The 57,671-nt window shown below is 70.1% G+C and carries 47 protein-coding genes and 1 tRNA gene (2 of these 48 cut by a window edge); 17 read left to right on the forward strand and 31 right to left on the reverse strand.

Translation table 11 applies throughout. The features are described 5' to 3' along the window. Positions 1-38, reverse strand: partial view of a heme o synthase gene (locus BN1197_RS15005; protein ID WP_040160933.1) — the 5' end (the start) only. It extends 937 nt beyond the left edge of the window; the window shows 38 of its 975 coding nt (coding positions 1-38); its start codon is at positions 36-38; its stop codon lies beyond the left edge, outside the window. Between the two features lie 222 nt (positions 39-260). On the opposite strand from BN1197_RS15005, the gene tkt reads away from it, so the two are divergent. From tkt to BN1197_RS15025, 4 genes are read left to right on the forward strand one after another with little or no spacing between them, the layout of a single operon-like run. Continuing rightward, a complete protein-coding gene (gene tkt / locus BN1197_RS15010; protein ID WP_040160935.1) occupies positions 261-2,441 on the forward strand; it encodes a transketolase in 2,181 nt (726 codons plus the stop codon). Beyond that, a complete protein-coding gene (tal, locus tag BN1197_RS15015; protein ID WP_040160937.1) occupies positions 2,438-3,547 on the forward strand; it encodes a transaldolase in 1,110 nt (369 codons plus the stop codon). The genes tkt and tal overlap by 4 nt, the downstream gene beginning before the upstream one ends. Then, positions 3,544-5,103, forward strand: coding sequence for a glucose-6-phosphate dehydrogenase (gene zwf / locus BN1197_RS15020; RefSeq protein WP_040160939.1), 1,560 nt, complete (start codon positions 3,544-3,546; stop codon positions 5,101-5,103). Before tal ends, zwf begins: the two co-directional genes overlap by 4 nt. Next, on the forward strand, positions 5,100-6,134 hold the full coding sequence (locus tag BN1197_RS15025; protein ID WP_040160941.1) for a glucose-6-phosphate dehydrogenase assembly protein OpcA: 1,035 nt from the start codon (positions 5,100-5,102) through the stop codon (positions 6,132-6,134). The genes zwf and BN1197_RS15025 overlap by 4 nt, the downstream gene beginning before the upstream one ends. 92 nt (positions 6,135-6,226) lie before the next feature. On the opposite strand, the gene secG is transcribed toward BN1197_RS15025, so the two are convergent. The 8 genes from secG to uvrC form a co-directional block, all read right to left on the reverse strand. Continuing rightward, a complete protein-coding gene (gene secG, locus BN1197_RS15030; protein ID WP_040160943.1) occupies positions 6,227-6,472 on the reverse strand; it encodes a preprotein translocase subunit SecG in 246 nt (81 codons plus the stop codon). A gap of 182 nt (positions 6,473-6,654) precedes the next feature. Beyond that, positions 6,655-7,437, reverse strand: a complete 783-nt coding sequence (gene tpiA, locus BN1197_RS15035) for a triose-phosphate isomerase (protein WP_040160945.1) — start codon at positions 7,435-7,437, stop codon at positions 6,655-6,657. A 45-nt stretch (positions 7,438-7,482) separates the two neighbouring features. Continuing rightward, positions 7,483-8,691, reverse strand: coding sequence for a phosphoglycerate kinase (locus tag BN1197_RS15040; RefSeq protein WP_040160947.1), 1,209 nt, complete (start codon positions 8,689-8,691; stop codon positions 7,483-7,485). Between the two features lie 138 nt (positions 8,692-8,829). Beyond that, the gene (gene gap / locus BN1197_RS15045) at positions 8,830-9,837 is read right to left on the reverse strand and encodes a type I glyceraldehyde-3-phosphate dehydrogenase (RefSeq protein WP_040160949.1); all 1,008 of its coding nucleotides are present in this window, start codon (positions 9,835-9,837) and stop codon (positions 8,830-8,832) included. A 184-nt stretch (positions 9,838-10,021) separates the two neighbouring features. After that, positions 10,022-11,002, reverse strand: a complete 981-nt coding sequence (gene whiA / locus BN1197_RS15050; protein WP_040160951.1) for a DNA-binding protein WhiA — start codon at positions 11,000-11,002, stop codon at positions 10,022-10,024. Between the two features lie 103 nt (positions 11,003-11,105). Further along, positions 11,106-12,041, reverse strand: coding sequence for a gluconeogenesis factor YvcK family protein (locus BN1197_RS15055; RefSeq protein ID WP_040160952.1), 936 nt, complete (start codon positions 12,039-12,041; stop codon positions 11,106-11,108). Then, on the reverse strand, positions 12,038-13,087 hold the full coding sequence (gene rapZ, locus BN1197_RS15060; protein ID WP_082043952.1) for an RNase adapter RapZ: 1,050 nt from the start codon (positions 13,085-13,087) through the stop codon (positions 12,038-12,040). The genes BN1197_RS15055 and rapZ overlap by 4 nt, the downstream gene beginning before the upstream one ends. After that, positions 13,084-15,282 (reverse strand): excinuclease ABC subunit UvrC, encoded by a 2,199-nt coding sequence (uvrC, locus tag BN1197_RS15065; protein ID WP_082043979.1) that lies wholly within the window; start codon positions 15,280-15,282, stop codon positions 13,084-13,086. Before uvrC ends, rapZ begins: the two co-directional genes overlap by 4 nt. Positions 15,283-15,710: 428 nt before the next feature. Between uvrC and BN1197_RS15070 the strand changes: the two genes are divergently transcribed. From BN1197_RS15070 to BN1197_RS15090, 5 genes are all read left to right on the forward strand, one after another. After that, positions 15,711-16,955, forward strand: a complete 1,245-nt coding sequence (locus BN1197_RS15070) for a branched-chain amino acid ABC transporter substrate-binding protein (protein WP_040160954.1) — start codon at positions 15,711-15,713, stop codon at positions 16,953-16,955. A 97-nt stretch (positions 16,956-17,052) separates the two neighbouring features. Next, positions 17,053-18,000 (forward strand): branched-chain amino acid ABC transporter permease, encoded by a 948-nt coding sequence (locus BN1197_RS15075; RefSeq protein ID WP_040160956.1) that lies wholly within the window; start codon positions 17,053-17,055, stop codon positions 17,998-18,000. Beyond that, positions 17,997-19,691 (forward strand): branched-chain amino acid ABC transporter permease, encoded by a 1,695-nt coding sequence (locus BN1197_RS15080; protein ID WP_040160958.1) that lies wholly within the window; start codon positions 17,997-17,999, stop codon positions 19,689-19,691. The genes BN1197_RS15075 and BN1197_RS15080 overlap by 4 nt, the downstream gene beginning before the upstream one ends. Further along, positions 19,688-20,632: an ABC transporter ATP-binding protein gene (locus BN1197_RS15085; RefSeq protein ID WP_052466801.1), complete on the forward strand. Its 945-nt coding sequence runs from the start codon at positions 19,688-19,690 to the stop codon at positions 20,630-20,632. Before BN1197_RS15080 ends, BN1197_RS15085 begins: the two co-directional genes overlap by 4 nt. Next, on the forward strand, positions 20,632-21,342 hold the full coding sequence (locus tag BN1197_RS15090; protein WP_245851972.1) for an ABC transporter ATP-binding protein: 711 nt from the start codon (positions 20,632-20,634) through the stop codon (positions 21,340-21,342). The genes BN1197_RS15085 and BN1197_RS15090 overlap by 1 nt, the downstream gene beginning before the upstream one ends. A 441-nt stretch (positions 21,343-21,783) precedes the next feature. Here BN1197_RS15090 and BN1197_RS15095 read toward each other — a convergent pair whose 3' ends face one another. The 3 genes from BN1197_RS15095 to BN1197_RS15105 all read right to left on the reverse strand — a co-directional run bounded on the left by BN1197_RS15095 (position 21,784) and on the right by BN1197_RS15105 (position 27,004). Next, positions 21,784-22,251 carry a Rieske (2Fe-2S) protein gene (locus tag BN1197_RS15095; protein ID WP_176489776.1) on the reverse strand — a complete coding sequence of 156 codons (468 nt, stop codon included), beginning with the start codon at positions 22,249-22,251 and terminating at the stop codon, positions 21,784-21,786. A gap of 108 nt (positions 22,252-22,359) precedes the next feature. Further along, positions 22,360-25,581, reverse strand: a complete 3,222-nt coding sequence (gene uvrA, locus BN1197_RS15100; RefSeq protein ID WP_040160963.1) for an excinuclease ABC subunit UvrA — start codon at positions 25,579-25,581, stop codon at positions 22,360-22,362. Positions 25,582-25,765: 184 nt separating this feature from the next. Continuing rightward, entirely contained in the window at positions 25,766-27,004 is a 1,239-nt protein-coding gene (locus BN1197_RS15105) for an RtcB family protein (RefSeq protein WP_040160965.1), read from the reverse strand. A 192-nt stretch (positions 27,005-27,196) separates the two neighbouring features. Between BN1197_RS15105 and BN1197_RS15110 the strand changes: the two genes are divergently transcribed. From BN1197_RS15110 to scpC, 3 genes are all read left to right on the forward strand, one after another. Continuing rightward, positions 27,197-27,859 carry an MBL fold metallo-hydrolase gene (locus tag BN1197_RS15110; protein ID WP_040160967.1) on the forward strand — a complete coding sequence of 221 codons (663 nt, stop codon included), beginning with the start codon at positions 27,197-27,199 and terminating at the stop codon, positions 27,857-27,859. Between the two features lie 61 nt (positions 27,860-27,920). Next, positions 27,921-28,784 (forward strand): EamA family transporter, encoded by an 864-nt coding sequence (locus BN1197_RS15115; protein ID WP_040160969.1) that lies wholly within the window; start codon positions 27,921-27,923, stop codon positions 28,782-28,784. A gap of 125 nt (positions 28,785-28,909) precedes the next feature. After that, positions 28,910-30,424 (forward strand): succinyl-CoA:acetate CoA-transferase ScpC, encoded by a 1,515-nt coding sequence (scpC, locus tag BN1197_RS15120; RefSeq protein WP_040160971.1) that lies wholly within the window; start codon positions 28,910-28,912, stop codon positions 30,422-30,424. A gap of 97 nt (positions 30,425-30,521) precedes the next feature. Here the strand turns inward: scpC and BN1197_RS15125 are convergent, their stop codons facing one another. From BN1197_RS15125 to rpsA, 5 genes are all read right to left on the reverse strand, one after another. Then, positions 30,522-31,508, reverse strand: a complete 987-nt coding sequence (locus BN1197_RS15125; protein ID WP_040160973.1) for a TerC family protein — start codon at positions 31,506-31,508, stop codon at positions 30,522-30,524. A 208-nt stretch (positions 31,509-31,716) separates the two neighbouring features. After that, positions 31,717-33,798 carry an excinuclease ABC subunit UvrB gene (uvrB, locus tag BN1197_RS15130; protein WP_040160975.1) on the reverse strand — a complete coding sequence of 694 codons (2,082 nt, stop codon included), beginning with the start codon at positions 33,796-33,798 and terminating at the stop codon, positions 31,717-31,719. Positions 33,799-33,899: 101 nt separating this feature from the next. After that, complete coding sequence (gene coaE, locus BN1197_RS15135) at positions 33,900-35,090, reverse strand: dephospho-CoA kinase (protein ID WP_040160977.1); 1,191 nt, start codon at positions 35,088-35,090, stop codon at positions 33,900-33,902. 99 nt (positions 35,091-35,189) lie between these two features. Then, positions 35,190-36,473 (reverse strand): hypothetical protein, encoded by a 1,284-nt coding sequence (locus tag BN1197_RS15140; protein WP_141397303.1) that lies wholly within the window; start codon positions 36,471-36,473, stop codon positions 35,190-35,192. A 193-nt stretch (positions 36,474-36,666) separates the two neighbouring features. Continuing rightward, complete coding sequence (rpsA, locus tag BN1197_RS15145; RefSeq protein WP_040160981.1) at positions 36,667-38,124, reverse strand: 30S ribosomal protein S1; 1,458 nt, start codon at positions 38,122-38,124, stop codon at positions 36,667-36,669. A 259-nt stretch (positions 38,125-38,383) separates the two neighbouring features. Here rpsA and BN1197_RS15150 point away from each other — a divergent pair, with 259 nt between their 5' ends. Together BN1197_RS15150 and BN1197_RS15155 are read left to right on the forward strand one after the other, a co-directional pair. After that, on the forward strand, positions 38,384-39,376 hold the full coding sequence (locus BN1197_RS15150) for a class I SAM-dependent methyltransferase (protein ID WP_176489777.1): 993 nt from the start codon (positions 38,384-38,386) through the stop codon (positions 39,374-39,376). Positions 39,377-39,428: 52 nt separating this feature from the next. After that, positions 39,429-41,144, forward strand: a complete 1,716-nt coding sequence (locus BN1197_RS15155; protein WP_040161604.1) for a formate--tetrahydrofolate ligase — start codon at positions 39,429-39,431, stop codon at positions 41,142-41,144. 118 nt (positions 41,145-41,262) lie between these two features. Here the strand turns inward: BN1197_RS15155 and polA are convergent, their stop codons facing one another. After that, positions 41,263-43,965 (reverse strand): DNA polymerase I, encoded by a 2,703-nt coding sequence (polA, locus tag BN1197_RS15160; RefSeq protein ID WP_040160984.1) that lies wholly within the window; start codon positions 43,963-43,965, stop codon positions 41,263-41,265. A gap of 109 nt (positions 43,966-44,074) precedes the next feature. Between polA and BN1197_RS15165 the strand changes: the two genes are divergently transcribed. Then, complete coding sequence (locus tag BN1197_RS15165; protein WP_082043954.1) at positions 44,075-44,554, forward strand: PaaI family thioesterase; 480 nt, start codon at positions 44,075-44,077, stop codon at positions 44,552-44,554. A gap of 93 nt (positions 44,555-44,647) precedes the next feature. Here the strand turns inward: BN1197_RS15165 and BN1197_RS15170 are convergent, their stop codons facing one another. Further along, complete coding sequence (locus BN1197_RS15170) at positions 44,648-45,232, reverse strand: GNAT family N-acetyltransferase (protein WP_176489778.1); 585 nt, start codon at positions 45,230-45,232, stop codon at positions 44,648-44,650. 258 nt (positions 45,233-45,490) lie between these two features. On the opposite strand from BN1197_RS15170, the gene BN1197_RS15175 reads away from it, so the two are divergent. Next, complete coding sequence (locus BN1197_RS15175; RefSeq protein ID WP_040160986.1) at positions 45,491-46,333, forward strand: DUF554 domain-containing protein; 843 nt, start codon at positions 45,491-45,493, stop codon at positions 46,331-46,333. A 111-nt stretch (positions 46,334-46,444) separates the two neighbouring features. On the opposite strand, the gene BN1197_RS15180 is transcribed toward BN1197_RS15175, so the two are convergent. From BN1197_RS15180 to trpC, 9 genes are all read right to left on the reverse strand, one after another. Further along, a complete protein-coding gene (locus BN1197_RS15180) occupies positions 46,445-47,065 on the reverse strand; it encodes an ANTAR domain-containing response regulator (RefSeq protein WP_040160988.1) in 621 nt (206 codons plus the stop codon). Between the two features lie 116 nt (positions 47,066-47,181). After that, positions 47,182-47,264, reverse strand: a tRNA-Leu gene (locus BN1197_RS15185). A 76-nt stretch (positions 47,265-47,340) separates the two neighbouring features. Next, positions 47,341-48,753, reverse strand: coding sequence for a pyruvate kinase (gene pyk / locus BN1197_RS15190; RefSeq protein WP_040160990.1), 1,413 nt, complete (start codon positions 48,751-48,753; stop codon positions 47,341-47,343). Between the two features lie 144 nt (positions 48,754-48,897). Next, on the reverse strand, positions 48,898-49,761 hold the full coding sequence (gene lgt / locus BN1197_RS15195) for a prolipoprotein diacylglyceryl transferase (protein ID WP_040160992.1): 864 nt from the start codon (positions 49,759-49,761) through the stop codon (positions 48,898-48,900). Further along, positions 49,758-50,552, reverse strand: coding sequence for a DsbA family protein (locus tag BN1197_RS15200; protein ID WP_052466803.1), 795 nt, complete (start codon positions 50,550-50,552; stop codon positions 49,758-49,760). The genes lgt and BN1197_RS15200 overlap by 4 nt, the downstream gene beginning before the upstream one ends. Continuing rightward, positions 50,549-51,112, reverse strand: a complete 564-nt coding sequence (locus tag BN1197_RS15205; protein WP_082043982.1) for a MauE/DoxX family redox-associated membrane protein — start codon at positions 51,110-51,112, stop codon at positions 50,549-50,551. Before BN1197_RS15205 ends, BN1197_RS15200 begins: the two co-directional genes overlap by 4 nt. A gap of 5 nt (positions 51,113-51,117) precedes the next feature. Further along, on the reverse strand, positions 51,118-51,966 hold the full coding sequence (trpA, locus tag BN1197_RS15210) for a tryptophan synthase subunit alpha (protein WP_040161619.1): 849 nt from the start codon (positions 51,964-51,966) through the stop codon (positions 51,118-51,120). A gap of 5 nt (positions 51,967-51,971) precedes the next feature. Then, positions 51,972-53,231: a tryptophan synthase subunit beta gene (trpB, locus tag BN1197_RS15215; protein ID WP_040160994.1), complete on the reverse strand. Its 1,260-nt coding sequence runs from the start codon at positions 53,229-53,231 to the stop codon at positions 51,972-51,974. Between the two features lie 177 nt (positions 53,232-53,408). Beyond that, on the reverse strand, positions 53,409-54,218 hold the full coding sequence (gene trpC / locus BN1197_RS15220; RefSeq protein WP_040160996.1) for an indole-3-glycerol phosphate synthase TrpC: 810 nt from the start codon (positions 54,216-54,218) through the stop codon (positions 53,409-53,411). Between the two features lie 132 nt (positions 54,219-54,350). Between trpC and BN1197_RS15225 the strand changes: the two genes are divergently transcribed. Next, entirely contained in the window at positions 54,351-54,983 is a 633-nt protein-coding gene (locus tag BN1197_RS15225; protein WP_141397304.1) for a hypothetical protein, read from the forward strand. Positions 54,984-55,212: 229 nt separating this feature from the next. On the opposite strand, the gene BN1197_RS15230 is transcribed toward BN1197_RS15225, so the two are convergent. The 3 genes from BN1197_RS15230 to BN1197_RS15240 all read right to left on the reverse strand — a co-directional run. Continuing rightward, positions 55,213-55,542: an HGxxPAAW family protein gene (locus BN1197_RS15230; protein WP_052466805.1), complete on the reverse strand. Its 330-nt coding sequence runs from the start codon at positions 55,540-55,542 to the stop codon at positions 55,213-55,215. Positions 55,543-55,729: 187 nt separating this feature from the next. Then, a complete protein-coding gene (locus tag BN1197_RS15235; RefSeq protein WP_040160998.1) occupies positions 55,730-56,302 on the reverse strand; it encodes a Trp biosynthesis-associated membrane protein in 573 nt (190 codons plus the stop codon). After that, a protein-coding gene (locus tag BN1197_RS15240) for an anthranilate synthase component I (RefSeq protein WP_040161000.1) crosses the window boundary here: on the reverse strand, positions 56,299-57,671 show its 3' portion. 181 nt of this gene lie beyond the right edge of the window; only the last 1,373 of its 1,554 coding nucleotides appear in the window; its start codon lies off the right edge, out of view; its stop codon occupies positions 56,299-56,301. Before BN1197_RS15240 ends, BN1197_RS15235 begins: the two co-directional genes overlap by 4 nt.

Here is a 57,671-nt window from a genome sequence, read left to right on the forward strand (position 1 = left end):
CGATCGACTGATTCCCGGCGAGGCTGGAGAGTGGTCACTGTGTTGTCGTCGATCCTTCGCACGTGGGGGCCCGCAGGTGCGGCGGGCGGTCTCTCGGGCCCAGTGTAGGCGCCGCCGTCGCCGCGAGGGCGGGCGCGGCCCCGGTGGCGTTGTCGGTGGCTCTCGATAGGCTGCAAGGGATACGACGACTGCGGTGTCCCGTTCGCGCCCGCGAGCGCGAGTCCGACGCCGCCGTCACCGCCTCGTGCGAAGGAGAGCTCATGACCGACACCACCGCCCGCCGCGATCCGTCCCTGGCCGATCCTCGGTGCAGCGAGGTCGGGTGGAACGATCTCGACCGTCGCGCGGTCGACACCGTGCGGGTCCTCGCCGCCGACGCGGTGCAGAAGGCCGGCAACGGCCATCCCGGTACCGCCATGAGCCTCGCTCCCCTGGCCTACCTGTTGTTCCAGAAGGTCATGAACATCGACCCGAACGACCCCGACTGGCTGGGCCGCGACCGTTTCGTGTTGTCCTGCGGCCACAGCAGCCTCACGCAGTACATCCAGCTCTACCTGTCGGGCTACGGCATGGAGATGAAGGACCTGCAGGCGCTGCGCACGTTCGGCTCGGCCACCCCGGGTCACCCTGAGGTCCACCACACCCGCGGTGTCGAGATCACGACGGGGCCGCTGGGCTCCGGGTTCGCCACGGGCGTGGGCATGGCGATGGCCCAGCGCCGTCAGCGGGGCATGTTCGACCCCGACGCGCCCACCGGTGAGAGCCCGTTCGACCACCACGTCTACATCATCGCCTCCGACGGCGACCTCATGGAGGGTGTCTCTGCCGAGGCCTCCTCGCTCGCGGGTCACCAGCAGCTCGACAACCTCACGGTCATCTACGACCAGAACTTCATCTCGATCGAGGACGACACCGACATCGCGTTCAGCGAGGACGTCGCCAAGCGCTACGAGGCCTACGGCTGGAACGTCAAGATCGTCGACTGGCGCGAGGGTGAGCAGTACGTCGAGGACGTCGACGCCCTCTACGCCGCGTTGCAGTCCGGTGAGCAGGAGAAGGGTCGACCCACCCTCGTGGTGCTGCGCACGATCATCGCCTGGCCCGCGCCGGAGTTGCAGGACACGGGCAAGGCCCACGGCGCCGCGCTCGGCGAGGACGAGGTCAAGGCCACCAAGAAGCTCCTGGGCTTCGACCCCGAGGTCGACTTCCCCGAGGAGCCCGAGGTCCTCGCGCACGCGCGCAAGGTCGCCGAGCGGGGCGCCGAGAGGCACCAGGAGTGGGACGCCCGCTTCGAGGCGTGGCGTCAGGCCAACCCGGAGCTCGCCGAGACCCTCGATCGCATCCGCGCGCACGAACTGCCCGCCGGCCTCGACGAGGCGCTGCCGGTGTTCCCCGCGGACGAGAAGGGCATCGCCACGCGAAAGGCCTCCGGTGAGGTCATCAACGCGATCAAGGGCGTCGTGCCCGAGCTGTGGGGCGGCTCGGCCGACCTCGCCGAGTCCAACAACACGGCGATGAAGGGCGAGCTCAGCTTCGTGCCCGAGAGCCGTGCCACCGACATGTGGCCGGGCGGGCCCTACGGTCGCAACCTCCACTTCGGTGTGCGCGAGAACGCGATGGGCATGGCGCTCAACGGCATGGCGCTCGAGGGCCTCACCCGCCCGTACGGCGGCACGTTCCTCATCTTCTCCGACTACATGCGTCCGGCGGTGCGACTGGCCGCACTGCAGGAGCTCGGGGTCACGTTCGTGTGGACCCATGACTCCATCGGTCTCGGCGAGGACGGCCCCACCCACCAGCCCATCGAGCAGCTCTCGTCGCTGCGGGCGATCCCCGGCCTCGACGTCGTGCGTCCGGCCGACGCCAACGAGACCTCCCAGGCGTGGAAGCAGATCCTCGCCCGCTACGACCGCCCGGCAGGGCTGGCACTCACCCGTCAGAACGTGCCCACGATCGACCGGGAGAAGTACGCCTCGGCCGACGGCGTGCTCAAGGGTGGCTACGTGCTCGCCGACACCGACGGCGATCCCGACGTCCTCCTGATCGCGACGGGCTCCGAGGTCTCCCTGGCGCTCGAGGCGCGGGAGGAGCTCAACGCCATCGACGTCGCCGCGCGGGTGGTCTCGATGCCTTGTGTCGAGTGGTTCCTCGACCAGCCCCAGGAGTACCGCGACGAGGTGCTTCCGCCCTCGATCCGGGCGCGGGTCGCCGTCGAGGCCGGTCACCCCATGAGCTGGTACCGGTTCGTCGGCGACGCCGGCCGGGTCGTCGGCATCGACCACTTCGGCGCCTCGGCCCCCGGAGAGGTGCTCTTCGAGAAGTTCGGCATCACGCCCACCGCGGTCGTCGACGCCGCCAAGGACTCGATCGAGGCCGCTCGCCGGGGTGCGCAGGTCACCAGCGAAGAGCGCCTCGTCACCGACGAAGGGAGCGAGAAATGAGCAACGGCCGCCTGGCCGCCCTCTCCGAGGCAGGAGTGTCCATCTGGCTTGACGATCTCAGCCGAGAGCTCGTCTCCTCAGGCGGCCTTCAGCGCCGCATCACGAAGGACTCGGTCGTCGGCGTGACGACCAACCCGACGATCTTCGCCACCGCACTGAGCGACGGCGAGGCGTACGCCGATCAGGTGGCCGCCCTCTCCTCGGACGGGGCGAGTGTCGAGGAGGCCATCCTCGCGCTGACCACCAACGACGTGCGCGACGCCTGCGACGCGTTCATGCCGGTCTACGAGGCCACCGGGGGTGTCGACGGGCGGGTCTCCATCGAGGTCGACCCCGGCCTGGCGCACGACACCGCGGCGACGGTCGAAGGGGCCGAGCTGCTGTGGCAGACCGTCGACCGGCCCAACCTCCTCGTCAAGATCCCCGCCACCGACGAAGGCCTGCCCGCCATCACCCAGACCCTGGCCAAGGGCATCAGCGTCAACGTCACGCTGATCTTCTCCCTCGACCGGTACCGCGGTGTGCTCAACGCGTTCCTCACCGGTCTGGAGCAGGCGCGCGAGAACGGGATCGACCTCAGCGGGATCCATTCGGTCGCCTCGTTCTTCATCTCCCGGTTCGATACGGAGGTCGACAAGCGCCTCGACGCGATCGGCTCCGAGGAGGCCCTCGCGCTCAAGGGCCGGGCCGCCCTCGCCAACGCCCGGCTGGCCTACCACGCGTTGCAGGACGTGGCCGAGACGCCGCGGTGGAAGACCCTCGCCGACGACGGCGGGCACCTGCAGCGCCCGCTGTGGGCCTCCACCGGAGTCAAGAACCCCGACTACCCGGACACGCTCTACGTCACCGGCCTCGTGACGCGCGGTGTCGTCAACACGATGCCCACGGCCACCCTCGAGGCGTTCGCCGAGCACGGCGAAGTGGAGGGCGACACGGTGGTCGGTGACGCGGCCGAGTCCGACGCCGTCCTCGACGACCTGGAACGTCTGGGCATCTCCTACGGCGAGGTCGTCGCCCAGCTCGAACGCGAGGGGGTCGAGAAGTTCGAGGCCTCGTGGTCCGAGCTCACCGAGACCGTGCGCGTCGCGCTGGAGAAGGGCGAGTGAGTCCGGCCCGCGTCACCGCGGAGCACAACCCGCTGCGGGCGCCCGACGATCTGCGGTTGCCGCGGATCGCCGGGCCCTGCGCGGTGGTGCTCTTCGGTGTCACCGGCGATCTCGCACGCAAGAAGCTCCTGCCGGCGATCTACGATCTGGCGAGCCGCGGCCTTCTGCCTCCGGGGTTCTCGCTCGTCGGGTTCGGCCGGCGTGACTGGAGCAACGAGCAGTTCGCGCAGTACGTCGAGGAATCGGTCCGGGGCCACGCGCGCACGCCCTTCACCCAGGAGGTGTGGCGCGAGCTGGCCGACGGCCTGCGCTTCGTCTCGGGCTCCTTCGACGACGACGCCGCCTTCGACCACCTCGCGCAGGCCCTCACCGAGCTCGACGAGCAGCGAGGCACCGGAGGCAACAACGCCTTCTACCTCTCGATCCCGCCCGACGCGTTCCCCGTCGTCTGCACCCAGCTCCAGCGCAGCGGCCTCGCCACGGGCGACACCGACGGGCCGCATCCGAACTCCTGGCGCCGTGTCGTCATCGAGAAGCCGTTCGGCCACGACCTCGCCAGCGCCCGCGAACTCAACGCCATCGTCGAGGCGGTCTTTCCGCCGGACGCGATCTTTCGTATCGACCACTACCTCGGCAAGGAGACCGTCCAGAACATCCTCGCGCTGCGGTTCGCCAACCAGCTGTTCGAGCCCATCTGGAACTCCAACTACGTCGACCACGTGCAGATCACGATGGCCGAGGACATCGGCATCGGCGGGCGTGCGGGCTACTACGACGGCATCGGCGCGGCTCGCGACGTCATCCAGAACCACCTGCTGCAGTTGCTCGCACTCACCGCGATGGAGGAGCCGCTGTCGTTCGACGCGTCCCACCTGAGGGTCGAGAAGCAGAAGGTGCTGGAGGCGACCCGGCTCGCGGGACCGGTCTCGCGGGCCACGGCCCGAGGCGTGTACGGCCCGGGCTGGCAGGGCGGTGAGCCGGTCATCGGCTACGCCGAGGAGGAGGGTGTGTCCCCGTCCTCGACGACGGAGACCTACGCCGCGCTCGCGCTGACGGTCGAGACCCGACGCTGGGCGGGAGTGCCGTTCTACCTGCGCACGGGCAAACGTCTCGCCAAGCGCGTCACCGAGATCGCCGTCATGTTCAAACCGGCGCCGCATCACCCGTTCGGTCACGACGCCACCGAGGAGCTCGGCGGCAACGCCGTCGTCATCCGCATCCAGCCCGACGAGGGCGTGACGATCCGGTTCGGGGCCAAGGTGCCCGGAACGGCGCTCGAGGTGCGCGACGTGAGCATGGACTTCGGTTACGGGCGCTCGTTCATGCAGTCCAGCCCAGAGGCCTACGAGCGGCTCATCCTCGACGTGCTCCTCGGCGATCCGCCGCTGTTCCCCCGGCACGAGGAGGTCGAGTCGTCCTGGCGCATCCTCGATCCGGCCACCACGGCGTGGGCGCGTTCGGGCGCCAAGCCGGAGGTGTACCCCGCCGGTACGTGGGGCCCGCGCTCGGCCGACGAACTCCTCGCCCGTGACGGACGCTTCTGGAGGCTCCCGTGATCGTCGACATGCCCGACACCACGGTCGGCGCGATCTCGAACAAGCTCATCGAGTTGCGCGACCACGTGGGTGCGATGGCCCTCAGCCGGGTGTTCACCCTCGTCGTCCTGCTCTCCCCCGAGGACGAGGAGCGTGCGCTGTCGGTCGCCGAGTCCGCCACCCGCCAGCATCCCTCCCGCATCCTGTTCGTCGTCCACGGCTCCGGCCGAGGGCGCGACGGCATCGACGGCGAGATCCGGGTCGGTGGTGACGCGGGGGCCAGCGAGATGGTCGTCATGCGCTTGCGGGGTGAGCTCACCGCACACAGCGAGGCCGTCGTGCTGCCCCTGCTCCTCGCCGACTCGCCCGTGGTCGCCTGGTGGCCCGGTGGTTGTCCCGAGGACGTGTCCGCCCACCCCATCGGTCGGATCGCCCGGCGCCGCATCACCGACGCCGAGTTCACGCCCGACCCGAGCGCCAGCATCCGCCACCGGGCCGAGACGTACGCACCCGGCGACAGCGATCTGGTCTGGACGCGCACCACGCGGTGGCGCGGGCTGCTCGCCGCCGCGCTCGACCTGCCGCCGTACGAGCCGGTCACGCAGGTCTGTGTCACCGGGGGTTACGACTCCGCCTCGGCCGACCTGCTCGCCGCCTGGCTCGGTTCGGCGCTCAAGTGCGAGGTCGTCCGTGCCCGCGCCGAGGCCGGCACGGGGCTCCTCAGCGCGCGCCTCGTCCGACGTTCGGGCCCGGTCGATCTCGTTCGTCCCGACGGCCTGGTGACGACGCTGTCGCAGGCGGGGCAACCTGCCCGGCGGCTGGCCGTCCCACGCCGTGAGGCCGCCGAGTGCCTGGCCGACGAGTTGTCCCACCTCGGCGAGGACGACGCCTACGCGCGCACCCTGCGTGAAGGCATCCCCCTGCTGCGCGATGCGGGGGTGCCTGCCGGTGAGGCCGTCGAGAAGGGCATCGCCCCCTCCCTCGAGGAGTCCCGGGCCCTGGCCGAACAGATTCGCCGGGTCGCGCTCGCCCGGCGCTCCGAGCAGGGCTGAGTCCGCTCTCCTGCCCCGCGCGATACGACGACGGCCTCCGCAGCGATTCTGCTGCGGAGGCCGTCGTCGTCAGATGAGGAGGCCGCCCGGTGTCAGCCGGCGAATCGCGTGATCACGCCGAGCCCGATGACGGCGGCGAGCCACACGAGCGCCATGCCCACCGTGATGCGATTGAGGTTGCGTTCTGCGACCGACGAACCGCCCATGGTGCTCGACATCGCTCCGCCGAACATGTCGGACATGCCGCCGCCCTTGCCCTTGTGCATGAGGATGAGCAGCACGAGGAAGACCCCGGTGATGGCGAGGAAGACCTCGAGCGCGATCTTCAGGATGTCCACGGAATCGATGCCTGCCTGTCGGGTGCGGTTCGTGTCGTCCGGTGTACGAACGAGGGCCCGAGGAACGCCGGGCCGTGTTCCAGGATAGCCGAGACCCCCTGACGCGCCGGAACGCCCGCGCCGACGGTCGTCGTGACCGGCCGGGCGGGCGTTCGGATCGAACGGCGCGAGTGCGGGGAGCCTCAGCTCTTGTCGTACCCGCAGATCTTCGCGAACTCGTCCGCCTTGAGGGAGGCGCCGCCGACGAGCGCGCCGTCGACGTCGGCCTGGGCCATGATGTCGGCGACGTTCGAGGACTTGACCGAGCCGCCGTAGAGGATGCGGATGCCGTCGGCCGTGGCCTGGTCGTACAGCTCGGTGAGCTTGCCACGGATGGCGCCGCACACCTCCTGGGCGTCCTCGGGGGTGGCGACCTCACCGGTACCGATGGCCCAGATGGGCTCGTAGGCGATGACGATGCTCTTGACCTGCTCGACGGGGATGCCCGCGAGGTCGGCCTCGATCTGGCCGAGGACGTGCTCGACCTGCCGGCCCTCCTTGCGGATCTCCAAGGCCTCGCCGCAGCAGAGGATCGGCGTGAGGCCGTGACGGTAGGCCGCCTTGACCTTCTCGTTGAGCAGCTCGTCGGTCTCTCCGTGGCCCTCGCGCCGTTCGCTGTGACCGACCGCGACGTACGTGCAGCCGAGCTTGGCGAGGAACGCTCCGGAGATGTCACCGGTGTAGGCGCCCTCGTCCTGGGGCGAGAGATCCTGGGCGCCGTACTCGATCTTGAGCTTGTCGCCCTCGACGAGCGTCTGCACCGTGCGCAGGTCGGTGAACGGCGGCAGGATCGCGACCTCCACCTTGTCGAAGTCGTGGTCGGCGTCCTTGAGGCTCCAGTCGAGCTTCTGCACGAGCTGGGTGGCCTGCAGGTGGTCGAGGTTCATCTTCCAGTTGCCCGCCATGAGCGGGGTGCGTGATGCCATGTGTCGTCCTTGGGTCTCGGGTGGGCAGGGGTGGTCGAGCAGCGATCAGGCGTCGAGAATCTCGATGCCCGGGAGGGTCTTCCCCTCCAGGTACTCGAGGCTCGCGCCGCCGCCGGTGGAGATGTGGCCGAACTGGTCGTCGGCGAATCCGAGCTGACGCACGGCGGCCGCGGAGTCGCCGCCGCCGACGACGGTGAGGGCGCCCTCCTTGGTGATGTCGGCGAGGACCTGCGCGACGGCCTCGGTGCCGTAGGCGTACGGAGCCATCTCGAAGGCGCCCATCGGGCCGTTCCAGAACACCGTGCGGCAGTCGCGCAGCTTCGTGGCGAACAGCTCACGCGACTTCGGGCCGATGTCGAGGCCCATCATGTCGGCCGGGATCTCGTCGCTGTCCACGACGAGCGTGTCGACGTCGGCGGAGAACTCCGGCGCGACCACGGTGTCGATCGGCAGGACGATCTCGACGCCCTTGGCCTTGGCGTCCTCGAGGAACTTCTTGCAGGTGTCGACCTTCTCTTCGTCGAGCAGGCTCTTGCCGACCTCGTGGCCCTGCGCCTTGAGGAACGTGTAGGCCATGCCGCCACCGATGAGGAGACGGTCGGCGGTCTGCATGAGGTTCTCGATGACGGCGAGCTTGTCGGCGACCTTGGCGCCGCCGAGCACGACGGCGTAGGGGCGCTCGGGGTTCTGGGTGAGGCGCTGGAGGACCTCGACCTCGGTGCCCACGAGGCCGCCCGCGTAGTGCGGCAGACGGGTGGCGACGTCGTAGACGGAGGCCTGCTTGCGGTGGACGACGCCGAAGCCGTCGGAGACGAACGCGTCGGCGAACGCCGCGAGCTGGTCGGCGAAGTCGCCACGCTCCTTCTCGTCCTTGCTCGTCTCACCGGGGTTGAAGCGGAGGTTCTCCAGGAGCGCCACGTCGCCGTCCTGCAGGCCCGCGACGACGGACTTCGCGGACTCCCCCACGGTGTCCTTCGCGAACGCGACGTCCTTGCCGAGCAACTCGGAGAGGCGCGACACGACTGGCGTCAGGGAGTACTTCTCCTCGGGCGCGCCCTTGGGGCGGCCGAGGTGAGCGACGACGACGACCTTGGCCCCCGCGTCGCTCAGCGCCTTGATCGTGGGCACCGAGGCACGGACGCGGCCGTCGTCGGTGATGTTGCGCTCGTCGTCGAGCGGCACGTTGAGGTCGCTGCGGACGAGGACGGTCTTACCGTGCACGTCGCCGGCGAGGAGGTCTTCGATCGTCTTCATGAACGTCTCCTGCGTTGGGTTACGGACTGCGAAAGGGCTGCTGCGGGCGCACAGACACGCCGACGCCGGGCGACCGGGAGTGCGGCCGCCCGGCGTCGGGGGTGTGTCATACGCGCGTCACGCGATGGACGGGTGCGATCAGAGCTTGGAGCCGACGAGCTTGACGACGTCGACGAGGCGGTTGGAGTAGCCCCACTCGTTGTCGTACCAGCCGACGACCTTGACCTGGTTGCCGATGACCTTGGTGAGCCCGGAGTCGAAGATGCAGGAGGCCGGGTCGGTCTCGATGTCCTTGGAGACGATCGGCTCGTCGGTGTAGACGAGGTAGCCCTTCATGGAGCCGCTCTCGGCCGCCTTCTTGACGATCTCGTTGACCTCTTCGACGGAGGTCTCCCGCGGCGCCTCGAACGTGAGGTCGGTCGCCGAGCCCGTGGGCACGGGCACACGCAGGGCGTAACCGTCGAGCTTGCCCTTGAGCTCCGGGAGCACGAGCGAGACCGCCTTGGCGGCGCCCGTGGTGGTCGGGACGATGTTGAGCGCGGCGGCGCGCGCACGACGCAAGTCCTTGTGCGGCGCGTCCTGCAGGTTCTGGTCCTGCGTGTAGGCGTGGATCGTCGTCATGAGGCCGCGCTCGATGCCGAGGCCGTCGTTGAGCGCCTTGGCCATCGGGGCGAGGCAGTTGGTGGTGCACGACGCGTTCGAGATGATCGTGTGCTTCTCGGCGTCGTACTTGTCGTCGTTGACGCCCATGACGATCGTGATGTCCTCGTTCTTCGCCGGAGCGGAGATGATGACCTTCTTGGCGCCGCCGTCGATGTGCGCCTTCGCCTTCGTGGCGTCGGTGAAGAAGCCGGTGGACTCGACGACGATGTCGGCGCCGACGCCCTTCCAGTCGATCTTGGCCGGGTCGCGCTCCTCGAACACGCGGAAGGTCTTGCCGCCCGCGGTGATCGACTCGTCGTCGTAGGTGACCTCGCCCGGGAAGCGACCGAGGATCGAGTCGTACTTGAGCAGGTGCGCGAGGGTCTTGTTGTCCATCAGGTCGTTGACGGCGACGACCTCGACATCGGCGCCGGAGGCGACGATGGCGCGGAAGAAGTTGCGTCCGATACGGCCGAAACCATTGATGCCTACGCGAACGGTCACGATTGAGGCCTTTCATCTGGGTTGGTCAGGGACAGCGCGTCGAACTCGTCCCCGGTGGCGCAGCACGTGCTCGGCCCCTGCCGAAGACGGGATCGCACGCCTTCGTACGACATCTCGACCCTAGGTGATGGGCACTGCTGCTTCCACTCGTGGGCCCGAAGGTCCTACGCCGGACGCCGGGCGGTCAGGCGTCGAGCATCTCCTCGGTGAGGTTGGCGTCGGTGCCGGGGATGCCCCGGTCGGCGGCCGTCTTGTCGGCGAGGGCGAGCAGCCGGCGGATGCGCCCGGCGACCGCGTCCTTGGTCATCGGCGGGTCGGCGAGGGCGCCGAGCTCCTCGAGGCTGGCCTGTTTGTGCTCCAGCCGCAGTTCGCCCGCGGTACGCAGGTGGTCGGGGACCTCGTCGCCGAGGATCTCGAGCGCCCGCTCGACCCGGGCCCCCGCGGCGACGGCCGCGCGGGCCGAACGGCGCAGGTTGGCGTCGTCGAAGTTGGCGAGGCGGTTGGCGGTGGCGCGCACCTCCTTGCGGACGCGGCGTTCCTCCCAGGCGAGCACGGCGTCGTGGGCCCCGAGGCGCGTGAGCATGGCTCCGATGGCATCGCCGTCGCGGATGACGACACGGTCGACCCCGCGCACCTCGCGGGCCTTCACGGAGATGCCGAGGCGGCGGGCAGCGCCGACGAGCGCGAGTGCCGCCTCCGGGCCGGGGCACGTGATCTCCATCGAGCTCGACCTACCCGGCTCGGTGAGCGAGCCGTGGGCGAGGAACGCCCCCCGCCACGCGGCCTCGGCGTCGCAGGCCGCGCCGTTGACGACGCGCGGGGGCAACCCGCGAACCGGGCGGCCACGCAGGTCGACGAGTCCGGTCTGCCGGGCCAGCCCCTCGCCGTCCTCGACGACCCGCACGACGTAGCGACTCGTCCGCCGCAGCCCCCCGGCGGCGACGACGAGCAGCTCGCTGTCGTGCCCGTACACCTCGGAGACGTGCATGCGCAGCCGTCGAGCGGCGGCGCCGGTGTCGAGTTCGGCCTCGACGACGATGCGGCCGCCGACGATGTGCAACCCGCCCGCGAACCGCAGCATCGTCGACACCTCGGCCTTGCGACAGCAGGGCTTGGTCACGACGAGGCGGGAGAGTTCGTCCTTCACCTTCGCGGTCATCGCCATGGGGGTCATCCTGCCATCCGCGACGCGGTTCGCCGATCACCCTGGGAACGGCGCGAACTCGTGGTGCGTCGAGGCGCCGGCCCGGGGACGTCGGCCGCCGTGCTCAGCCGATGATGTCGCGGTAGGCGGCGGCGAGTCGCAACGGGTCGTGCCGCGCGGGATCCTCCGGGCGCGCCACGGGCAGGACGACGAGCTCGGCCCCGAGGCGACGGGCATGCACTTCGAGGTCGGCCCGGTCGTCGACGACCTGCGGATCCGCGAGGACGACGTCGATGTTGACGTCGGGAGCGTGCGCACGCAGCGACTCGAGGTGATGGGCGGCGGAGTATCCCTGGGTCTCGGAGGTCTGCATCTCGAGGTTGAGGGTGAGGATGCGCAGCGCGGCGGTGTCGCGCAGGGCGTCGGCGAGCTGCGGCACGAGCAGGTGCGGCATCACCGAGGTGAACCACGAGCCCGGCCCGAGCACGACCCAGTCGGCCTCGCGCACCGCGGTGAGCGCCTCGTCGCAGGCGGGCGGTTGCGGCGGATCCAGTCGGACCGACAGCACTCGCCCGGGGGTCTTGGCCACGGCGGCCTGACCGCGGACGAGCGTGGTCACGTCCGGCAGGGCGGGGTCGTGGCCCTGCACCTCGGCCATGATCGCGAGCGGCACCGCGGCCATCGGCAGGACCCGGCCCCGGGCGCCGAGCAGCCGCCCCACGAGGTCGAGGCCGTGCACCGAGTCGCCGAGCAGATCCCACAGCCCGACGATGAGCAGGTTGCCCACGGCGTGCCCCGCGAGCTCGCCCTCACCGCCGAACCGGTGCTGCAACACGTCGCGCCACAGGTGTCCCCACTCGGAGTCGTCGCACAGCGCCGCCAACGCCATGCGCAGGTCACCGGGCGGGAGGATGTCGTACTGCTTGCGCAGCCGTCCGCTGGAGCCGCCGTCGTCGGCCACGGTGACGATCGCCGTGACGTTCTCGGTGACGTGCCGCAGCGCGGAGAGCGAGGCCGCCAGCCCGTGCCCGCCGCCGAAGGCGACGACGTGGCGTCTCATTCACGCCCCAGGTCGCGGTGGAACAGCAGCGTCGCGATCGCCGGGGTGCGCAGCTCGGCGGCGAGGCGCTCGGCGACGGCGACGGAACGGTGCTTGCCCCCGGTGCAGCCGACCGCGAGCGTGATGTAGCGACGTCCCTCCTTGAGGTAGCCGGCGAGCATCGGCTCCATGAGGTCGACGGCCCGGTCGATGAACTCCTCCGCCTCCGGCTGGGCGAAGACGTACTCGGCCACCGGCGCCTCCAGCCCGGTGTGGGGACGCAGCTCCGGGATCCAGTACGGGTTGGGCAGGAACCGCATGTCGAACACGGTGTCGGCGTCGAGCGGAACGCCGTACTTGAAGCCGAACGAGACGATCGCGATGCGCAGCCTCGCCGAGGTGGCCCCGCCGAGGATCTCGCGGACCTTGGCGGTGAGCTGATGCACGTTGATGCCGCTCGTGTCGACGAGCAGATCGGCGTCGGAACGCAGATGCGCGAGCAGACGCCGCTCCTCCTGGATGCCGTCGAGCAACCGGCCCTCCCCCTGCAGCGGGTGCGGGCGTCGCACGCTCTCGAACCGCCGGACGAGCGACTCGTCGCTGGCGTCGATGAACACCACGCGCGGCGAGAACCCGTCCTCCTGCAGTTCGGCCAGGGCCTCGGTGAACGCGGCAAAGAACCCACGGGTGCGCACGTCGACCACCGCGGCGAGGCGGTGCACCTCGGGGCTGCTGCGGACGAGGTCGGCGAGCTGCGGCAGCATGCGTGGCGGCAGGTTGTCGACGACGTACCAGCCGAGATCCTCCATCGCGTGCACCGCCGTGCTGCGCCCCGCGCCGCTCATGCCCGTGAGGATGATGAGCTCGCCGTCGGAGCGCGCCTCGCTCTCGCTCCGGGGCTCGATCCGCGCGACCTCGGCAGCGTTGGCGGCCTCGCCGCCGACGGGGGCACCGGAGGCGACTCCGGGGACGTCGCCAGCGGCGTCCCGAGAGCCGGACTCGGCGATGGGCTCGGGCGGGGCCGTGTCGCCGGGCACGGGCTGCCCCGCATTCGATGGCTCGGTCATGGCGTCTCCTCCGGCTCGGTGGCGTCACTTCCATCATCGTGCATCGCGCCCGCGACCGCGGGGGGCTCGTCGAGCACCTCGCCGGTTCTGGGGTCGACGGCCGGCGTGGGCGCGTCACCGCGCAGGTGCGTGACGATCGTCTCGGCCAGAGCAGGACCGATGCCGGGGACGGCGCGCACGGCCTCGGCGTCGGCCTGTCGCAGTCGCCGTACGGAGCCGAACTCGGCGAGCAGCGCGGCCCGCCTCGCCGGTCCCAACCCCGGGATGCCGTCGAGCTCGCTGGCCGTCATCGCCTTGGACCGTCGCTGCCGGTGGAAGGTGATGGCGAACCGGTGTGCCTCATCCCGCAGACGCTGGAGGAGGAACAGGCCCTCGCTCGTGCGCGGCAGGACGACCGGGAACTCCTCCCCCGGCAGCCACACCTCCTCGAGGCGTTTGGCCAGACCGACCACGGCCACGTCGGTGACCCCGAGGTCGGCGAGCACCCCCGCGGCCGCCTCCACCTGAGGGAGGCCGCCGTCGACGACGACGAGCTGCGGGGTGTACGCGAAGCGCTTGGGGCGCCCGGTCTGCGGATCGATGCCGGGTGCCGTACCGGAACCGGTAGCGGAGGCGTCCTCGTCGAGATCGACCGCTGCGGCACCGGTGTCTGTGTCCGTGGGCGTAGGCGTGTCCGTGGACGTACCCGTGAGCGTGGACGCGCCCGTGGACGCGGCCGGGCCCGTCTCGGCCGTCCCCCCACCCGTCCCGTCGGGCGGCTGGTCCGCCTGCCGGTGCCGTCGGAAGCGCCGTCGCAGGACCTCCGCCATGGCCATCGCATCGTGCACCGGGGTGCCGGGCTCGAGCGGGTTGCCCGCCTCGTCGCGGTCGCCCCGCACGATGAAGCGGCGGTACTCACTCTTGCGCGGGAGCCCGTCCTCGAAGACGACCATCGACGCGACGACGTTGGTGCCCTGGATGTGGGAGACGTCGTAGCACTCGATCCGCAGCGGCGCCTCGTCGAGGTCGAGCCCCTCCTGCAACTCCTCGAGCGCCTTGCTGCGCGCCGTGAGATCGCCGGCACGCGCGACCTTGTGCCGGGCGAGCGCCTGCGTGGCGTTGCGTGTCACGGTCTCCATGAGCGCCCGCTTGTCACCGCGACGGGGCACGCGCACGTCGACCGCGGCCCCTCGACGCTCGGAGAGCCACGCGGTGAACGTGGCGATCTCGCTGGGTTCGACCGAGACGAGGACCTCGCGGGGCACGACCTCGCCGCCCTCGCCGTAGACCTGTGCGAGGAGTTGCTCGAGCAGGACGTCGTCGGTGTCGTCGAGACCCTGCGAGCGTTCGAGGATCCATCCGCGCTGGCCCCGGACGCGGCCTCCGCGCACGTGGAACACCTGCACCGCGGCCTCGAGTTCGTCACCGGCGAGGGCGAACACGTCGGCGTCGGTGGCGTCGGGCAGCACGACGGCCGACCGCTCCAGTGCCTTGCGCAGGGCTCCCAGGTCGTCTCGCAACCGCGCCGCCCGCTCGAAGTCGAGCTCTGCGGCCGCCTCCTTCATCTGACGCTCGATGCGCGAGACGAACCGGCCCGTGTTGCCGGCCATGAACTCGCAGAAGTCCTCCGCGATCGCACGATGTTCGGCCTCGTCGACCCGGCCCACGCACGGCGCGGAGCACTTGTCGATGTAGCCGAGCAGGCACGGCCTGCCCACCTGGCCGGCTCGCTTGAACACCCCGTTGCTGCACGTGCGCAGAGGAAAGACCCGCAGCAAGAGGTCGAGGGTCTCGCGGATGGCCCACGCGTGGGTGTACGGCCCGAAATAGCGCGTGCCCGCCCGTTTGCGGCCACGCATCACCTGCGCCCGCGGGTAGGTCTCCCCCATCGTCACCGCGAGGTAGGGATACGACTTGTCGTCGCGGTACTTGACGTTGAACCGCGGGTCGAACTCCTTGATCCAGCTGTACTCGAGTTGGAGCGCCTCGACCTCGTTGGCGACGACGGTCCACTCGACCCGCGCCCCGGTGAACACCATCGTGCGCGTGCGCGGGTGCAGCCCGGCCACGTCCTGGAAGTACGAGGAGAGCCGCGAGCGCAGCGATTTGGCCTTGCCCACGTAGATGACCCGACCCTCGCGGTCGAGGAATCGGTACACCCCTGGTTCTGTCGGGATCTCCCCCGGGCGGGGGCGGTACGTCGAGGGATCGGCCACGTCCGTCACTGTAGGACCCGGCTCCGACAACCCCCGCCGACGGTCACCGGACGCCCCCGGCGGACCGGCTCCGCCGCCCGTCACGGGTTCGCCGGCGCCCCTCGTTCCCCGGTGCCGCGACCACCGTCGAACCCGCCGTCGACACGGCGAGTCGAGCTGTTCGGATGCCACCTGCTCGTGTCCGGTAAGCCCGCTTTCTCGGCCTCCGCGCAACCCGACGGTCGCGTTTCACGCGTGCGCCCAGCGGCGCCTTCACGGGGTCGAGCGGTCGGTTCCGACGGGTCCACATCACGAAATGGTCACAAGGCGCGAGTGGCGTCTGTGCAGGTACGAGGGGGGCCGCCTACATTCCCTTCACCCGACGTCAAGGGTGCGTGAGGCGCGTCACAGTTGCCTCGCGGTTCATCTTCCTCACACGGAGTCAACACATGTCCTCACGCACTTCCTCGCGCACCGTCGCACGCGTCGGCGTCACCCTCGTCGCCGCGAGCCTGGCCCTGTCCGCCTGTGGATCCCGCGACTCCGGAGGCACCTCCGGTGGCAGCGGCAGCGGTGGCGGCTCTGGTGACAAGACCGCCGTCATCGGTGTGATCGCGCCGCTGTCGGGCGACCTGTCCGCGATGGGCCTCGGCATCCAGCACTCCGTCGAGCTCGCCGTCAAGCAGGCCAACGACTCCAAGGCGATCCCGGGCTGGACCCTCAAGGTCGAGGCCAAGGACGACGAGGCCAAGACCGAGCCGGCCAAGAACGCCGCCACGCAGCTCGCCAGCGACAACAACGTCGTCGGCGTCGTCGGCACCCTCAACTCGAGCACCGCACAGACCGTGCAGCCCGTGCTCGCCTCGGCGAAGATCCCGATGGTCTCCCCGGCCAACACCAACCCCTCGCTCAGCCGCGGCGCCGACTTCGCCAACAGCCCCAAGCGGGACTACACCAACTACTTCCGCACGTGCACCACCGACGACGTGCAGGGCCCGTTCGCGGCGCAGTACCTCCTCGAGAAGAACATCAAGTCCGTCGCCACGGTCCACGACAAGAAGACCTACGGTCAGGGCCTCGTCGAGGCCTTCTCCAAGGAGTTCGCGGCCAAGGGTGGCCAGGTCGTCGCCGCCGAGACGATCAACCCCGACGACTCCAACTACCAGAACGTCCTCTCGACGATCACCGGCAAGAAGCCGCAGGCCGTGTACTACGGCGGTGAGTACCCGCAGGGTGGCCCCCTCAGCCAGCAGATGAAGGCCGGCGGCCTCAACGTCCCGCTCATCGGCGGTGACGGCCTCTACAACCCCAAGTACACCGAGCTCGCCGGCGCCACCGCCAACGGCGACATGACGACCTCCGTCGGCGCGCCGCTGGAGTCCCTGCCCAAGGGCAAGGAGTTCCTCGAGGCCTACAAGACGGAGAAGTACGACCAGGAGCCCGGCGCGTACGGCGCGTACGCCTACGACGCCGCCAACGCCATCATCGAAGGCCTCAAGACCTCCCTCAAGGACGCCGCAGACGCCCAGGGCGCCCGCCAGGCGACCATCGACGCCATCGGCAAGGCCGACTTCGACGGCGTCACCGGCAAGGTCTCCTTCGACCAGTACGGCGACAGCAAGACCCGCGTCCTCACCGTCTACGAGGTCAAGGACGGCGCCTGGGTGGCCGCCAAGACCGGCGAGCTCAAGTAACCACCGACACGGCTGACTCGGCGAGGTGCCCGGGACGGACGACCCCGTCCCGGGCACCGGTCCGCGTGCCTCGACCACCCCACAGGGAAGGAGTCCGGTGGACGCCCTCACGCAGTTCCTCGCATCCGCACCACAGCAGCTCATCCTCGGCCTGAGCCTCGGCTCGCTCTACGCACTCATCGCCGTCGGCTACACCGTCGTCTACGGCATCGTCCAGCTCATCAACTTCGCCCACGGCGAGGTGTTCATGATCGGCGCGTTCGGCGCGCTGTCGACGTACCTGTTGCTCTTCAAGGGCACGACGAGCATCTGGGTCCTGCCGGTCATGATCCTCGGGGCGATGGCCATGGCCGTCCTCACCGCGGTCGTCATGGAGCGGGTGGCCTACCGGCCGCTGCGGGGGGCGCCGCGTCTCGCGCCGCTCATCACGGCCATCGGCATCTCGGTGTTCCTCCAGGAGTTCGTGCGTCTGTTCTACGGCGACATCCCGGGCATGCCGGACGCGAAGTCCCGCATCCCCTTCCCCCTGATCGAGGGGGTCACCGGCCGGCCGATCCCGATGTTCGGGCTCCAGCTCCAGCGTCCGGCCCTGTTCACCATCGCCTGTCTCGTCGTGTGCGGCCTGTTCCTGTGGTGGTTCATCACGCGCACCAAGTCGGGCCGTGCGATGCAGGCCGTCTCGCAGGACCCCGACACCGCGCGCCTCATGGGCATCAACGTCGACCGGATCATCGTCATCGCGTTCGCCATCGGCGCCGCCCTCGCCGCCGTCGCCGGCGTCGCCCAGGGCCTGCAGAACAACAACATCGACTTCCGCATGGGCTTCATGGCGGGTCTCAAGGCGTTCACCGCCGCGGTCCTCGGCGGCATCGGCAACGTGCCGGGCGCCATCGTCGGTGGCCTGACGCTGGGCGTCGTCGAGACGTTCGCCGCGATGTACATCAGCTCGTCGTGGAAGGACATCATCGCGTTCTCGCTGCTCATCCTCGTGCTGGTGTTCCGGCCCCAGGGTCTGCTCGGCGCCCGGGTGGTGGATCGCGCATGAACACCGTGCTCACTCCCCCACTCTTCGGCGGCCGGTTCGAGAACCGCGCCACGCCGGTCATCGGAGCCGGGCTCGTCCTGCTGCTCGTCACCCCGTTCCTCTCGTGGTGCTACGACCGCCGCGTCCTCGGCGACCTCTCGGTGTACGGCAACCCGGCCCCCCTGCAGTGGGGCATGTTCGCCCTCGCCCTCGGCGGCCTCGCACTTCTCGCTCTCGACGTCGTGCCCGTGCTCAAGAGATTCGAGCCGTACGTCACCGAGGGCAAGGCGCTGCGGGCGCTCGGCATCGGGTCGCTCGTGTTCATGGCGGCGGTGCTCGTCATCATCGCCGTCACCACGAGCGGACTCGCCAACGCCGACCCCGGCGCCTGGCTGGCGCTCGTCGGCGCCGCACTCGTCACGATCGGCTCCTCGCTGGCCCCGTCGCGCGCCGAGAAGCAGCTCATCCACGTGCGTCTGCCCTCGTGGCTCGAGGTCCTCATCCTCGTCGTGTTCGTCGCGGGCGTCATGCTGCTGGCGGCCTATGCGCTCGGGATCACCGACGCGAGCCGCTTCATCATGCTGCTCATCCACGTCGGCGTCGTCATGGCGGTGCTCGCCGGCGCCGGTCTGTTCACGTGGCTCGGGCTGCTCGCGGCCAAGCACAGCCGGGTCCTCATGCTCGCGGCCTTCGCCTCGGCGTTCGCGTTCCCGCTCACGCAGGACGGTTCCGAGGCCAACATGTCGATCGCGACGAACGTGCTGATCTTCGCGGCGACCGCCGTCGGACTCAACATCGTCGTGGGCCTCGCTGGTCTGCTCGACCTGGGGTACATCGCGTTCCTCGGGGCCGGCGCCTACGTCGGCGCCATCCTCTCGGGCTCGGCGTTCGCCACCATCGACTGGACGCCGCCGTTCTTCGTCACCGCGATCATCGGCGCCGTGTTCGCCTCGATCCTCGGCCTCATCATCGGCTCACCGACCCTGCGGGTCTCCGGCGACTACCTCGCCATCGTCACGCTGGCGTTCGGCGAGATCTTCCGCCTCACGATGTTCAACCTCGACGGCGTCAACGGACCCAACATCACCCGCGGGCCCAACGGCATCCCGGCGATTCCCGAGCTGAACTTCTTCGGGTTCGACTTCGGCGACACCCACACGCTGTTCGGGATCGAGATCACCCGGTTCGCCAACTACTACTTCCTGCTGCTCATCCTCATGGCGTTCATCATCCTCGTGTTCACCCGACTCAACGCGAGCCGCATCGGCCGTGGTTGGGTCGCGATCCGCGAGGACGAGAAGGCCGCCGAGGCCATGGGCGTCAACGTGTTCGGTCTCAAGCTGCTGGCGTTCGCCGGCGGCGCGTTCCTCGCCGGCCTCGCCGGCACGGTCAAGGCACACCACGACGTGTCGGTCACCCCCGACCAGTACCAGTTCCTCGAGTCCGCGTTCCTGCTCGCGGCGGTAGTCCTCGGCGGCATGGGCACCGTCGGCGGCGTCATCATCGGTGCCGTCGTCCTCAAGCTCCTGCCCGAGAAGCTGCGGTTCTTCTCCGAGTACCGCCTGCTCATCTTCGGCCTGCTCCTCGTCCTCATGATGCGGTTCCGGCCCGAGGGTCTCGTCGCGAGCCAGCGCCGCAAGCTCGAGTTCCACGAGGACGATCAAGAGCTCGCCGATCAGGTGCAGGAAGTCCACATCGAGGAGGTCAAGTGAGCACCGCCGTCACCACATCCAGGAGCGACGGCGCGCCCGCGAACGCGGCGCCCATCCTCTCCGCCCGCGGCGTCACCATGCGCTTCGGCGGCCTCACCGCCGTCGACGACGTGGACCTCGACGTCTACCCCGGCGAGATCGTCGGTCTCATCGGCCCCAACGGCGCCGGCAAGACGACGTTCTTCAACTGCCTCACCGGCCTGTACAAGCCGACCGAGGGTCAGGTGACCTTCGACGGTGCCGTGCTCCCGCCCAAGCCGCGTCGCGTCGTCGTCGCGGGCATGAGCCGCACGTTCCAGAACATCCGGCTCTTCGCCAACATGACCGCCGCCGAGAACGTCATGGTCGGCCGCTACTGCCGCACCTCCTCGGGCCCCCTGACCTCCATCCTCCACGGACCCAAATTCCGTCGGGAGGAGGCCGAGACCAAGGCTCGCGCCGAGGAGTTGCTCGCCTACGTCGGTCTCGCAGGCTACGAGGAGCATCTCGCCCGCAACCTGCCCTACGGCCACCAGCGGCGGCTCGAGATCGCTCGGGCCCTCGCTACCGACCCCAAGCTCATCCTGCTCGATGAGCCCACGGCCGGCATGAACCCGCAGGAGACCCAGGAGGCCGAGGACCTCATCTTCAAGATCCGGGATTCCGGTCTCGCCGTCGTCGTCATCGAGCACGACATGCGGTTCATCTTCCAGCTCTGCAACCGGGTGCTCTGCCTCGTCCGTGGCAAGGCGCTCATCGAGGGCACCCCCGGCGAGGTCCAGTCCGACCCCCGCGTCATCGAGGCCTACATCGGCACCGGCGACGAGGAGTCCGACGAGCCGGTCGCGGACGAGATCGCCCGAGAGGTCCGTACCGACGAGGCCGACGACTTCGGTGACGGTCCCGCCCCCGGCGCCGGCTCGCACGCGGCCCGCCCCGACCACCAGGACGGAGACCGCTGATGGCGCTCCTCGAAGTGCGCGACCTCGTCGTGGCGTACGGCAAGATCAAGGCCGTCAAGGGCATCAGTTTCGACGTGGACGAGGGCCAGGTCGTCTGCCTCATCGGCACCAACGGCGCCGGCAAGACGACGACGCTTCGCACGATCTCCGGTCTGCTGCGTCCCGCGCAGGGGTCGATCACGTTCGACGGCACCTCGCTCACCTCGGTGCCGGCCCACAAGATCGTCTCCCTCGGCATGGCCCACTCCCCCGAGGGTCGCCGCATCTTCCCGCGGATGTCGGTGGAGGAGAACCTCATGCTCGGGGCGTACTCCCGCAAGGACAAGGAGTTCAAGGCCGACCTCGACGAGGTGTTCGACCTGTTCCCCATCCTCGCGGATCGTCGTGCGCAGGCCGCCGGCACTTTCTCCGGCGGTGAGCAGCAGATGCTCGCCATGGGCCGCGCCATGATGAGCCGGCCCCGCCTGCTGCTGCTCGACGAACCCTCGATGGGTCTGTCACCGCTCATGATGAAGAAGATCATGAGCACCGTCACCGCCCTGCGCGAACGCGGGACGACGATCCTCCTCGTCGAGCAGAACGCCCAGGCGGCGCTCAAGCTCGCCGACGTCGGCTATGTGCTCGAGGTCGGCAAGATCGTCCTCTCCGGCACCGGCCGGGAACTCCTCACCAGCGACGAGGTTCGCAAGGCCTACCTCGGCGAGGACTGACCAGCCCGTTCACGAGAACGCCCGGCCACCAGATCGGTGGCCGGGCGTTCGCGCTCGTATCCCCGCCATCGCCCGGCACGCCGCGCACCAACGGAGGGGGTGGCCCGTGGTGCGCGGTCACTGGCCGGAGCGGCCCCGCAGCGCGGCGACTGCCTGGACCTGACGGGAGCAGCCCCCAAGCGCAAGCGGAGGGGTGCGGGCCCGGATTCGTGACGACTGGCCGGACCTGGCGGAAGCAGCCCCCAACCGCAAGCGGAGGGGTGTGGGCCGGGGTTCGCGGCGACTGGCTGGGCCTGGCGGGAGCAGCCCCGGAGCGCTAGCGGAGGGGCTGCGGATGGTAGGCGCCGCGAACCCCGGCCCACACCCCGGACATCGCGACCCACCCCGACACACCCGGCCACTGCTAACGAGAGACAGTCCTGCTCCGTTGCCTGCGGGTGGTCAGGCGGTGGGAGTGGGAGCGGAGACGGCCACCTCGATCGGCTTGAGGCCGGCGGGCGAGGGGCCCACCTTGACCTCGCCGGTCGTCGGGTCGAACTGACTGCCGTGGAGGACGCAGACGATGCGGCCGGTCTTCTCGTCGAGCATGGTCACTTCGGCGCCGGCGTGGGGGCACCACGTGGAGAAGACCTTGTACTGGCCGGTGGTGGGCTGGGTGACGACGGCGCCGACGTCGGTGAGGAACGCGGCGCCGCCGACCGGTACCTGGCCGGAGGTCACGGCCTGCTGGACGGCGGCCTGGACCTTCGCGTTGTCCTTGTCGGGCGCCTCGCTCTTCTTCTCGCCGGAGCCGCAGGCCGAGACGAACGTGACCGTCGCGATCGCGCCTCCGGCGCCGGCGATCTTGAGCACGGTTCGGCGGCTCGGGGTCGTCGGTGGGTTGGGGCTGTTCGCCCGGGTGTCGCTCACGTCTGCGTCCTCCTCGAGTGCGGGGCTCCTCGCCCTGACGGGCGCCACTCTAGGAACCTCCCCGGCCCCGCCGGGGCGCGCTGCCGCGGATAGGGCCGGAGGTCCTGGTCAGGTACGCCGTGCGATGGCTGCGGCCTTGCGGCTGCGCCGCGGGGGCGGGGGTGTCTCGCCGGCTGCCCTCGTCGACGAGGCCGGTCTCGTGGTCTCGGAGGGTTCCTTTCGCGCACCCTTCGCCGACGCGGTTGCGGCTGCCTTCTTCGTCGTCGACCTCGTGGCGGGCGATTTCTTCGCCGCCGTCTTCTTCGTCGTCGTCTTCTTCGCCGCTGTCTTCTTCGTCGTCTTCGTCGATGCGCCGGTCTCGGCCTGCTTGGCCGGGAGTTCCGCGACGGTGGGCACGTGGTCGGCCCGGGCGAGGACCGGGGCAAGGTACCGGCCGGTGTGACTCTCCTCGACCGCGGCGACCTGCTCGGGGGTGCCCTCGGCGACGACGGTGCCACCGCGGTGTCCGCCCTCGGGGCCGAGGTCGACGAGCCAGTCGGCGCTCTTGATGACGTCGAGGTTGTGCTCGATGACGATGACGCTGTTGCCCTTGTCGACGAGCCCCTGGAGGACGCCGAGAAGTTTGCGGATGTCCTCGAAGTGCAGGCCGGTGGTCGGCTCGTCGAGGACGTAGACCGTGCGGCCGGTGCCGCGCTTCTGCAACTCGGCGGCGAGCTTGACGCGCTGCGCCTCGCCACCGGAGAGCGTGGGTGCCGGCTGACCGAGTCGCACGTACCCCAGGCCGACCTCGTTGAGGGTGCGCAGGTGCCGGGCGATGGCGGGCACGGCGGCGAAGAACTCGACGGCCTCCTCGATGGGCATGTCGAGGACCTCGGCGATGGTCTTGCCCTTGAAGTGGACCTCGAGGGTCTCCCGGTTGTAGCGGGCGCCGTGGCAGACCTCGCACGGCACGTACACGTCGGGGAGGAAGTTCATCTCGATCTTGAGCGTGCCGTCACCGGAGCACGCGTCACAGCGACCGCCCTTGACGTTGAACGAGAAGCGCCCCGGCTGGTAGCCGCGGATCTTGGCCTCGGTGGTCTCGGCGAAGAGCTTGCGGATGTTGTCGAACACCCCCGTATAGGTCGCCGGGTTGGAGCGCGGGGTGCGGCCGATGGGGCTCTGGTCGACGTGGACGACCTTGTCGAGGTGTTCCAGGCCGGTCACGGTCTTGTGCCGCCCGGGCACCTGGCGGGCGCCGTTGAGCTTGTTGGCCATGACCGTGTAGAGGATGTCGTTGACGAGCGTCGACTTGCCCGAGCCGGAGACGCCGGTGACCGCGACGAGCACGCCGAGCGGGAACGAGACGTCGACGTCGTGCAGGTTGTTCTGCCGGGCGCCGACCACGGTGAGCTGCCGCTCGGGGTCGACGGCGCGCCGCTGCCGGGGAACCTCGATGCGCTCTCGGCCCGAGAGGTAGCGGCCGGTGAGCGAGGTGGGGTGATTCATGAGCCCTTCGACGGTGCCGGAATGTACGACCTCTCCGCCGTGCTCGCCGGCGCCGGGGCCGATGTCGACGACCCAGTCGGCCGTCTCGATGGTGTCCTCGTCGTGCTCGACGACGATGAGCGTGTTGCCGAGGTCGCGCAGCCGCGTGAGGGTGCCGATGAGACGGTGGTTGTCGCGCTGGTGCAGTCCGATGGAGGGCTCGTCGAGCACGTAGAGCACGCCCACGAGGCCGGAGCCGATCTGCGTGGCCAGGCGGATGCGCTGGGCCTCGCCGCCCGACAGCGTGCCCGCGGGGCGGTCGAGGGAGAGGTAGTCGAGGCCGACGTCGAGGAGGAACCCGAGCCGGGCCTGGATCTCCTTGAGCACGCGTTCGGCGATGGCCGCCTCGCGCACGCTGAGGTCGACGGTGCGGAGGAACTCCGCGCACTCCGCGATCGCCAGGCCGCTGACCTGAGCGATGTTCTTGCCACCGAGGAGGACGGCGAGCGACTCGGGCTTGAGCCGGGCCCCCTTGCACGCCGGGCAGGGCACCTGACGCATGTAGCCCTCGTACCGCTCGCGCGACATGTCGGAGTCGGTCTCGGCGTGACGGCGCCGCACGAACGGGATGGCTCCCTCGAAGCCCGTCGAGTACTGGCGTTCGCGACCGAACCGGTTGCGGTAGCGCACGTGCACCTTGTGTTGGTGGCCGTGCAGGATCGCGTCCTTGGCCCGCTGCGGCAGCGCCTTCCAGGGCGTGTCGAGGGAGAACGACAGGTCGTCGGCCAGCGCGGTGAGCACGCGGAGGAAGTAGTCGGCGACCCCGGAGGCCTGCGACCACGGCGCGATGGCGCCGTCGCGGATCGACAGGTCGTCGTCGGGGACGACGAGCTCGGGGTCGATCTCGAGCTCGGTGCCGAGGCCGGTGCACTTGGGGCAGGCGCCGAACGGGCTGTTGAACGAGAACGAACGCGGCTCGACCTCGTCGGCGTTGATGACGTGATCGTTCGGACATGCCATGCGCTCGGAGTACCGGCGTTCGGTGGGCAGGACGTTCGGGTCCTCGGCGAGCTGCTCCGGCGTCGGCTCCTCGTGGACGTCGACGAAGTCGATGACGACGACGCCGTCGGCGAGGCCGAGCGCCGTCTCGACGCTGTCGGTCAGCCGCCGCTTGGCGGAGTCGTCGCCCTGCTTGGCGACGAGCCGGTCGACGACGACCTCGATCGTGTGCTTTCTCTGCTTGTCGAGCTTGGGCGGCTCGGCGAGGGAGACGACCTCGCCGTCGACCCGGGCGCGGGCGTACCCCTTGGTCTGCAGTTCGGAGAACAGTTCGACGTACTCGCCCTTGCGGCCCTTGACCAGCGGCGCGAGCACCTGGAAGCGCGTGCGGTCGGGCAGCGTGAGCAGCCGGTCGACGATCTGCTGGGGGCTCTGCCGGGTGATGGGCTCACCGCACACGGGGCAGTGAGGCCGGCCCGCCCGCGCGAAGAGCAGTCGCAGGTAGTCGTACACCTCGGTGATCGTGCCCACGGTCGACCGGGGGTTGCGGCTCGTCGACTTCTGGTCGATGGAGACCGCGGGCGAGAGCCCCTCGATGAAGTCGACGTCGGGCTTGTCCATCTGCCCGAGGAACTGGCGGGCGTACGCCGAGAGGGACTCGACGTAGCGGCGTTGGCCCTCGGCGAAGATCGTGTCGAACGCAAGGGAGGACTTGCCGGATCCGGACAGGCCGGTGAAGACGACGAGCGAGTCACGAGGGATCTCGATCGAGACGTCCTTGAGGTTGTGCTCGCGGGCGCCGCGCACGACGAGATGGTCGTGACCGGGGCGGGTGGCAGGGACATTCGTAGGCACGTCCGACATCGTAGGTGCCCCCTCCGACAACCCTTCGACCGGCGATCTCTGCCCAGGTCAGCGCCCCGACCGCGCCCGCTCGTGCCGGGCGGGCCGTCACCGTCCGACATCCACGACCACCCGTCCGGTACCCCACCACCCGCCGTCGTCCGCCGCCGCCCGACGCGGCTCGCGGGGCCGGGCGGCATCGGGCTCACCCCTTGACGCAGAGGATGGTGTCGAGCTTGGTGACGACCTCGACGAGCGGGCTCGGCCCCTCGGTCTGCGCGGCGATGACCTCGGCGAGGTCCTTGTAGGCCGCCGGGATCTCGTCGAGCACGCCGGCGTCCTTGCGGCACTCGATGCCCCGGGTCTGCTCCTGCAGGTCGGCGACGGTGAAGCTCTTGCGTGCCTTGTTGCGTGACATCCGTCGTCCGGCACCGTGCGAGGCCGAGCACAGGGCCTCCTCGTTGCCGAGCCCGCGCACGACGTACGAGCCGGTCCCCATCGAGCCGGGGATGAGCCCGAGCTCGCCGCGACCGGCCCGGATCGCGCCCTTGCGCGTGACGATGACGTCCACGCCGTCGTAGGTCTCGTGTGCGACGTAGTTGTGGTGGCAGGTCACGCGCTCGCCGAACTGCACCTGCGGGAACGCGCGCCGCACGACACCCTCGAGCAGCACGAGCATGGCCTCCCGGTTGAGCAGCGCGTACTGCTGGGCCCAGTGCAGATCGTGAAGGTAGTCGTCCATCTGCGGGGTGCCGGCGAGGAAGACCGCGAGATCCCGGTCGGGAAGCACCGCGTTGTGGTCCAGCCCCTTCGCCGACTCGATGTGGCGGGTGGCGAGCTCGTTGCCGATGTTGCGCGAGCCGGAGTGCAGCATGAGCCACACCCGGTCGTCCTCGTCGAGGGTCACCTCGACGAAGTGGTTGCCGCCGCCGAGGGTTCCGCACTGAGCGATCGCCCGGCTCTCGCGTTCGGCGATCCTCGGAGCCCGCAGGTCGGAGAACCGTCGCAGATGAGCGTCGACGCGCGCCTGCAGCCGGGGGTCGTCCGACAGGTCCGCCGACCCGGAGTGGGACTCGAATCCGACGGGGATCGCCCTCTCGATGGAACGGCGAAGTCCCGCGAGGTCCTCGGGAAGGTCGGCGGCGGTGAGCGACGTCCGGACCGCGGCCATGCCGCAGCCGATGTCGACGCCGACGGCCGACGGCGAGACCGCTCCGCGCATCGCGATGACCGATCCGACCGTGGCGCCCTTGCCGAAGTGGACGTCGGGCATGACCGCGAGGCGGTGCGTCCAGGGCAGCGCGGCGACGTTCCGCAGCTGCTCCTGGGCGGCGGGTTCGATGGTGTCGACGTCGGCCCACAGCGCCGTGGACTCGGCGCCGGGAAGCCGCGCCGGAAAGGCGGGCGCCGAGCGCGTCGGGGCGGGGGTGGGTTTCCTGGTCATGACGTCCGAGTCTGCGGGTCCGAATCGCCCGGGTCCACCCGATTTCGACCGCTGGCGGATTGGACACCCCCCTCGGCCCCGCGGAGGCGCACGGCGGTGGAGGATGTGGTGATCCGAACGGCAGCCGCCGGCGCACCGGTCCTCACCCGGCCGTCGCAACCCGAGCGGCCCGAGTCACCCGCGGAGGATCCCATGACCACCTACACCGGCGACGTCACCCCCGGGGGCCCGAGCGATGTCCGCGACCTGGGGGTCCTCACCCTGCGCAAGGTCAGCGTGGGTTCGATGGACAACAACGTCTACCTGCTCACCTGCAACGACACCGGGTGTCAGTTGCTCGTCGACGCGGCGGCCGAACCGAACCGGCTCATCGACCTCGTCGAGGAGGGCTCGGGACGCCTCGGCGGCATCGTCACCACCCACCGGCACGGCGACCACGTCGGCGCCCTCGAAGAGCTCACGCACCGCACGGGTGTGCCGACCTACGCGGGTGAGAACGACGCCGACGCGCTCCCCGTCGCTCCCGACCATCGTCTCGCCCACGGCGACACCATCACGTTCGGCGAAGTGACTCTCGACGTCGTCGAACTGCGCGGCCACACGCCCGGCGCCATCGCCCTCACGTGGAAGGACGCCGACGGCCAGGCCCACGCCATCACCGGCGACAGCCTGTTCCCGGGTGGCCCCGGCAAGACTCCGTCGCCGGAGGACTTCGCCTCGCTGATGGACGATCTCGAGAGCCGGATCTTCGAGCCGCTCGACGACGACACGTGGGTCTACCCGGGCCACGGCAAGGACACCACGCTCGGCGCCGAACGCCCCCACCTCGCCGAGTGGCGTGAACGCGGCTGGTGATCCGGGCCGCCGGGTGGAACGGGATTGCACGGCACCGCCCGGCTGACCCTACGATGCCGCGGTGACCCGACCCCGAGTACCGGCAACTCTGCTCGTCCTGCTGGCGATCGGGTCCGTGCAGTTCGGCGGGGCCCTCGCCGCCACCCTCATCCCCCTCGTCGGGGTCGCGGGCTCGGTGGCCCTACGCCTCGCCATCGCGGGCGCACTCATGCTGGTTCTCCTGCGTCCCGGCGTCAGAGGTCACTCCCGACGCGACTGGGGCACCGTCATCGCCTTCGGATGCTCGCTCGCGCTCATGAACAGCGCGTTCTACGCCTCGTTGGCGCGACTGCCGATCGGGGTGGCGGTGACGATCGAGTTCGTCGGTCCCCTCGTGCTCTCGGCCGTGCTCTCGCGACGGGCCCGCGACCTCGTGGCCGTGGCCGCCGCCGCTGTCGGGGTCGTCCTCGTCTCGGGCGTCGCCGGCACCCACGTCGACCGCCTCGACCCCGTCGGCGTCGCTCTCGCCCTCATCGCCGGGGGCGCCTGGGCCGCGTACATCCTCCTCTCGGCACGGGCGGGGGCGCGGTTCCCGCGGCTCGACGGGCTGGCCCTCGCGATGCTCGTCGCCACCGTCATCGTCGCGCCGGTCGGGATCGCGACCGCCGGGCGCGAACTCCTCGCACCCGACGTCCTCCTGAAGGGCGCCGGCATCGCGGTCCTCTCCTCCGTCCTGCCCTACTCCCTCGAGCTGCTCGCGCTGCGGCGGCTCAAGGCGAGCGTGTTCGGTGTGCTCCTCAGCCTCGAACCGGCCGTCGCCGCGTTCGCCGGCCTCCTCGTGCTCGGGCAATCCCTCTCACCGATGCAGCTGGCCGGGATGGCGGCCGTCGTCGCGGCCTCCGCATCGGTCACGCGCAAAGAGCCGGGCGCCCCGCCGGAACCCTGACGTCGGGACCAAAGGCCGGGATTCACCTGCAACGATCCCGACCGGCCGCGGCTTCTCGCTACCGTGGATGTCGTCCGAGAGGCGGGCGCTCGGCCCCGCACGGATCCAGTTCGTATGGAGGAAGCATGAGCAGTCGCGTGGGCAAGGCCGACCTGCGGAGCAAGATCATGTCGGCCCACGATGCCGCCGAGTTCATCCAGGACGGCGACAACGTCGGCATGAGCGGCTTCACCGGGGCCGGTTACCCCAAGGCCGTGCCGGTCGCGCTCGCCAAGCGCATCCGTGAGGAGCACGCCGCCGGACGCCCCTTCCAGATCGGACTGTGGACCGGCGCCTCGACCGCGCCCGAGCTCGACGGTGCTCTCGCGGAGACCGGCGGCATCCGTTCGCGCCTGCCCTACCAGTCCGACCCGATCACGCGCTCGAAGATCAACGAGGGCTCGATCGACTACAACGACATCCACCTCTCGCACCTGGGTCCCCTCGTGCGCGAGGGCTTCCTCGGCAACCTCGACGTCGCTGTCATCGAGGTCACGGCCATCACCGACGACGGCCGCCTCATCCCGAGCTCCTCGATCGGCAACAACAAGGTGTGGCTCGACGAGGCCGACAAGGTCATCCTCGAGGTCAACTCGTGGCAGAGCCTCGACCTCGAGGGCATGCACGACGTCTACGAGAAGTTCGCGCTGCCGCCCAACCGCACCCCGGTGCAGATGACGCGACCCGGCGACCGCATCGGTCAGCCGTACCTCTCGGTCGACAACTCCAAGATCGTCGCGGTCGTCGAGACCGAACAGTCCGACCGCAACACCCCGTTCAAGCCGCTCGACGACACCTCCAAGGCCATCGCCGGGCACTTCATCGAGTTCCTCGAGCACCAGGTCAAGCTCGGACGCCTCCCCAAGGAACTCCTCCCGCTGCAGTCCGGTGTGGGCAACATCGCCAACGCCGTGCTCGCCGGCCTCCTCGACGCCCCGTTCGATCAGCTCACGTCGTACACCGAGGTCATCCAGGACGGCATGGTCGACCTCATCGACGCAGGCAAGGTGACCGTGGCCTCGGCGACGGCGTTCTCGCTCTCCCCCGACGCCGCCGAGCGCATGAACCGCGAGGCCAAGAAGTACCGCCGCAACATCATCCTGCGGCCCCAGGAGATCTCCAACCACCCCGAGCTCATCCGCCGCCTCGGCGTCATCGCCTGCAACGGCCTCATCGAGGCCGACATCTACGGCAACGTCAACTCCACGCACATCATGGGCAGCCGCATGCAGAACGGCATCGGCGGCTCGGGAGACTTCGCCCGCAACGCCTACATTTCCTGCTTCGTCACCCCGTCGACGGCCAAGGGCGGAGCGATCTCCTCGATCGTGCCGTTCGTCAGCCACGTCGACCACACCGAGCACGACACCAGCGTCATCGTCACCGAGCAGGGGCTCGCCGACCTTCGTGGTCTCGCGCCGCGCAAGCGCGCTCAGGTCATCATCGAGAACTGCGCCCACCCGACCTACCGACCGATGCTCGAGGAGTACGTCGAACGCGCCACCAAGGTCGCCAACGGCCAGCACACACCCCACGACCTCGCCCTCGCGCACGAATGGCACCGCCGGTTCCTCGACGAGGGCACGATGATGCCCAACTGAGGCCGGCTCGACGACGAAGGAGCGCACCCCCTCGGGGGTGCGCTCCTTCATGTCGTCCGGGCCTGCGCCTCGAGGTGGCGACGCCCCCTCGCGTCACTCAGAGGGACGCGTCCCGACGGGACTTGATGAGCGAGGCGATCGTCGTCACACCGAGGATGACGATGATCGCGCCCAGCGACACCCCGATGGAGATCTCCGGCACCGGCAGCGGCTGGCCGCCGTTGATGAACGAGAGGTTGTTCTCGTGCAGCGCGTGGAGGATGAGCTTGACGCCGATGAACGCGAGGAGCACCGAAAGCCCGAGGCTGAGGTAGACGAGGCGCTTGAGCAGGCCACCGATGAGGAAGTACAGCTGCCGCAGGCCCATGAGGGCGAAGATGTTCGCCGTGAGCACGATGAACGGCTCCCTCGTGAGGCCGAAGATCGCCGGGATGGAGTCGAGCGCGAACATGAGGTCCGTGGTGCCCAGCGCGAGGATCGTGATGAGCATCGGGGTGGCGACGCGCTTGCCGTCGAGGTGGCCGAAGAGCTTGGTGCCGAACTGCCACGACGTGGTCGCGTTGAACCGGCGCTCGACGAACTTGAGGATGGCGTTCTCCTGGAACTCCTCGTCCTCGTCCTCGTCCTGCATGCCCTCCTTGGCGAGCTTGACGGCCGTGTAGATGAGGAACGCGCCGAAGAGGTAGAAGATCCAGGCGAACTGGTTGATGAGGGCCGCGCCGACGGCGATGAAGATCGCACGCAGGATCAGCGCGATGACGATGCCGATCATCAGGGCGGCCTGCTGGTACTTCTCGGGTACCCCGAACTTCGCCATGATGATGATGAAGACGAAGAGGTTGTCGATCGAGAGCGAGTACTCGGTCAACCAGCCGGCGAAGAACTGGGTTCCGTACTCCCACCCCGAGATCAGACCGATCCCGATGCCGAACAACGCGGCGGCACCGACGAAGAACGACAGCCACCGGGCACATTCGGCCATCGACGGCTTGTGCGGACGACGGGCGATGATGATCACGTCGAAGAGCAGGAACGCGATCATGATCGTGAGCGTGGTGATCCAGACCCACAAGGGCACGTGCATGAGGAGAGACCTTTCGGATGGGAACCGATGGAGGTCTCTCCCGCCCGTCAGGCGGACCGGTGCCCCGAACCCGAGGCACCGGCCGGATGGCGTGAGTCACGGGTCGTGCTGGCGAGGTCACCGCTTCGGGGATACTCCCCTCCGTCAGGGGCCGAGTCTTTCACACCCGCGCGCCATCCCGCCGCACGAGGGCGCGTCGTAAGACGGGTCAGCCGGTGGCGGCGTTCATCTGCCTCAGTTCCTTCTTGAGGTCGGACACCTCGTCGCGGAGACGCGCCGCCAGCTCGAAGTGCAGGTCCTCGGCCGCCTGGTGCATCTGGGCCGTGAGGTCCTGGATGAGCGAGGCGAGGTCGCCGGCCGCGGCCGGTACCTCTCGACGGGTCGTCTCGCCGCCGCGGCCGCGCCCCTTGCCGCGCGACTGGGCCCGGCCGCTGCCCATGAGCGCCTCGGTGTCGGCGTCCTCCCGGCGCAGCTGGTCGGTGATGTCGGCGATCTTCTTACGCAGTGGCGTGGGGTCGATGCCGTGCTCGGTGTTGTAGGCGATCTGCTTCTCCCGGCGCCGCGAGGTCTCCTCGATCGCGGCCTCCATCGAGGGGGTGATCGCGTCGGCGTACATGTGCACCTGGCCGGAGACGTTACGGGCGGCGCGGCCGATCGTCTGGATGAGGCTGCGCGTCGAGCGGAGGAATCCCTCCTTGTCGGCGTCGAGGATCGACACGAGCGACACCTCCGGCAGGTCGAGCCCCTCACGCAGGAGGTTGATGCCGACGAGCACGTCGTACTCCCCCAGCCGAAGCTCGCGCAGCAGTTCGACGCGGCGCAGCGTGTCGACCTCGGAGTGCAGGTACCGCACCCGCACCCCCTTGTCGAGGAGGTAGTCGGTGAGGTCCTCGGCCATCTTCTTGGTGAGGGTCGTGACGAGGACGCGTTCGTCCCTCTCGACCCGCACGTTGATCTCGTGCAGCAGGTCGTCGATCTGCCCCTTGGTGGGCTTGAGCACGACCTCCGGGTCGACCAGACCCGTGGGCCGGATGATCTGCTCGACGACCCCGTCGGACTTCGCGAGCTCGTAGTCACCCGGGGTGGCCGAGAGGTACACCGTCTGCCCGATGCGCTCGAGGAACTCCTCCCACTTGAGGGGACGGTTGTCCATGGCGCTGGGCAGCCGGAAGCCGTGGTCGACGAGAGTGCGTTTGCGGCTCATGTCGCCCTCGTACATCGCGCCGATCTGCGGGACCGTGACGTGGGACTCGTCGATGACGAGGAGGAAGTCCTCGGGGAAGTAGTCGAGCAGACAGTTGGGCGCGCTGCCGCGGGGCCGGCCGTCGATGTGCAGCGAGTAGTTCTCGATACCCGAACACGACCCGACCTGCCGCATCATCTCGATGTCGTAGGTCGTGCGCATGCGCAGCCGCTGCGCCTCCAGCAGCTTGCCCTGCTGCTCGAGCTCGGCGAGCCTCTTCTCGAGCTCGGATTCGATGCCCCCGATGGCCCGCTCCATGCGTTCGGGGCCCGCGACGTAGTGCGTGGCGGGAAAGACGTACATCTCGGTCTCGGTGTTGACGACCTCGCCCGTGAGCGGGTGCAGCGTGTAGAGCGCCTCGATCTCGTCGCCGAAGAACTCGATGCGCAGCGCGAGCTCCTCGTACATGGGAATGATCTCGACCGTGTCTCCGCGCACCCGGAACGTGCCGCGGGTGAACGCGAGATCGTTACGCGTGTACTGCATCTCGACGAAGCGCCGCAGCAGCTCGTCGCGCTCGATCTGTTGACCGACCTTGAGCCGGACCATGCGGTCGACGTACTCCTGCGGCGTGCCGAGGCCGTAGATGCAGGAGACCGACGCGACCACCACGACGTCGCGCCTCGTGAGCAAGGAGTTGGTGGCGGAGTGCCGCAGCCGCTCGACCTCGTCGTTGATCGAGGAGTCCTTCTCGATGTACGTGTCGGTCTGCGGCACGTACGCCTCGGGCTGGTAGTAGTCGTAGTAGCTGACGAAGTACTCGACCGCGTTATTGGGCAGCAGTTCGCGAAACTCGTTGGCGAGCTGTGCCGCGAGCGTCTTGTTGGGTGCGAGAACCAGCGTGGGCCGCTGCACCTGCTCGATGAGCCAGGCCGTGGTGGCCGACTTTCCGGTGCCGGTGGCGCCGAGGAGGACGACGTCCTGTTCGCCGCCGTTGATGCGCGTCGCGAGCTCGGAGATCGCCGTCGGTTGATCACCGCTCGGGGAGAACTCCGAGACGACCTCGAACGGGGCGACGCGTCGCTGCAGATCTGTGGTGGGCCGCATGCGAACAACGGTAGACCCCGCCACCGACAACCCTTCGTGCGACGGCGAACCGCCTGGTCAGGACGGGTGAACGCCCTCTGCGCGATCGTGGCCGGCCCGCGTCAGTCGTGCCAGCCCGTGCGCTGCCCCCAGTCCTTGATCCGCGGCCAGACCTCGGCGAACCAGGCCTTCTTGGCCTCGACGTAGTCGTCGGTGCTCGAGTGCCGGTCGAACAGGTCGTTCTTCACCTGCTCGTACTCGCCTCGGGCGTTCTCGTTGCCGCGCAACCAGTCGCGGAACAGCAGGGCGTACTGCCAGCCGGCACTCGACAGCTCTCGCACGTGCAGGTGGGTGACCTGCCCGGGGTCGCAGGAGCCGTGGTAACGCTTGACCCAGAGCGAAGGATCGGGCAGATCCTCGGTCGGGTGGTCCATGCGGTAGTCCTCGACGCGCGGGAACCCCGCCCCGGCGAGGGCGGCGACGAATTCCGGCTCGTCGGCGTCCTTGAGGGAGCGCACGCCGATCTGCAGGTCGATGACGTCCTTGCCGCCCATGCCGGGAACGCTGGTGGAGCCGACGTGCTCGATCTGAGGGGCACGCTCGCCGAGAGCCCGTCCGATGCGGGCGATGAGGCGATTCGCGGCCTCCTCCCAGTCGGGCTCGTACGCGCTGACGACGGGAGTGTCCGCGCGGCGGTGGATGCGCCCGCTTCGCACGTTGGCCTCGAAGGGGACGAGCCGGTCGTGCCACAGCGCGTCGACCTGCTCGAAGAGGTGCCGTTCGTCGCCCTCGTTGTCGAGCAGCACGTCGGCCGCCTCCCGGCGCGCCCCGTCGGAGGCCTGATGGCTCATGCGGGCCCGGGCGTCGGCCTCGGGCACCCCACGGTCGGCGAGACGCTCGATGCGGGTCTCCGGGCACGCGTCGACGGCGACGACGAGGTGGTACCGGTCGCCCATGTTCTTCTCGACGAGCAGGGGGACGTCGTGGACGAGGATCGCGTCCTCGGGTGCCTCGGCGAACAACTCCGCGGTGCGGGCCGCGATGAGCGGATGGGTGATGTCCTCGAGGTCACGCCGAGCGTCGCTGTCGCCGAAGACCGCGCCCGCGAGAGCGGCCCGATCCAGCGAGCCGTCCTCGGTGAGGACCTCGTCCCCGAACCGCTCGACGACGAGACGCAGCCCCTCGCTGCCCGGGACGATCACCTCACGGGCCACGGCGTCGGCGTCCACGACGACCGCTCCGAGCTCCGTGAGTCGTCTGGCGACCGTCGACTTGCCCGAACCGATTCCGCCGGTGAGGCCCACACTCAACATGACGCCACTGTAGGCGTACCGACGCCGCGATTCCGCTGTTCGCGCCACGAACCACCCTGGCCGCCGGCAGGGTCGGCCCCGCCGTACCACCGAGGCGGATCAGCTCGACGAGACGCGGGACACCGTACGGCCGACCTCGAACGAGGCCTGCGTGCGGGTGTCGGTGCACGCGACGACGCTCGCGGTGGCCCCACACGTCACGGCGGAGGTCCGCATGGTCGATCCCGGCGTCAACGCCGCGGAGCGTCGACCGTCGATGACGACCGTCGCGTCCCACCCGCGCCGGTGCCAGGCGGTCAGTGGCGCACCGAGCGCCGCGGTCTCGGGCCCCTCCTCCCCCGCGCAGGTCTGGCGGGCGCGGCCAGCCTGGACGAGGAACGTCCGTCCGTAGGGCCGGCCCTCACATCCCGTCGCGGGAGACGCGGTGCCGGCGCCGTCGGGGCCGCTCGCAGCGGAGGACGGCGTCGTGGCCGCCGAGGGCGTGGGCGTACCGACCGGGGTCGGCGTGCCGGAGACGCCGGGCGGGGAGGTCGGCGACGCCGGTGGCGTCCAGGTGGTCGTGCGCACGTCGCACCAGGCGATGTCGTCGTGCATCGTGCAGTGCACGTTCCCGTCGGCGGTCATGAAGGCCCCGTCCGTGACCTCGATCGTCCGCGGCCCGCTCGACCGTCGCACGTCCTCGATGACGAGCCGGCCCCCGCGGTGCTCGACGGTCCCCTCGTACTGGGTGCCCGGTGCGCTCGGGGAGTCGAACCCCGTCCACTCGACCCGTACCTCGCCTCCGGGCGTCCGCAGCGCGCGCACGACCGCCAACTTCTCGCGGCCCACCGTGCCGAGGTCGAGCGACGTCACCGGCGTGGCGGGACCGGTGTAGAGCACGAGGGAGTCGGGGCGAGCCGCACCATCGACCGTGCAGGAGATCACCCCGACGAGGTCGAGTCCACCGTCACCCGTGACATCGACCTCGACCGGCTCCACCGGCTGCATGCCGAGGGCGTAACCGTCGGTGACCTGCAGCGTCGTCTCCGTGGACCCGACGTGTCCCCGGTACCCGGAGAGGTGATGCTCGGGCACGCCGCACACGGCCGGGGCCGAGCGGATGTCGGCCAGCGACACGTCGACCCCCCGGGTGGGCGGGGCGGTGGTGGGTGCGACGGTCTCGACGACCTCCGGAGCGAGCACGGGCTGCGCCGGGCGCGGCTCCTGCGTCGACCCCGAACCGCCCCCGGCACACCCCGCGAGGAGGAACGCCGCGAGGAACGCCGCGATGAGCACCCGGCCACGATGATCATGATGGCCACGACGGTCATGACGGTAACGACGGCCCTCACGGTCATGACGACCGCGGTGGGCGATGCGGCCCCCGGTGTACTCCACGGTCATCGCCCCTCCCGGCACCTGGCCCGTCACGCAAACCCGACGTGCCTCCGTACGGCCGGAACCACCTGCACCTGAGCCGGATTCGTCGAGCACCCGAGCCTGGGAGGGACCCGGGGACGCGCGAACGGGCCCCCTTCCGTGTGGAAGGAGGCCCGTTCGACTCGTCAACCTCGGCCGGTGGCCGCGGCGGCGAGGATCAGTTGCCCGTGAGCTTCTCGCGCAGCGCGGCGAGGGCCTCGTCGGAGGCGAGGGTGCCCTCGGTGCTGACCTGCGACTCTGTGGTGCCGCCGGAGGAGTACGAGGTCGCGGCCTCGGTGCCACCGGTGGCGGCGGCCTCGGCGTCGGCCTTGAGGGCCTCCTCGACCTGCGTGCGGTGCGCCTCCCAGCGAGCGTGGGCCTCGGCGTACTGCCGCTCCCACTTCTCGCGGGCCTCCTCGTAACCCTCGAGCCACTCGTTGGACTCCGGGTCGAAGCCCTCGGGGTACTTGTAGTTGCCCTGCTCGTCGTACTCGGCGGCCATGCCGTAGAGCGTCGGGTCGAACTCCATGTTCGCGACCGCGGCGTCGTTGGCCTGCTTCAGCGAGAGGGAGATGCGGCGACGCTCGAGGTCGATGTCGATGACCTTGACGAAGATCTCCTGGCCGACCTGGACGACCTGCTCGGGCAGCTCGACGTGACGCTCGGCGAGCTCGGAGATGTGCACCAGACCCTCAATGCCGTCGTCGACGCGCACGAACGCACCGAACGGGACGAGCTTGGTGACCTTGCCCGGCACGACCTGGCCGATGGCGTGGGTGCGGGCGAAGTGCTGCCACGGGTCCTCCTGCGTCGCCTTGAGCGACAGGGAGACACGCTCGCGGTCCATGTCGACGTCGAGGACCTCGACGGTGACCTTCTGACCGACCTCGACGACCTCGGAGGGGTGGTCGATGTGCTTCCACGAGAGCTCGGAGACGTGGACGAGACCGTCGACACCGCCGAGGTCGACGAACGCACCGAAGTTCACGATCGAGGAGACGACACCCTCGCGGACCTGGCCCTTGCCGAGCTCCTGCAGGAAGCTCGTGCGCACCGCGGACTGGGTCTGCTCGAGCCACGCACGGCGGGAGAGCACGACGTTGTTGCGGTTCTTGTCGAGCTCGATGATCTTGGCCTCGATCTCCTGGCCGACGTACGGCTGGAGGTCGCGCACACGCCGCATCTCGACGAGAGAGGCCGGCAGGAAGCCGCGCAGGCCGATGTCGAGGATGAGGCCGCCCTTGACGACCTCGATGACGGTGCCGGTGACGACGCCGTCCTCCTCCTTGACCTTCTCGATGGTGCCCCACGCGCGCTCGTACTGGGCGCGCTTCTTGGACAGGATCAGCCGACCCTCCTTGTCCTCCTTCTGGAGGACCAGGGCCTCGACCTCGTCGCCGACGCCGACGACCTCGTTGGGGTCGACGTCGTGCTTGATGGAGAGCTCGCGCGAGGGGATGACGCCCTCGGTCTTGTAGCCGATGTCGAGAAGAACCTCGTCGCGATCGACCTTGACGATGACGCCCTCGACGATGTCGCCGTCGTTGAAGTGCTTGAAGGTCGAATCGATGGCGGCGAGGAGTTCTTCCTCGGATCCGATGTCGTTGATCGCGATCTCGGGGTGGCTGACAGTCATGTAGTGGGGACTCCGATGTGGACAGTTGGTCGGGGGGCCGCGGCGGACGCCGAGGCCCTCATTGGACAGGTGTGAACAAGATTGCTGCTGGTGGGCGAACGGATCGAGACGGCGGGATCGCCGTGGCGACGATCGAGGAGGCCGGTCGGTCGGAGAGTTCGACCACGCGCGCCCGTGGACACAGCGGACGCACCCGTTCAGTGTATCCAGCGGGCTCGCACGACGTAAAGCCGGTCCGCGCACGGCAGACTGGGCCGCGATGAGCGACGACATCCACCCTGTCACCGATCCCTGGGACCCCGGTGCGACACGCCCGTCGGCCGCCTGGAACGCGTCGGAAGAGCCGAGCGGGATGAGGCCGGACGACGAGAGCACCGGAGGACGGTTGTCGGACGAGGACGTGCGCGCCGGGTACGACCGCCCCGTCGGCGCGACAGAGACGACGACGGCCAATCGCCGGTGGTGGGACGCCGAGGCGGAGGCCTACTACGCCGAGCACGGCGCGTTCCTCGGGGACGCGGACCTCGTGTGGGGGCCGGAGGGCGTGCGCGAGGAGAGTCTCGGCGTTCTGGGCGAGCTCGAGGGCCGCCTCGTCCTCGAGTTCGGTGCCGGCGCCGCTCAGGGCGCCCGTTACGCGGCGGATCGAGGGGCGCGGGTCGTCGCCACCGACCTCTCGATGGGGATGCTGCGGCGCGCGGCGCGGATCGACGCCGCGCGGGGCGACGCCGCCCCGTGCAGCGAGCAGGAGGCCGGCCCGATGGTTCCGCTCGCCCAGGCCGATGCGTGTGCGCTGCCGTTCCCCGACGACACGTTCGACATCGTCTTCTCGGCCTACGGCGCAGTGCCGTTCGTCGCCGACGGCGCGCTGCTCGTGCGGGAATGCGCGCGGGTGCTGCGTCCCGGCGGCCGGCTCGTGTTCTCGACGACCCACCCGATCCGCTGGGCGTTCCCGGACGCGCCCGGGGAGGCCGGGCTCACCGCGACGATGTCGTACTTCGACCGGACTCCGTACTCCGAGCGCAGCGACGCCGGACTCGAGTACGCGGAGCATCACCGGACCCTCGGCGACCGGATCCGCGACATCGCCGCCGCGGGCCTGCGTCTCGTCGACCTCGTCGAGCCCGAATGGCCGGCAGAGAACACCGCGACGTGGGGTGGATGGAGTCCCCTGCGCGGACGCCTGCTGCCCGGCACCGCGATCTTCGTGTGCGAGAAGGAGACGGTCCCCCGTGACGCGCGGCCTGGTCGATAGACACGTCCGGTTCTGGAGAATCCCCTGACGGCTCATGCGCTCGAAGCGCATCATGGCCTCTGTGACCAGCAATCGGAAACCGCTCCCCTCAGACATCGAGATCGCCCAGGACGCGGAGCTCGCGCCCATCCCCGAGGTCGCTGCCATGGTGGGCATCGACGAGAAGTTCCTCGTGCCGTACGGCCGGAGTGTCGCCAAGGTCGAGCTCGAGGCGATCGACGCCATGGCCGACCGCCCCGACGCGAAGTACGTCGTCGTCACCGCCGTCACCCCCACCCCGCTCGGCGAGGGCAAGACGACGACGGCCGTCGGTCTCGCGCAGGGTCTGGCGAAGATCGGCCGCAAGCCCGTGCTCGCGCTGCGTCAGCCCTCGCTCGGCCCGGTGTTCGGCATCAAGGGCGGCGCCGCGGGCGGCGGGTACTCCCAGATCGTGCCGATGGAGACGCTCAACCTCCACCTCACGGGTGACTTCCACGCCATCACCGCCGCGCACAACCTGCTGGCGGCCATGGTGGCCAGCCACCTGCACTTCGGCAACGAGCTCGGCCTCGACGAGATCCAGTGGGGCCGGGTCATGGACATGAACGACCGGTCGCTGCGTCACATCATCGAGGGCTGCGGGCCCAAGACCGACGGCGTCACCCGTCAGACCGGGTTCGACATCACCGCAGCCTCGGAGGTCATGGTCATCATGGCCCTCGCCACCTCCCTCGCCGATCTGCGCCAGCGCCTCGGCCGCATCGTCGTGGGCTTCACCAAGGACAAGCAGCCCGTCACCGCCGAGCAGATCGGCTGCGCGGGAGCGATGGCCGTCCTCCTCAAGGACGCCCTCATGCCCAACCTCATGCAGACGCTCGAACACACGCCGGCGTTCATCCACACCGGGCCCTTCGGCAACATCGCCACCGGCAACTCCTCGATCATCGCCGACCGCGTCGGCATCAAGGCCGGCGACATCCTCCTCACGGAGGCCGGTTTCGCCGCCGACATGGGCGCCGAGCGCTTCTTCAACGTCAAGTGCCGCGCGGCCGGGCTCACCCCGTCGGCCGCCGTGCTCGTCGTGACGATCCGAGCGCTCAAGTCGCACTCCGGGCGGTACGAGGTCAAGGCCGGCAAGCCGCTGCCCGAGGGCATGCTGCAGGAGTCGCCCGAGGACGTCGAGGCGGGTTGCGACAACCTGCGCAAGCACATCCAGATCATCCGCGACTTCGGCGTCCAGCCCGTCGTCGCGATCAACGCGTTCCCCACCGACTTCGACTCCGAGCACCAGGTCGTCCGCGAGGTCGCCGAGAAGATGGGTGCCCGCGTCGCCGTCTCCACCCACGTCGCCGACGGCGGCGAGGGAGCCATCGAGCTCGCGAAGGTCGTCGTCGAGGCGTGCGAGGACGAGACCCACTTCACGCCGACCTACGCGTTCGAGGATTCGCTCGAGGAGAAGCTCACGAAGATCGCGACGAAGGTCTACGGCGCCGACGGCATCGAGCTCTCACCGGCCGCCGCGAAGTCGCTCAAGATGTACGAGCAGCAGGGCTTCGGCAACCTGCCGGTGCTCATCGCCAAGACCCAGATGTCGCTCTCGCACGACCCCTCGCTCAAGGGCGCGCCCACCGGCTGGACGCTGCCCGTGCGGGAGGTGCGCCTCGCCGCGGGCGCGGGCTACGTGTACGCCATCTGCGGCAACATGATGACGATGCCGGGCCTCTCGAAGTCCCCGGCCGCGATGCGGATCGACATCGACGCCGACGGCACGGTGCACGGCCTGTTCTGATCGCCCGACATCGGGTCGCTCGACCGCGGGGGCATCGCACACCACGTGTGCGGTGCCCCCGCGGTGCATCTGTCGCGAGTCGGCGCGAGGCCCGGTGCCGATGCTGCTCCGCGTGACCTCAGTGCTCGGCGTCGTGCCAGGATCGCCCGGTGCCGATGCTGACCTCGAGGGGGACGTCGAGGTCGACCGCCGAACCCATGCGGTCGCGGACGAGCTCGGTGACCTCGTCGAGCTCACCCGGAGCGATCTCGAGCACGAGTTCGTCGTGCACCTGGAGCAGCACCCGGGATCGCAGCTCGCGCTCGCGCAGGGCCTCCTCGACGCGCAGCATCGCGACCTTGATGATGTCTGCCGCCGATCCCTGGATCGGGGCGTTGAGGGCCATGCGTTCGGCCATGTCGCGGCGCTGTCGGTTGTCGGAGCCGAGGTCGGGCAGGTAGCGGCGGCGGCCGAGCATCGTTTCCGTGTAACCGACGGCCCGGGCGTCGTCGACCACCTGGCGCAGGTAGTCGCGCACGCCGCCGAAACGCAGGAAGTACTCGTCCATGAGCTCCTTGGCCTCGGCCGTGCTGATCGAGAGCTGCTTGGACAGGCCGAACGACGAGAGACCGTAGGCCAGGCCGTAGGACATCGCCTTGACCTTGCTGCGCATCGACGCCGTCACCTCGGCCGGCTCGACGCCGAAGACCCGGCTGCCGACGAACCGGTGGAGGTCCTCGCCGCTGCGGTAGGCCTCGATGAGCCCCGCGTCGCCCGAGAGGTGGGCCATGATGCGCATCTCGATCTGGGAGTAGTCGGCCGACATGAGGGTCTCGTACCCCTCGCCGACGACGAACACCGAACGGATGCGGCGCCCCTCGTCGGTGCGGATCGGGATGTTCTGCAGGTTGGGGTCGGTCGAGGACAACCGGCCGGTGGCCGCGATGGTCTGCTGGTAGGTGGTGTGGATGCGGCCGTCGGCGGCGATCGACTTGATGAGCCCCTCGGCCGTGACACGCAGACGGGTGGCGTCCCGGTGGCGCAGCAACGCCTCGAGGAACGGGTGCTCGGTCTTGACGTAGAGGTCGGCGAGGGCGTCGGCGTCGGTGGTCCAGCCCGTCTTGGTCTTCTTGGTCTTGGGCATGTCGAGCTCGTCGAAGAGCACGACCTGGAGCTGCTTGGGCGAGCCCAGGTTGACCTCGTGGCCGATCGCGTCGAAGGCGTCGGACTGGGCCTGCGCCACCTTGGTGGCGAAGTGCGACTCGAGGCTCTCCAGCGCCTCGAGGTCGGCCGCGATGCCGACCTGCTCCATGCCTGCGAGGACGCCCACGAGCGGCAGCTCCACGTCGCGGAGCAACTCGGCTCCGCCCGCCTCCTCGACCTTGTCGGCGAGCACCTTCCACAGGTCGAGCACCGCACGGGCTCGGCTCATCGTCTGCTGCGACTCGGTGTCACCCTCGCCGACGGAGAAGTCGAGCGTGCCCTGACCGGAGGCCTCCTTCTCGGGGGCGTAGAGCTCACGGTGCAGATACCGGACGCTGAGGTCGGCCAGGTCGTAGCTGCGTTGGTCGGGACGCACGAGGTAGGCCGACACCGCCGTGTCTCCGGCGAGTCCTTCGACCGGCCACCCGCGCTCGCCGAGCATGCGCATCTGCGACTTGGCGTCGTGGAACACCTTGGGCCGCCCGGAGTCGGCGAGCCAGGCGCCGACCGCCGCCTCGGCGTCGGGGTCGAGCTCGTCGACCCGCAGGAACGCGACCGCGTCCTCGTCCTCACCGGCGATCGCGATGCCGTCGGCGTCACCGAGGCCCTTGGCCCACGTGCCGAGAACGGCCACCCCCACCGGGACACCCGCCGGGGAGTGGGCGTCGAGCCACGGGCCGACCTCGGCCGAGTCGAGGATGACGCCGTCGACGTCGAGCGCCTCCCCCGCCGCCTCCTCCGGCGCGGTCTCGAACGTCGTGAACAAGCGATCGCGCAGCACCCGGAACTCGAGGCTGTCGAAGACGCGGTGGACCTCGTCACGGTCCCAGCCCGTGCGCTCGAGATCGGCGAGCGTCACCGGCAGGGGGACGTCGCGCACGAGGGCGTTGAGGCGCCGGTTGCGCAACACCCCGTCCAGGTGCTCGCGCAGGTTCTCGCCCGCCTTGCCCTTGATGGCCGTGACGTTGGCGACGACACCCGTGAGGTCGCCGTATTGGCCGAGCCACTTGGCCGCCGTCTTGGGCCCGACGCCCGGCACGCCCGGCAGGTTGTCGGAGGACTCCCCCACCATCGCCGCGAGGTCGGGGTAGCGCTCGGGCCGGACCCCGTACTTGGCCTCGACCGCGTCGGGTGTCATGCGGGCGAGCTCGGACACACCCTTGACCGGGTACAACACCGTGGTGGCGCCGTTGACGAGCTGCAGCGCGTCGCGGTCACCCGTGACGATGAGCACCTCGTCGAACGCCGCGTCGCCCTCCTGCTCCTGGACGCCGGCCTGCGTGGCGAGGGTCGCGATGATGTCGTCGGCCTCGTACCCGTCGACCTCGACGTGGACGATGCGCAGCGCGTCGAGCACCTCCTTGAGCAGCGAGACCTGCCCGCGGAACTCATCGGGCGTCTTCGAACGCGTGGCCTTGTACTCCGAGTACTCCTCGGTGCGGAACGTCTGCCGCGACACGTCGAACGCCACCGCGAGGTGCGTGGGGTTCTCGTCGCGGAGCACGTTGATGAGCATCGCCGTGAAGCCGTAGACCGCGTTCGTCGTCTGCCCCGTGGTGGTGGAGAAGTTCTCGGCCGGCAGCGCGAAGAAGGCCCGGTAGGCGAGGGAATGTCCGTCGAGAAGGAGAAGTCGGCTCACGCATGCGAGCCTAGACGCACCCTCCGACAACCGTCGTGAGGCGACCGCCGGCCCGATCCGCGCGGACGACCACCGACCCCGGCTCGCCCGGACACCCGAGGAGATCCCGATGACCGACCCCACCGCCGAGAAGCACGACGTCGAGAAGCGCGACGCCGCCCGGGAGAACGTCCTCGGGCGAATCGGCCAGCACGTCGTCGGCGACGGCTACTCCGGAACGCTCATGGAGCGCATGGGAATCGAGGTCCACGAGGTGACCGCCGACGGTGCGACGGGCACGATGCCGGTGGAGGGCAACGTCCAGCCGTACGGGATCCTCCACGGCGGGGCCAACGCCGTGCTCGCCGAGACGCTCGGCTCCTACGCGGCATCGGTCCACGCGGGCGAAGGGCGGGCCGCCGTCGGCGTCGAGCTCAACTGCACCCACCACCGCGCCGCCCGCTCGGGCGTCGTGACCGGTGTCGCTCGCGCCATCCACCTCGGCAACAGCGTCGCCACCTACGAGATCGTCATCGACGACGAGCACGGCAAGCGGCTGTGCACCTCTCGTCTCACCTGCCTCGTGCGGGAGCGGCCGCCGGCGTCCTGAGTCCGAGGTCGTGACCCGGCCTCGGCGACGCAGCCGTCATGAGGCGCCCCTGACCATGTCGGGGGCGCCTCGTCGTGGGTAGAGCTCGTGTGGTCAGGAATGCGCGGCGACGGGCTCGGGCGTGGGCCGCGCACGCTGGGCGCGGCGACGACGCTGCAGCAGGAGCTGGTCGAGGTTGGCCCGCGGCTCGGAGCCCCGCAGACGGCGCATGAGCGTCGTGGTCTGGGCCATGCGCCGTGTGACCGTCGCGGCGAACCCGAGCCGGGCCAGCGTGCGGTTGGCGTCCTTGGCCTGAGTGGGCACGGCACACCCGAGGTGGTCGACACCGCGCTTGTGCGCGTGGGTCGCGACCGCGGTCAGCAGGCAGCGGCCGACCCCCTGGCCGCGCGCCTCGGGAACGACGTACACGTCCTCGATGCCGATCGAGGGCACGTCGACGTGCGCCGTCATCGGCAGGGCAGACAGCCAGACGTAGCCGACCAGCGCGCCGTCGAGGACGGCGGTGAGCACCGTGACGTAGTCCCGCCCGACGGCCTCGGCGAAACGCCCCTCGTCGACGGCGCGCCGAGCCGCGTCACGGGAGTGGCCCTCCTCGCCGCGGCGCTCCACCCACAGCGCGGCCAGGGGGGCGAGATCGTCGTGCGACATGGGCACGACGGACGGCTGGAGACGGGCCACGACGGTCACCTCGGCAGGAAGAAGGCGGTGTCCCGGCATCTCGACGACACGGGGGCGGGCAGAGCACCCGGCCGTCTCGATTCAGGGGGAACGGCACGGATGGGATGAGCATAGTGGTCGAGCGTCCGACTCGGTACCGAGCCGTAACGTCGACTGCGTCTCGCCCTCCCTTCATGTGCCCGCCGGCATGCCGGTGAACGGTCGGCGAGAGACGGACGCGTGGGCTCCCCCTGCTCATCCGGCTCTACTGTGACCCCCATGACTTCGCTCTTCCCCGGGGCCGGCACCCTCGTCAACACGATCGCGGTCGTGGCCGGAGCGCTCATCGGCATGGCGGCCGGGCACCGCCTGCCCGAGCACATCAAGAAGATCGTCACCGACTGCCTGGGACTCGTGACCCTGCTCATCGCAGCCCTGTCGGCCATGTCGGTCACCTCCCCGGCCTTCTCGGCGGCGGTCGGAGGATCGGCGCCGGTGCTCATCGTCCTGGGCAGCCTCGTCCTCGGCGGCATCGCCGGGTCGGCGCTCGGGGTGGAGGCGAGGCTCGAGTCACTCGTCACGGTGGTCCGAGATCGCCTCGTGCACTCGCGCCGCTCACGTTCGTCGAGGTCGTCGGAGATCGACGAGAGCGCCGTGGCCCCGGAGTCTGCGACGACAACAGACCAGGTCCGGAACGAGGACGTCGCGGCCAGGGAACGGTTCATCGAAGGATGGCTGACAGCGACCCTGCTCTTCTGCGTCGGGCCTCTGACGATCCTCGGCTCGATCAACGACGGTCTCGGCCGCGGCATCGATCAACTCGCCGTCAAGTCGGCGCTCGACTTCTTCGCGGCGATCGCGTTCGCGTCGACGTTCGGCCCCGGAGTGCTGTTCTCGGCCGTGTCGGTGCTCCTCATCCAGGGCGCGCTGACGATCGTGGGGATGGTGCTGGGCACGGTCATGCCGGAGGCGCAGATCATGGCGTTGACCGCGACAGGCGGCCTCATGCTCGCCGGCATCGGTCTGCGGCTCCTCGACATCCGCCAGATCCGGGTGGGTGACCTTCTCCCCGCTCTGATCGTCGCCCCTCTGCTCACCGCCGCGATCACGGCTGTGCACTGATCCGCCCGCACAGGCTCTTTCACCCCGCCCCCTCGGCCGAACAGGCGTTTTCACCCCGATTCCGGGGTGAAAACGCCTGTTCGAGCGGAGAGGTGCCGGTGGCGGTCGGAACTACTTCTGCGGGAGGCCGCTGATGACCGCGTCGGCGACGTCCTTCATGCCGAGGCGCCGGTCCATCGCGGTCTTCTGGATCCAGCGGAAGGCGTCCTGCTCACTGAGCTTGAGCTGCTTCATGAGGATCCCCTTGGCGCGGTCGACGGCCTTGCGGGTCTCGAGACGCTCGGAGAGGTCGGCGACCTCGGCGGTGAGCGCCTGCCACTCCAGCCAGCGGGAGCGCGCGATGTCGATGGCCGGGCGGAGGTCGTCGATCGTGAACGGCTTGACCACGTAGGCCATGACCCCGGCGTCGCGGGCGCGTTCGACGAGATCCTTGTCGCTGAAGGCGGTGAGCATGACGACCGGGGCGATCTTCTCGTCGCCGACGGTCTTGGCCGCGGTGAGCCCGTCCATCTCGGGCATCTTGATGTCCATGATGGCGAGGTCGGGCCGGTGTTCCCGGATGGCCTCGACGGCCTGGGCTCCGTCACCGGCCTGGGCGACCACGGTGTACCCGGCCTCCTCGAGCATCTCGGCGAGGTCGAGACGGATGAGTGCCTCGTCCTCGGCGATGACGATGCGCAGCCCGGTCTCGTCGGGCACGCCGGCGGTGGTGGAGTTCTCCGTTGAAGTCACGACGCCAGAATACGGGGCCCTGCCTGGGGGTTCGAAACGTGGGCCGCGTTCGGGGTCTCGTCGCCCAGACGCGCTCTCGTGGCGCTGTTAGAACGCGGCGCAGGTGCGAATTCGGGTGCCGAGGGCGGGACTTGAACCCGCACGGCCTTGCGGCCAAAGCATTTTGAGTGCTCCGTGTCTGCCATTCCACCACCCCGGCCGGGTGTGCGCGGTCCAGTCTAGCGGCGCCCGGCCGATGCTCCGGCCACGCCTCGCCACGACCCGGTGTGCGTGCGTCACAGGCCGCCGACGCGGTGGACCTGCAACGCGTTGGTCGAGCCCGGCACGCCGTGGGGCCGCCCGGCGACGACGACGATGGTGTCGCCGTGCGTGCAGCGACCCTGCTCGAGCAGCACGCGGTCGACCGCCGCCACCATCGCGGTGGTGTCCTCCATCTCCGGGAGGTTGAACGCGGTGATGCCCCAGGTCAGCGCCAGCCTGCGACGGGTGTGCGGCTTCTGGGTGAACGCGAGCATCGGCAGTTTGGGCCGCACCCGCGACATGCGGCGGGCGGAGTCGCCAGAACTCGTGAACGTCACGAGGTACTTGGCGTTGAGGAAGTTGCCGATCTCGGCCGCCGCCTTGGTGATGGCGCCACCGGTGGTGCTCGGGTTGGTTCCCAGCGGCGGGATGCGCCCGAGGCCGTGATCCTCGGTGTTCTCGATGATGCGCGCCATCGTCTGCACCGCGACGATCGGCCAGGCGCCCACACTCGTCTCGCCCGAGAGCATGATCGCGTCGGCGCCGTCGAGCACGGCGTTGGCGCAGTCCGAGGCCTCCGCCCGGGTGGGGCGGGAGTTCTCGATCATCGACTCGAGCACCTGAGTGGCGACGATGACCGGCTTGGCATCGCGGCGAGCGAGCTCGACGGCTCGCTTCTGCACGAGCGGGACCTCCTCCAGCGGCATCTCGACCCCGAGGTCGCCGCGGGCGACCATGATGCCGTCGAAGGCGCGGACGATCTCCTCGAGGTTGGCGACCGCCTGGGGCTTCTCGACCTTGGCGATGACGGGCCGGGAGAGCCCGACCTCGGCCATGATCTCGTGCACCCGCGTGATGTCGGCGGCATCGCGGACGAAGGACAACGCGATCCAGTCGGCACCGACCCGCAGGGCCCAGCGCAGGTCGTCCTCGTCCTTCTCCGACAGCGCGGGAACGCTCACCGCGACACCGGGCAGGTTGATGCCCTTGTTGTTGCTGACGGTGCCGCCCTCGACCACGGTGCAGACGACGTCGGTGGCAGAGACCTCGGTCGCGCGCAGCGTGATCTTGCCGTCGTCGATGAGCAGGGTGTCCCCGGCGCGCACGTCGCCGGGCAAGCCCTTGAACGTCGTGGAGACCCGCTCCTGGTTGCCGTCGACGTCGTCGACGGTGATCGTGAACGTGTCGCCGACCGCGAGGTGGATCGGCCCGCCGGAGAAGCGTCCGGTGCGGATCTTCGGCCCCTGCAGGTCGACGAGGATGGCCACGGCGCGGCCGGACTCGGCGGCGGCCTCGTGCACCCACCTGATCTGCTGCTCGTGCTCCTCGTGCGAGCCGTGCGAACGGTTGATGCGGGCGACGTCGATGCCGGCGTCGACGAGGCGACGGATGTCCTCCTTGGAGTTGACGGCCGGGCCCAGAGTGCTGACGATCTTCGCGCGACGCATGACTCCATCGTAGGTGGGCCCCTTCGGGCACGCGCACCGGCGGGAGCACCGGTCCCCTCCGCGACGTGAACGTTGAGTGAACCCGTGCGGGAGAACCGGGCGCGATCGGACGATCGGAGGGTGGCCGCGGTCGACTCCCGCGGCTCAGTCGCGGGTCGCCGCCGCGGTCGGTCGAGCCCGGTCGGCGGACTCCCCGCGCGGCCGCCAGAGCCACCACAGGAAGGCGCCGAGACAGAACACGACCACCGAGGTCCAGACGTTGAGGCGCAACCCGAGAACCATCTGGGCCTCGTCGATGCGCAGGCTCTCGATCACGCCCCGGCCGAGGGTGTAGAGCATGATGTACGCCGCGAACAGTTGCCCGGCCGCGGGCCGCCGCGTCCTCTCCAGCAGCACGAGCAGTGCCGCGATGACGAGGCACCACAGCGATTCGTACAGAAAGGTCGGCTGGAAGGTGCCCAGCACGATCGCGTTGCCGGCCGCGTCGCGCACCGCCTCACCGCGGGAGGCGTCCCAGGCGTGGATCTGCAGACCCCAGGGCGCATCGGTCGGCCCGCCGTACAACTCGTTGTTGAACCAGTTGCCCCAGCGGCCGATGGCCTGCGCCACCGGAAGCGCGGGAGCGATCGCCGTCCCGAGGTCGCGGAACGACACCCCCGTGCGCCGGCACCCGATCCAGCCGCCGAGCGCGCCGAGCGCGACGGCCCCCCAGATTCCCAGGCCGCCGTTCCAGATCTTCAGCGCGTCGAGCGGGTGCCCGCCGGGGCCGAAGTACGGCCCCGGCGTGGTGATGACGTGATACAGCCGACCACCGATGATCCCGAACGGAATGGCCCAGATCGCGATGTCCCACACCGCGTCCTCGGACGCTCCGCGCGCGTCGAGACGCCGGCCCGTCCACCACAGCGCGACCACGATGCCCGCGAGGATGCACAGAGCGTAGGCGCGGATGGGCAGAGGGCCGAGGTACCAGACCGCCTGCTCCGGGCTCGGGATCGCGGCGATCACTTCTGCGTCGCGTCCTCGATGGCCTTGACGAGGCCCTGGGAGTCGACCTTCTGAGCCTGCTGGTCGACGAGCGTCCGCAGGTCGAAGTCCTTGCCGTTGATGCGGTAGGTCGGGGTGCCCTTGACGCCGTCCTTGGTGGACTGCTCGTCGACCTTCTTGAGGTAGGACTCGTAGGTGACGTCGGCGACGCACTGGTCGTACGCCTTCTTCGCCTCGCCGGTGATGCCTGCCTTCTGAGCGAGGTCGGAGAACGTCATGTCGGGCCAGCCGTCGCCCTCCTGCTCGGGCTGCGTGGCGAAGATCCCGTCGTGCATCTTGACGAACGCCTCGGGTGAGGAGTTGGAGGCGCAGGCTGCGGCATTGGCCGCCTTGAGCGACTTCTCACCGGGGATGCCCGCGTCGAGGAAGCTCTTGAGGTGGATGACGACCTTGGCCTTGCCCGAGGAGGCGAGCTGGTCCACGGTCGAGCCGAGCTGCTCGTGGTAGAAGCCGCACGCCGGGCACTGGAAGTCCTCGTAGATGTCGAGGACGGGGACGCCCGCACCGGGGTCCGTGGCGTTGAGCATGATGCCGCCGGTCTCCGACACCGCTCCGCGCGGCAGCTTGCCGTTGGTCGCTCCCGTGTCGTTGCTCTTGGTGCCGAAGTAGATCGCGGCGCCGATGCCCGCGATCGCGACGAGCGCGACGATCACGGCGAGGATCGGCTTGAGCTTGCTCTCCTTGGGCGCGGCGGCCTGGATCTTGGCCTGTCGGGCGCTCCGGTCGTGGGAGCCGTTGGAGGCGGTGCTCATGCAGGGGTCCTTTCGGGCGAGATTCTCGAGTCGAGGGCGAAGCGGGAGTGCGGGCGCACGACGAGCCACAGCCCGCAGAGGGCGAGACCGACGTCGCGGGCGATGTCCCAGCCGTACTGCGTGTCCTCGGGGGCGACGGCGCCGCCACTGCCGAAGCAGCCGCAGTCGATGCTGATGCCGCGTGCCCACACCGAGGCGATCGCGGCGATGAACACGAGCTGGAGGATCATGCCGCCGAGCGCGGCGGCGCGGGTGAAGAGGCCGAGGACGAGAAGGGCCCCGAGGAGGATCTCGACGACCGGCAGGGCGAGGCCGACGACTCCGGCGACCTCGAACGGCAGGATCTCGTAGGCCTGCGCGGCCCGGGCGGCGGCCAGGGGGTGTCCGACCTTGAGCGCCCCGGCGACGAGAAGGACGCCGCCCAGGACGAGACGGGCGAGGAGCCCGATCCACAGGCCGGCGACCCTGCCCCGGGACTGACCGGTCGGCGTCTCGTCGGTCGCCACGCGGCCGCCGCCGGGTTCGTCTTCGCGGCGCTGCGCGACGTCGGCGGGCTGCATCTCGTTCACGCGCGTCCCTTTCTCACACCTGCCGCCAGCTCCTCGGCGAGCTCGCGCAGCCGGCCGAGGTTCGTGGAGAAGTCCTGCCCCTTCGCCGGTTCGAGCCGGGAGACGAGAGCCGAGCCGACGATGACTCCGTCGGCGAACGACGCGACCTCGGCCGCCTGATCGCCGGTCGACACCCCGAGTCCGACGGCGAGGGGCCGATCGGTGACCGCTCGAGCCCGCTCGACGAGCACCCGAGCGCCTTCGCCCACCGAGGCACGTGCCCCGGTGACGCCCATCGTCGAGGCGACGTACACGAAGCCCGGGCAGGCCTCGCACGTCATGGCCAGGCGGTCGTCGGTGCTGCTCGGTGCGATGAGGAACACGGGGTCGAGGCCGTGTGCCGCCGCGGCGGAGCGCCATTCCTGCGCCTCGTCGGGCGTGAGATCGGGGGTGATGAGCCCGGCGCCACCGGCTGCCGCGAGGTCGGCGGCGAACCGCTGCGGACCGTAGCGGAGCACCGGGTTCCAGTACGTCATCGGCACCGCCACTCCCCCGGCGTCGGTGATCGCCCGCACTGCGGCGAACACGTCGCTCAGGCGCACTCCTCCGGTGAGCGCGACGTGTGCGGCGTTCTGGATGACGGGGCCGTCCATGAGCGGGTCGCTGTACGGCACACCGACCTCGACGATGTCGGCGCCGGCCTCGACCACCGCGCGCATCGCGTCGATGGACCGCTCGACGCTCGGGTAGCCCACCGGCAGGTAGGCGACGAGCACGGCCCGGTTCTCTGCCGCAGCCCGAGCGAACACCTCGGCGAGCCGCTCGTGGCCGCTGGCCCCGGCGCTCGTGACAGCCTCGTTCGACACGGCGTTCACCACCCACTCCCCTCGGCGTCCTGCACCGGCTCCTCGGCCCTGAGCTGCTCGGCCTCGACGAGCTCCTCGCCGCGGACCAGACCGAACCAGCGGGCGGCGGTGTCGACGTCCTTGTCGCCGCGGCCGGAGAGGTTGACGAGCACGATCCCCTCGGGCCCGAGCCTGCGGCCGACGACGAGCGCCCCGGCCAGCGCGTGCGCCGACTCGATCGCGGGGATGATGCCCTCGGTGCGACAGAGCAGCGCGAACGCCTCCATCGCTTCGTCATCGGTGGCACTCAGGTACTCGGCGCGGCCGGAGTCGTGCAGGTAAGCGTGCTGGGGACCGACGCTCGGGTAGTCGAGCCCCGCGGAGACCGAGTGCGACTCGATGGTCTGGCCGTCCTCGTCCTGCAGCACGTACGTCGCGGCACCGTGGAGGACGCCGGGGACGCCGCCGGAGAACCTCGCGGCGTGCCGACCGGAGTCGACACCCTCTCCACCGGCCTCGACCCCGACGAGCCGCACGTCGTCGTCGAGGAACGCGGTGAAGATGCCCATCGCGTTGGAGCCGCCGCCCACGCAGGCGCACACGGCGTCGGGCAGCCGGCCGACGCGGTCGAGGATCTGGGCACGCGCCTCCTCGCCGATGACCGCGTGGAAGTCGCGGACCATCTCGGGGAACGGGTGCGGGCCGGTGACCGTGCCGATGCAGTAGTGGGTGGTCTCGACGTTCGTGACCCAGTCGCGCATCGCCTCGTTGATCGCATCCTTGAGCGTGCGGCTGCCGTGCGTCACGGGAACGACCTCGGCACCGAGCAGACGCATGCGGGCGACGTTGAGGGCCTGGCGCTCGGTGTCGCGCTCGCCCATGTAGACCACGCACTCGAGGCCGAGCAGCGCGGCCGCGGTGGCGGTCGCGACCCCGTGCTGACCGGCGCCGGTCTCGGCGATGATGCGCTTCTTGCCCATCTTCTCGGTGAGCAGCGCCTGGCCGAGGACGTTGTTGATCTTGTGCGAGCCGGTGTGGTTGAGGTCCTCGCGCTTGAGGAACACCCGTGCGCCACCGGCGTGCTCGGCGAACCGCGGCACCTCGGTGAGGGCGTTCGGGCGCCCGGTGTAGTGGCGGTGCAGCTCGTCCAGCCGGGCCCGGAACTCCGGATCGGCGCCCGCTGCCAGGCGCGCCTCGTCGAGCTCGTCGAGGGCGGCCACGAGCGCCTCGGGAACATAACGGCCACCGAAACCGCCGAACCTCCCGGGTCTGTCAGGTGTGGTCATCGGCGGAATCCTTCTCGTGGCAGCTCGTGGACGGTCGTACGGGGCGTGCGCGCTCGTGGGGCAGTCTGTCAGCTCAACGCCCGAGCAGGGCCGAGGGTGCCCGGTGGGTGCGTCGTTCCGGACGGGTGGCACGGGGCACGGGGGCCGACCGTGTCGGCGACCAGCACGACGACCGGGTCAACGACCTGCGCGCAGAGCGGGGTGGGCACCGGCCGCGACGAGGTCGGCGACGGCGCTGCGAGGATCCCCGCCCGTGACGAGCGACTCCCCCACGAGCACCGCGTCGGCCCCGGCCCGGGCGAACTCGAGCACGTCGTGGGGGCCCCGGACGCCGGACTCCGCGATCCGCACGATGCCGTCGGGGATGCGGGGAGCGAGCCGCGCGAACGTCCCGCGATCGACCTCGAGCGTCTTGAGGTTGCGGTTGTTGACGCCGATGACCGTCGCCCCGGCGTCGAGAGCGCGTTCGGTCTCCTCCTCGTCGTGGACCTCCACGAGCGCGGTCATGCCGAGGGATTCCGCCCGCTCCCGCAGGCCGACGAGGCGTTCCTGGTCGAGCGCGGCGACGATGAGGAGGATGACGTCGGCACCGTGGGCCCGCGCCTCCCACAGCTGGTAGCTGGAGACCATGAAGTCCTTGCGCAGCACCGGGATGCCGACCCTGGCGCGAACGGCCGCCAGATCCTCGAGGCTGCCGCCGAAACGGCGTTCCTCGGTGAGGACGCTGATGGCCGAGGCTCCCCCGGCCTCGTAGTCGGCCGCGAGGGCGGCCGGGTCGGCGATCATCGCCAGTGCGCCCTTGCTCGGGCTCGACCTCTTGACCTCACTGATGACCGACACGCCCGGGGCCCGCAGCGCGGCGGTCGCGTCGCGGGCGGGAGCCGTGCGGGACGCCCGTTCCTTGAGCGTCTCGAGCGACACCCGGTCGCGGCGGGTCTCCATGTCCTCCCGGACACCGTCGATGATCTCGTCCAGAACCGTAGCCACGCAGCCAGGCTACGGCTCCTGCCCCGTGCGACCCAACCGGCCACCGCACCGGCGCCGCTCCCGAGCAGACCTGGGCGTTCCCCGTAGGCTGGGCACGCTCGAAGCGACATCAACGACAAGTGAGGAGTGATCATGTCCGATCAGTTCGAATCGGGGAGCTCGGACGCATCCGGGTCCTCGGCCTGGAACTCCCCCGGGGACGGTCGACAGAACGACGCGGGGCACGCACCGCAGGCCGGGTACGGCGCCGGCGGCGACCGCCCCGGTGAGCGGTACGGCGATCAGCCCGGCCACCAGGGCAGCCCCACCTACCCGCAGCAGGCGTACGGCGCAGGCTCGCCCTCGTACTCCGACCCGGCGTACGCGGCCGGTCCGGTCGACCCGAGCTACGGGGTCGGACCGAAGCCGATGGGTACCGCGATCGCCGCGCTCGTCATCGGCATCATCGCCCTCCTCGTGGCCTGGATCCCGTTCATCGGCCTGCTCGGTGTGCTGCTCGGCATCATCGCGATCATCCTCGGCATCGTCGGCATGCGACGCGCCTCACGAGGCATCGGCGGCGGCAAGGGGCTCGCCATCGGCGGTCTCGTCACGGGCCTCATCGCGCTCGTGATCGGCGTTGCGATCTCGGCGGTCATCTTCGCCGCGCTCGGTTCGGCGGTTCAGAGCGGAGAGTTCCAGCAGGTCGTCGAGTGCGCGCAGAAGCCCACCCAGGCCGAGCAGCAGGCGTGCATCAACGAACTCTCGCCCACCACGCAGCCGTGACCCGAGCGCCTGTGGGCGCTCGCGAGTGAACGGCGTCTCGTGCCTGGGCACGACATGTGGGGCCCGTAAGGCCCGACAGGCGCACGAGATGACGACGACGAGGGGCCGCTCCCGTTCGGGAGCGGCCCCTCGTCGTTCGATATGCGGCGTCGGCCTCGCCGGCCTCGCATGGGTGGTGCCGTGTCGACGGCGCCGGCGGTGGCAGGTGCTCGACCGTGCTCGAGGCGGGTCAGTGCGACGGGGTGTGCGAACCGCCGGTCGACCGCGCGTTCGAGCGGGCGTCCGTCGCCGTGGCCTCGGTGCGGCGGCGCGCGTGGTCACCCGAGTGCTCGGCCGTGGTGTTGGTCGTGACTCCGTGCGTCGGGCCGTGGCCCGGGGCGCCGTAGCCGGCCTTGCTCAACCCGACCCACGCCGCGACGCCCGCGAGCACGGCGACGATGCCGGTGATCCACAGCACCGGCATGGCGAACATGAGGCCGAAGCAGATCAGAGCGGTGCCGACGAGAATGACGACGACCCCCGTCCAGGCGGCGACGCTGTTTCCGTGTGACTCCGACATGCAGGTGACTCCTCGGGCGTGTGCGTGGTGCAGGCGTTCTCGGGCTCTGGCCGGACGGCCGAGCCTCTCGGAGGCCATTGTGTCAGGCGAACCGTTCGCGATGTGCACCGGCGCGGGGCGAGTTGGGCGGCGTGCCGTCGCCGTCCACGACAGTTCTCGATGCGCCCGTCGCGCCGAGGTCGTGTCCTCAGGTGGGGTCGTCACCCTCGCTCAGCGCGTCCCAGTCACTGCGGCGAGCACTCGTGCGGGCGGATGCCGACGCCTGACGGGCGGCCCGGGCCGGCCAGCGGTCGCCGACCACGAGCGCCAGGCCCGCCCCGAGCAGGACGACCACCGCTCCGGCGATCGCGGCCCAGGGGGCAGCTGTCGTCGCCGCCGCGACCGGCACGACACCGGGGCCGCGCACCGCCCCCGAGGGATCGAGGAGGACGAGGACGGCCGCGACGACGAGACCGATGCCGCACCCTCCGACGATCACCGAGACGAGCCGTCGGCCCCAGCCGTCGACGAGCGTGAGTGCGAACGCTCCGGCCCCCGCCGCGAGGGCGACGGGGACGAGCGGGGGGCTCGCTCGCAGACCCGAGACCTGCAGGCCGGAGGTGCCGGCCGCGTCGGCGATGCGGGCGTCCACCCAGATGGGCATCGCCGCCGCGAGCACGACCGCCACACCGAGCAGGCTTGCCGACACGACTCGGCCGCGGCTCGCGACTCGCCGCATCGTGGACGCCGCTCCGGCGGTGTCGAGATCACGGCCGGTCATGGTGTGCCCAGCGTCGAGGCGGCCGCGACGGCCCGCAACGCCGCCGCAGCCTTGTGCTCGGTCTCGGCGTGCTCGGCCTCGGGCCGCGAGTCGGCGACGATGCCGGCTCCCGCCTGCACGTGGGCCCGGCCGCCGGTGATGACCGCGGTGCGGATCGCGATGGCCATGTCGAGGTCTCCGTGCACGTCGAGGTATCCGACGACACCACCGTAGACGCCGCGACGGGTGGTCTCGAGTTCGTCGATGAGGGCCAGCGCCCGCGGTTTGGGAGCGCCCGACAACGTACCGGCCGGAAAGGTCGCCGCCAGCGCGTCGTAGGCCGTGCGGCCCTGTTCCAGTTCGCCGACGACCGTCGACTCCAGATGCATGATGTGGCTGTAGCGCCGGACGTTCATGAACTCCACCACCTCGACGCTGCCCACCTCGCACACCCGCTGCAGGTCGTTGCGCGAGAGGTCGACGAGCATGACATGCTCGGCGCACTCCTTCTCGTCGGCCCGCAGGTCGGCCTCGAGCCCGCGATCGTCCTCGGGCGTCTCGCCTCGCGGCCTCGAGCCCGCGATGGGATGGGTGATGACGCGGCGGCCCGTGACCTTGACCAGCGCCTCGGGGCTGCTGCCCACGACGTCGAACGGCTCGCCGTCGGGCCGTTCCAGGCGCAGCAGGTACATGTACGGACTCGGGTTCGAGACGCGCAGAACGCGGTACACGTCGAGGGCATCGGCCGGACAGTCGACGGAGAACCGCTGGGAGAGGACGACCTGGAACACCTCCCCGGCGCGGATGGCCTCCTTGCCCGCCTCGACGACCTCGAGGTACTGCTCCCGTGTCATCGTGCTCCGCGGCTGGGGGGCGGGCCGGCTCATGGTGGCGACCGTGCTCGGGGCAGGCGCCCGCAGGTCCTCGGTCATCCTGTCGAGACGCGTCACCGCGTCGGCGTAGGCCTCGTCGGCCCTCTCGTCGGAGCCGTCGAAGTTGATCGCGTTGGCGACGAGAAGCACCGAGGCGTCGGTGTGGTCGATGACCGCGAGGTCGGTGGCGAGCATCATCGCGAGCTCGGGCAGGCGCAGATCGTCGGGGTTGGCGTCGGGCACCTTCTCCCACCGGCGTACCGCGTCGTAGCCGATCATGCCGACGAGGCCGCCGGTGAGCGGCGGCAGGCCGGGGAGGGGGTCGGTGGCCAGCGTGGCGATGGTGTCGCGCAGCGCCCTCAACGGGTCGCCGCCCGTAGGCACGCCGCTCGGCGGGGTGCCGAGCCACGCCGCCTCCCCGTCGCGTTCGACGAGGGTGGCCGCGCTGCGCGCCCCGATGATCGAGTACCGCGACCACACCCCGCCGTGCTCGGCCGACTCGAGCAGGAACGATCCCA

This window comes from Mobilicoccus massiliensis (assembly GCF_000826525.2).
Taxonomy (GTDB): domain Bacteria; phylum Actinomycetota; class Actinomycetes; order Actinomycetales; family Dermatophilaceae; genus Mobilicoccus; species Mobilicoccus massiliensis.

Bases quoted from the DNA above. Each gene is read 5' to 3' on its own strand.
- tkt (WP_040160935.1), top strand. From the start codon at position 261: ATGACCGACACCACCGCCCGCCGCGATCCGTCCCTGGCCGATCCTCGG.
- tal (WP_040160937.1), top strand. From the start codon at position 2,438: ATGAGCAACGGCCGCCTGGCCGCCCTCTCCGAGGCAGGAGTGTCCATC.
- tpiA (WP_040160945.1), bottom strand. From the start codon at position 7,437: ATGGCATCACGCACCCCGCTCATGGCGGGCAACTGGAAGATGAACCTC.
- BN1197_RS15040 (WP_040160947.1), bottom strand. From the start codon at position 8,691: ATGAAGACGATCGAAGACCTCCTCGCCGGCGACGTGCACGGTAAGACC.
- whiA (WP_040160951.1), bottom strand. From the start codon at position 11,002: ATGGCGATGACCGCGAAGGTGAAGGACGAACTCTCCCGCCTCGTCGTG.
- BN1197_RS15055 (WP_040160952.1), bottom strand. From the start codon at position 12,041: ATGAGACGCCACGTCGTCGCCTTCGGCGGCGGGCACGGGCTGGCGGCC.
- rapZ (WP_082043952.1), bottom strand. From the start codon at position 13,087: ATGACCGAGCCATCGAATGCGGGGCAGCCCGTGCCCGGCGACACGGCC.
- BN1197_RS15070 (WP_040160954.1), top strand. From the start codon at position 15,711: ATGTCCTCACGCACTTCCTCGCGCACCGTCGCACGCGTCGGCGTCACC.
- BN1197_RS15080 (WP_040160958.1), top strand. From the start codon at position 17,997: ATGAACACCGTGCTCACTCCCCCACTCTTCGGCGGCCGGTTCGAGAAC.
- BN1197_RS15090 (WP_245851972.1), top strand. From the start codon at position 20,632: ATGGCGCTCCTCGAAGTGCGCGACCTCGTCGTGGCGTACGGCAAGATC.
- uvrA (WP_040160963.1), bottom strand. From the start codon at position 25,581: ATGTCGGACGTGCCTACGAATGTCCCTGCCACCCGCCCCGGTCACGAC.
- BN1197_RS15105 (WP_040160965.1), bottom strand. From the start codon at position 27,004: ATGACCAGGAAACCCACCCCCGCCCCGACGCGCTCGGCGCCCGCCTTT.
- BN1197_RS15110 (WP_040160967.1), top strand. From the start codon at position 27,197: ATGACCACCTACACCGGCGACGTCACCCCCGGGGGCCCGAGCGATGTC.
- scpC (WP_040160971.1), top strand. From the start codon at position 28,910: ATGAGCAGTCGCGTGGGCAAGGCCGACCTGCGGAGCAAGATCATGTCG.
- BN1197_RS15125 (WP_040160973.1), bottom strand. From the start codon at position 31,508: ATGCACGTGCCCTTGTGGGTCTGGATCACCACGCTCACGATCATGATC.
- uvrB (WP_040160975.1), bottom strand. From the start codon at position 33,798: ATGCGGCCCACCACAGATCTGCAGCGACGCGTCGCCCCGTTCGAGGTC.
- coaE (WP_040160977.1), bottom strand. From the start codon at position 35,090: ATGTTGAGTGTGGGCCTCACCGGCGGAATCGGTTCGGGCAAGTCGACG.
- BN1197_RS15140 (WP_141397303.1), bottom strand. From the start codon at position 36,473: ATGACCGTGGAGTACACCGGGGGCCGCATCGCCCACCGCGGTCGTCAT.
- rpsA (WP_040160981.1), bottom strand. From the start codon at position 38,124: ATGACTGTCAGCCACCCCGAGATCGCGATCAACGACATCGGATCCGAG.
- BN1197_RS15150 (WP_176489777.1), top strand. From the start codon at position 38,384: ATGAGCGACGACATCCACCCTGTCACCGATCCCTGGGACCCCGGTGCG.
- BN1197_RS15155 (WP_040161604.1), top strand. From the start codon at position 39,429: ATGGCCTCTGTGACCAGCAATCGGAAACCGCTCCCCTCAGACATCGAG.
- BN1197_RS15165 (WP_082043954.1), top strand. From the start codon at position 44,075: ATGACCGACCCCACCGCCGAGAAGCACGACGTCGAGAAGCGCGACGCC.
- BN1197_RS15175 (WP_040160986.1), top strand. From the start codon at position 45,491: ATGACTTCGCTCTTCCCCGGGGCCGGCACCCTCGTCAACACGATCGCG.
- pyk (WP_040160990.1), bottom strand. From the start codon at position 48,753: ATGCGTCGCGCGAAGATCGTCAGCACTCTGGGCCCGGCCGTCAACTCC.
- BN1197_RS15200 (WP_052466803.1), bottom strand. From the start codon at position 50,552: ATGAGCACCGCCTCCAACGGCTCCCACGACCGGAGCGCCCGACAGGCC.
- BN1197_RS15205 (WP_082043982.1), bottom strand. From the start codon at position 51,112: ATGCAGCCCGCCGACGTCGCGCAGCGCCGCGAAGACGAACCCGGCGGC.
- trpB (WP_040160994.1), bottom strand. From the start codon at position 53,231: ATGACCACACCTGACAGACCCGGGAGGTTCGGCGGTTTCGGTGGCCGT.
- BN1197_RS15225 (WP_141397304.1), top strand. From the start codon at position 54,351: ATGTCCGATCAGTTCGAATCGGGGAGCTCGGACGCATCCGGGTCCTCG.
- BN1197_RS15230 (WP_052466805.1), bottom strand. From the start codon at position 55,542: ATGTCGGAGTCACACGGAAACAGCGTCGCCGCCTGGACGGGGGTCGTC.
- BN1197_RS15235 (WP_040160998.1), bottom strand. From the start codon at position 56,302: ATGACCGGCCGTGATCTCGACACCGCCGGAGCGGCGTCCACGATGCGG.